Source organism: Streptococcus sp. cx1 (assembly GCF_052384325.1).
Lineage (GTDB): Bacteria > Bacillota > Bacilli > Lactobacillales > Streptococcaceae > Streptococcus > Streptococcus salivarius_G.
On record NZ_JBQSUN010000003.1, the window covers coordinates 57672 to 115342 of the forward strand.

The following is a 57671-nucleotide window of genomic DNA, read 5'->3' on the forward strand; positions in this document are numbered from 1 at the left end:
TCCGCTGTGATAAAAACCCCTGAAGAACTTAAACTTCAGGGGTTCGGAAGTTTCGAGACCTTAGACTCGAAACTTAGGCATGGAACTTCTTTGAAGTTCGCTAACGTCCGTCATCACCTAAGGAAAGTCTCGAAAAAGATTCTTTATTAAAAAATAAAAGCCAACCTAAGGTCAGCTTTTCATTTTTCTTATTGATTATTTTTTGAATGGTTCTTCCACCATGATGAGAGGATGGAACCTGAGATATTGTGCCAAATACTAAAGATAGTTGATGGGATCGCAGCTTGTGGCACGAAATATTTCATGGCAAGGGTTGCTCCAAGACTTGAGTCTTGCATCCCCACTTCGAAGGTAATGGCTTTTTGTTGTGGTTCTTCCAAACCAAGGATTTTTGAAAATCCAAAACCAAGGGCATAACCACAAAGATTGTGGAGCATAACGACTGGAATGACAAGGGCTGTCGCTGCTGTGAAAATATTAGCATGGTTGGCAGAAACAACTGCTCCAACGATCAAGAGGATGGCAGCTTGTGAAATCAAAGGCATAATCTTGATGATGGCATCAATTTTCTTACCAAAGATTGAGTGAATGAGTACACCCAAGATGATTGGGACAACCACGATACGCAAGGTACTAAGGAAGAGGCTTTGGGCAGGGACACTTACGTACTGACCAGCCAAGAATGACAAGAGGGTTGGAATCATGAGTGGTGCCAAGAGAGTTGAGAGGGTTTCAATAGAGACATCCAAGGCAACATCCCCACCTGAAAGGAAGGCCATGACACTAGATGAAGTCCCACTTGGACAAGACCCGACAAGGATAACCCCTGCTGCTGTCGCACCCTTAAGATGGAAAATCATACAAAGCAACCAAGCCAAACCAGGCATGATGACATAGTGGGCAACAGTCCCAAGGACAACTGGAATTGGACGCTTAGCAATACGTTTAAAATCTTCAGTGGTCAAGGTAAGTCCCATACCAAAGAGAATCAAACCAAGTAGATAAGCCGTATTGGGAATGACCCAACTACTAGTTGCGGGAAGGGCATAGTTAAAGGCCGCCCAGAGGATAACAGCTACAGTAAACCATTTGCTGAGCCATTTACTAAAAGATACAAGTGACTCCATAATGAAACCTTCTTTCTATTTTCACAGAATAGTATAGCACTTTCACTTTGAATTTCAAGGTAAATTTCGAATTTTCTGAAATTAATTTCAGAAAATAAATCCTCACACTTAACATGCGAGGATTTTGTGATTTCTATAAACCTTAAGCCTTGTCTTGCGACTTTTCTTCAAATTGTTGAGCCCGTTCTTCTCCCCACCACAGTGGCAACAATTCTCCCAAAGTAATGGTTTGACGTGTTTCGTAGTCAACCATAAACTCCAAGTTACGATTATCAGGATGCAGTTCCATTAGAAATTCTCGACAGGCCCCACAAGGCATGCCAGACGGTCCACCATGAGGCGGCTGGTCACGAAAGGCGATAATTCGCCTAACCTTATTTTGACCAGTTTCTTGATACATATTGAAAAGGGCAGCTCTTTCGGCACATAGATGGAAAATACCACACGTCCCTTCCATACAAAAGCCCGTGAAAATTTGCCCATCTTCAGACTCAACGGCAGCCACAACATGTCTAGCATAGACAAAGTCTGAGACTTCCTGTGGCTGATACAAGGCTTGAGCCTTTTCATACATTTTCTGCCAAATATCCATTATTTCTCCTTTAACCTCGATCACTTTCTCTATGAGACTTGATAAAGAGTGCAAGCACTATTGATACTGCCGTATAAGCCAAAATAAACAAAAGTGATTTCCATGAAAATTTCCCATTGATAGCAAAATTAACGACCAATTCATTGACATGATAGACAGGTGTCCACTCAGAGATACTCTGAACCCACTTAGGGAACATGGAAATAGGAACCCATGAACCACTCACTATAGGCAAGACAAGGTAAATAATATTAGCTACAAGAGACATGATTTGTTGAGATTTAATCTGAGCGATAAGCAAGCCAAAGGCCAAAAAGACCAAGCTTGATAGAAGTAAAAGAGCACCTGATCCTAGCCATCTAAAGAATGGCATCTCTACATCTCGGAAAAAGGTACCTACACAAAAGGTCACAATGATAGCAACCATAAAGTTTAGAAGCACACGAAAAATTTTAGAAAGATAATAAGCTGCGATACTAACCTTTGAGTGCTCGATATAGGTCAACCAGTGTTCAATTCGATCCTCTTGTAACATATAGGGAAAGGTGAACAAACCAAAACTAGACATAGAAAAGCCAGTCATGGTTAACATATAAGATAGCAAAAACTCTTTTTGGGCTTCTGGAGTAGGCGCTGAGAAAATACTTGAAAAAAGGAGGAAAAATCCGACGGGTATCCCGATTCCCATGATAAAGACTGGCCAGGTTCGCCACGTTTTTATCCATTCAATTTTTAGTAATGCTTTCATGCCTTGTCCTCCCTTGTTGAATCAAATAGGCTATCCAAGAGTGTTTTATTTTGGATTTCAATATCAGAAATTCCACAGCCCGCTTCTTCAAGACTTTGCCATACCTTTTCGATATCTTTGGTCATGAAGCTAATGACATCCCTCTTTTCAGTGATTTCATAGATATCTGGCAGTCCATGAACGATGCTAACAAAGCTACTTGGCAGAGTGACCTGCTTCTCTTTCTCTTCGTGTCGCATAGCGTATGGCGTGGTATCTCTGATGAGTTTCCCTTGATGGAGGACTAAGATACGGTCAGCCGTGTGTTCCACTTCTTCAATATAGTGAGAGGAATAAAGGATAGTTGTCCCAGCTTTTTTCAAGTCATTGACAATCTCCCAGAAACGCTGACGAGTGGAGGTATCCATACCCGCTGTCGGTTCATCCAAAAAGAGGATCTTAGGTTTATCAATCAAACAAAGGACAAAAGCTAGAAGACGTCTTTGTCCACCAGAGAGTTTGTCCGCAAACTGCTGGTACTGGTCTTCCTTGAATTGTAAGAGGTCTTGTACCTCTTGATTGGTCAAGGGATTATCAGAGATAGATTGGAAGAAGGCAATCAGTTCCTCCACTTTCAAACTATTTGGAATGGTATTTTCCTGAAGGAGAACCGCAATTTTATTTTTGGCCTTACCTGCCTTACCATCAATGAGGACCTGACCACTGCTCGGTTTTTTATCGCCAAGAATACAGGACATCAAGACAGTCTTACCTGCCCCATTAGGTCCAATCAAGGCCACACAATCGCCCTTGTTTATCTCAAAACTAATATCCTCTAAAATGGTCTTTCCCTTGATACGTTTTCCAAGAGAAGAAACCTGAATAACTGTCTCACCCATCAATGCTTTCCTTTCTTTTATATAGAAGCCATGCTTGACAATATCGCTGACATCATTGGACTTCCCTTAATACTCCACTTCCAACTCCGTACAGAAGAGACTTCCGCTCATATGAAGCCTTGTTTCAACTTGCTCTAAATCAGATTCAAAACGATCCACCTTTACAGATGATAGGGGATGTGAGATTCCAGTGGTGTCCATGACACAACCATGAGGAAGTCGAATATGAACTTCACCAAACTTAGCATCAAGATGAACTGCTACCTGACTTGATGCAAAGCTGGCTTGACTCAAATCCAGCCACAGCTCACCGAAAGCCATATTCATATCAACCGTTTCGACTTCTTGAGAATAGATGCGATACCTATCCTCAGCCATATATGTCTTAACAGAAATATGTGGTCCTTCTTGGTCGTTCTTATTGACCTTATAGTCTTTAGTGAGACCTTTCTTTTGACTACGGCCATAGAGCAACTCTAAAGCCAAACCTATTAGAAAGATGCCGCTAAAGAGATTCCACTGTGCAAAATCGAGGTCTAACAAGTCATGAACATAGGGTGATAAGAAGGCCAAACCAAGAAAAATGAGGAGAGGTCGTCTATTCAAGATACCAAAACAAAAGAAGGCCACGAAGAAGACCAGATTATAATTGACCATGATCCAAAAATCTGGAATAAAGGCACTAGCAATAAAACAAGCTGCTAGTAAAAACAACAAGAAGGACCGAAGATTAAATCGTTCCATAAGAAAACTCCTTTCTAAAGAAATGATTGCAATTTTCCAATTATTTTCACTATCAGTATAGCACTATTTGTAAACGTATTCAATGTTATATTAAAAGGATTTGCAAGAAAAAAAGAGCTTTCGCTCTTTCATTATTTTCAATGTTTGACAGTTACTTGTCCAAAGGATACAGATCCTGTTAGAGAAACTGTAGTGCTTGATAACTCTCGCTCTCCTAGACTATCGTAGCCTTTCACTCCTGCTAGGCTTGTATGAAGCCCGTGTGTATCCACTTGCCAATCCTTGGGCACTCGAATGATGACCTGAGAAAAATTGGCCTGAACCACAATCTGAGGTCGGTCCGTCATAAACTGAGCCTGACGCAAATCCAAGGTCAAACGCCCAAAATCAGCATTGGCATAGACAGTTTCGAGGTTTTGAGAAGTCACCACTTGCACAGACTCTGAAAAAAGAGTCTTAGCAAAAATTTCTCGCTCATGTTCTTTAGACACCTTGTAAGAGAATTTTTTCTTATAACTTGGTTTGCTCAAACGGTCCATCGCAATACCTAAGATAAGAATCCCTACAAAGAGTGTCCATTCCGAATAATCCAATCTAAAGAGGTCATGGATATAGGTCGATAGAAAAGCCATCCCCAAGAAAAAGAGAAATTTCCCCTTAGATTGCCAGCTCAAAAGCACAAAAAGCAAGGCTAAAATCAACTTATAATTAAAAGCCAAATACAAATCTGGAATAAAAGCTGTTGCGATAAAATAGGCAGCAATGATCAATAAGGTAATAACACCTGAATTAAAGCGTTTCATAACAAGTCCTCCCTAAATCCTGTCCTTGAGTTTTTCCACAAAAAGGTAGGCTGCTGGACAGAAAAGCGTATTTTTTATAGTCAGATGATTGATCTGATAGATTTTCTTACGATCCGTGTGAGGAAAGGCTGCACAGGCCTTAGGACGGACATCATAAATATCACAGAGATTATCAGGCCCCAAGAATGGACAAGGCATAGACTTGAAGACCTTATCCCCATCCTCATCTACCTGCAAGTACATCTCCTCAAAGGCAGGTAACTTCATGCGAAAATGCTTGGCAATGCGAGTGATGTCCTGTTCTGTGAAGTCTGGACCAAGCGTCTTACAGCAATTTGCACACTGGGTACAATCAATTTCTTGGAAGACTTCATTGTGTACCTGCTGAACAATCTTATCTAAATTTTTAGGAGCCTTCTTCTTGAGTTGTGCTAGAAACTTTCGGTGCTCCCCTTGCTTTTGACGTGCCAATTCCTCATAACGTTTGACATCAATAGTCTGTGACATGTGTTTTCTCCGATAATTTATAATTCTGTCATCTATTATAGCATAAAAGAAATAGAGCCTAGCTTGAACTAGACTCTATGTTAGTTACATCGATACAATTCTACGATAAGAACGCGACGTTAGGGCGAAAACCAAGACATAGGCTAGGAAGAATACGCCACAAACAATAATAGTGACCACTAACATAAGATCTGGATTGAGAACCCCAATAACACGCACAATCAAACTAATCATATGGTAAGCAAAGGCTAAGTGTGTAAAGGCAAAAATCAAAGGGAGGAAAAAGACAGTAAGAACTTGTTTACGAATGGTTTTCTTGACTTGTTGGTCGTCTAACCCAATCTTTTGAAGAGTAACAAAGCGCTCACGGTCCTCATAACCTTCAGAAATCTGTTTATAGTAAATCACGAGAACTGTACCAAGCATGAAGATGATGGATAAGAAAATACCGATAAATAAGGTTCCGCCAACAAAGCCATTTAGCATCCCTTCTACATCATATCGGCTATTCGCAGTGAGGTTAGGCCCAGGGACGCCAGTAGTTTGTCCAGCTAACTGTTGTGTTTCTTTATCCGTGAGTTTGTCTAGCAAATCTGAATTTTTCTTGGCTTCATGTGTAGGATCTTTGACGTTAACACCAACATAGGTAGTTTGAGTGGTTGCTGTTCCTTTGATACTTTCTTTAAAATTATCCATATCAGGAACGACAAGGTAGCTATAATCAGAAACTATAGTTGTAAAGATATTAGGTACTTTACCTTTAATAAAGTCATTAAGACCATCCTGAATCTGGTAGCTTTGACCATTGATAGAGACACTCTTTTGATCTTTCAATATTTTATTTTTAGTAAATAAGCCAACTTGATTTGAAGTCAGATTGAGGTCTTTACCTGTTAATTGCTTATAAGTTGCTTGTGAGAAGACAAGAAAAACTGACTTTGGTAGAACTTTTCTTTCATTCTCAGAAAAGATGGTTAGCTTGTTTTTTTCTTGTTCTTTGATACCAAAGTAGAGGTAAGTTACTTCCGTTTTTCTATTTACCTGATTTCCCGACTGTGATAAGAAATCATCCATAACCTTCTGTGTACTTGTTACATCTACATTCGTTCCGGTAACTGAGTACTCATGTGGAGCAGCACTGGCCAAATAGTCTTTTTTTCCAGCATAGATACTTGCAGCACCTACAAGCGTCACGAGAACCATACTTGAGAGGATAGCAATGGTCGCCAGCCCAACTGCATTTTTCTTCATCCGAAAGACAAGGTTGGAAATGGAAATCATATTATTAGGCTTGTAATAGTAGCTTTTCTTCTTTTTCAAGAGTTGCAGAACTACTGTTGTCCCAGCGTTGAAGAGAAGATAAGTCCCTAAAATGACCAATAAAACAGCTAGGAAAAAACTGATAATAGCCGTTACTGGATTCTGAACAGAGAGAGCAAGATAGTAACCATATCCCATAGTCCCAAGTCCTAAAAGGGTTTGAATAACTAGGAAGCGTCCTTTTTTCTCACCCTTAAGGCCATCTTTAGTTAATTGTAAAGGATTAAGCCGTAGTAATCGGAAACCATTTACCAAAACCAACAAACTAAAAATACAAGCAAAGATGACAAGAACAATAGGAATTGTCATTACTTGAAAGGTCGAAACCAAACCAGTACTTTCACCGATAATCCTTTGAAGAAAAGCATAAATGAGTTTATCGAATAGCGCCCCTACACCTATACCTAGAAGCAAAGTCACAAAACCCATAATCATCGTTTCTTTTAAAATCATGCTAAAGAGGTGACGTTTCTCTAAGCCTAGCACACTATAGAGACCAAGCTCCTTTGAACGATTTTTCATGACAAAGCTGTTGGCATAAAGAACAATAATCCCAGAGGATAGGGCGACAATCCCAAGTCCCAACCCCAAAACCATCTTGATAGCATCTGCCCCAGGTAAGTCATCCAGATGCGAATTAAGCGTTAAAGATGTAAAAATATAGGTAATGGCAATAACCAGAATAGTTGCCAATGTATACGGATAGTAAAGCTTACGATTTTTTATGAGATTGGACAAAGCCAGTCTATTGGTTAGACGAAACATATTAGTTCACCTCACTTGCCATTGTAGTTAGTGTATCGGAAATTTCTTGGAACATTTGATGTTCAGACTTATCCCCTTTGAAGATTTGATTATAAAGAATCCCATCCTTAATAAACAAAACACGCTGCGCACGACTGGCGGCCGCTGTTGAGTGAGTTACCATAAGAATGGTCTGGCCGCTAGCATTAATAGTATCAAAGACATCCAAGAGTGCCGCTGAAGATTTTGAATCCAAGGCGCCTGTTGGCTCATCTGCTAAGAGGATTTCTGGTTTAGTGATGATCGCACGCGCAACTGCGACCCTTTGCTTTTGGCCACCTGAAATTTCATAAGGGTACTTCTCTAGCAAGGAATGAATTCCCAGTTGACGACTGATAGCTTCAACTTGTGTCATCATTTGCTTAACTGAGCGTCGAGAAAGGACCAGAGGTAGCAAGATATTATCTTTAACAGATAGGGTATCTAACAGATTGAAATCCTGGAAAACAAATCCTAATCTTTCACGACGGAAACTGGAAGCATCCTTATTTTTAATAGTTGCTGTGTCCATACCATTAAGGTAGACACGCCCTGCCGTTGGTTTATCAAGCATGGCAAGGATGTTGAGCAGGGTTGATTTTCCTGAGCCAGACTCACCCATAATAGCAACATACTCACCTTTTTCAACCGTAAAATGGATATCTTTAAGGGCTTCAACCTGATTTCCTTTGAAACGTGTTTTATAAATTTTTTTAACATGTTGAACATCTAGTAATGTCATAATAAGCTCCTTTATTTAGTAGAATTGGGAGAGATTTTAGGAATCTCTTACTTAACTTCGATACCATTTTATAGAAAAAGCAGGGGCAAAACCATAACCCTTGCTTTCATTTGTCGTCTAATTTCTTACACTTTTGTAAGTTATCAATCAATGGCTAATTTTTTCTTTTGAAAATGAATGGAAACTGTGGTTCCTTGACCTACTTGGGAGCTAATACTAATATCATGTCCAAGCTGATTAGCAATTTTCTTTGAAAGATAGAGACCTAACCCAGACGACTGCTGAGTCAATCGCCCATTGTAACCTGAAAAGCCACGCTCAAAAACCCGTAAAATATCACTATCCTTGATACCAATTCCAGAATCTTTAAGATAAAGCGTATTATCCTTGAAGTAGATTTCAATACCGCCACTCTTTGTGTACTTCAAACTGTTTGACAAGACCTGCTCAATGATGACTAAGAGCCATTTTTCATCTGAAATAACCTTAACATCCAAGTTATCTAGGTTAATGGTCAACCCTTTTTGAATAAAGAAAAGGCTATGCTTTCTAATAACTTCTTTAACCAAGTGTTCTAATGTAACCTGCCTCAACTGCAAATCATCATGAAAATTCTCTAAACGTAAATATTGCAAGACCAAATTGGTGTAAGAATCAATCTTGAATACCTCTTGCTCCAAGAGAGCCCTCGTTTTACTATCCGTAACATCCTGAAGCAATAATTGACTGGCTGCTATTGGCGTCTTGATTTGGTGCACCCAAAGGGTATAGTAGTCCATCAAATCTGTATAGCGCTTGCGCTCCTCCTCAGTCTGAGAGATCTGACTCTCCCTAGCATTTTCCAAAGTTTGGGCCAGGTAAAACTCTAAAGGACTTGATGGTGTGATTTCCTCATAGAGATAAGCTAAGTTATAAGAGTGATAAGAGCTAACCAAATCCCAAATAACCATGATGATAGTCACAAAGGTCATTATGGTTAAGGCATAATAAAGAATATCTGCTGCCTCTTCAAATAAAAAGGCAAACAAGACCAAGATGATTCCATTAAAGACAAATAAAAGATAGAAAGTCAGACGAGACCTAATATAGTATTTGATAAATTGACACTTACCCATCATGACGCAACCCGTAGCCGACACCTTTCTTGGTTTCTATAAAATCATTCAAACCGACTGCTTCTAACTTCTTACGTAAACGTGCCACATTTACAGAGAGAGTGTTATCATCAATAAAGAAGTCACTATTCCAAAGCTCCTTCATGAGGTCTTCACGACTAACAATATTACCAGAACGCTCGAAGAGAACTTGTAAAATCTGAAACTCATTCTTAGTCAAAGAAACGACTTCGCCCTGATAAACCAAATCCATGGCTTTGAGGTTCAGTATCACACCTCTATATTCCAAAAGGCTCTGATCCTTACCAAACTCATAAGAACGACGTAAAAGCCCTTGAATTTTTGCTAGGAGAACGTTTTGATCAAATGGTTTAGTCACAAAGTCGTCTCCACCCATATTGATTGCCATAACGATATCCATGGCCTGATCTCTAGAGGACAAGAACATAATCGGCACCTTGGAGACCTTCCGAATTTCCTGACACCAGTGATAACCGTTAAATAGAGGTAAACCAATATCCATAAGAACCAAGTGGGGTTCTTCTTTTACAAAAATAGATAATACTTCCATGAAATCTTCAACAAGAACAACTTCGTAACCCCACTGTTCTAGCATTTTTTTGACTTGTTGACGGATAACCTCGTCGTCCTCCACTAATAAAATCTTATGCATAACTCAACCTCTTTCATTTCCCACTATTATAACAATAAATACCCCAAGAAACGACCATTCTCAGCAAATCTTACAATAATGTTAGATTGAATTTTGCAACTTTTTAAAGAGTGCATTTTTATGGAAAAAATTCTTTGAGTCTTCAAAGAAAATATAGTATTATAAAAGAGTTGATATTGATTTATCATCAACCATCGACAGCTTCATCGAACAATGAGAACATTACTTATTTATGTCACGAATGGGCGTGACGTTTCTACAAGGTGCCGTAACACCTAACAATGAGTAAGCTAACATAGTCATAGAAAGATTTTTACTGTCTTTTTGTGATTTCAAAGGCTTGCTTTGCAGGCCTTTTTCTGTTATTCGATGGTTTTGATTTATTTCAGAGTCTCAATAAAATCTGAAATAAATCAAGACACAGCATTGTTATTCAATTTATAGGAGGTAATATGAAATTACTGGAAGACCGCATTCTCAATGATGGGAATGTCCTTGGGGAAAATATCCTCAAAGTTGACTCTTTCTTAACTCACCAAGTAGACTTTGAGCTCATGCGTGAAATTGGAAAGGTCTTTGCTGACAAGTTCAAGGACGCTGGTATCACCAAGGTGGTGACTATCGAGGCATCTGGTATTGCACCAGCCCTCTATGCGGCTGAGGCCTTGGATGTCCCTATGATTTTTGCTAAGAAGGCTAAAAATATCACCATGAATGAAGGTATCCTCACTGCTGAGGTTTACTCTTTCACTAAGCAGGTGACTAGTACTGTCTCTATCGCAAGCAAGTTTCTCACTCCTGAAGACAAGGTTCTCATCGTTGATGATTTCCTAGCGAACGGTCAAGCTGCCAAAGGTTTGATTCAAATCATTGAAGAGGCTGGCGCACACGTCGAAGCTGTCGGTATCGTTATCGAGAAATCCTTCCAAGATGGTCGTGCTCTTTTGGAAGAAGCCGGCTACCCAGTGGTTTCACTTGCTCGTTTGGATCGTTTTAAAAATGGTCAGGTTGTATTTAAGGAGGCAGACATCTAATGCAAAACAAAGAGAAACACTCGCAGGCGGCGGTCCTAGGACTGCAACACCTTCTTGCCATGTACTCGGGATCAATCCTGGTGCCAATCATGATTGCTGGTGCTTTGGGGTATTCAGCTCATGAATTAACCTACTTGATTTCAACTGACATCTTCATGTGTGGTGTGGCAACTTTCCTCCAACTTCAACTCAATAAACACTTCGGTATTGGTCTTCCAGTTGTGCTTGGAGTTGCCTTCCAATCAGTGGCTCCACTCATTATGATTGGTAAGAGTCATGGCAGCGGTGCTATGTTTGGTGCCCTTATCGTTTCAGGGATTTATGTTATCCTTGTTTCTGGTGTCTTTTCAAAAGTGGCCAACCTCTTCCCTTCCATCGTTACGGGATCTGTCATCACTACTATTGGTTTGACCCTTATCCCTGTCGCTATCGGAAATATGGGGAACAACGTTGACAAACCAACTGGTCAAAGCCTCTTCCTTGCAGCTATCACGGTTCTTATCATCCTTCTGGTTAATATTTTTACCAAAGGATTTATCAAATCCATCTCAATTTTAATTGGTTTGGTTGTAGGTACTGTTATCGCAGCAAGCATGGGCTTGGTTGACTTCTCACCGGTTGCTGCGGCACCTGTTGTCCATGTGCCAACACCATTCTACTTCGGAATGCCTAAATTTGAGTTATCATCAATCATCATGATGTGTATCATCGCTACTGTGTCAATGGTTGAATCAACTGGGGTTTACTTGGCTCTTTCTGATATTACCAAAGACCCAATTGATAGCACTCGCCTCCGTAACGGTTACCGAGCTGAAGGTATGGCCGTTCTCCTTGGTGGGCTCTTCAATACCTTCCCATACACAGGTTTCTCTCAAAACGTTGGTCTTGTGAAGTTGTCAGGCATTAAGAAACGCTTGCCAATCTACTACGCAGCTGGCTTCCTTGTTCTTCTTGGACTCCTTCCTAAGTTTGGTGCCTTGGCTCAAATCATCCCAAGCCCAGTACTTGGTGGCGCTATGCTTGTTATGTTCGGTTTTGTTTCTATCCAAGGGATGCAAATCTTGGCACGTGTTGATTTCGCCAACAACGAACACAACTTCTTGATTGCTGCGGTATCCATCGCTGCAGGGGTTGGTCTTAACAATAGCAACCTCTTCAACAGCCTACCAACAGCTTTCCAAATGTTCTTCTCAAACGGTATCGTGGTCGCAAGTTTGCTTGCCATTGTCCTCAATGCCATTTTGAATCATAATAAAAAAGAAAAATAACACAAGAACACCTGAGTCGCTTGACTTAGGTGTTTTGTTTGAAATAAAATCTTTTTGAGAATTTCCTCAAGTGATAAAATCTGTCCCAAGTTTATCTATCGAAAGAAAAGACTCAGCAACTCCTCTGTCTAACTTTTACTGAAAGTAGCTCATGCTATTTAATTCTTACGATTGACTTATTTTCAATTCTATAGACAGCATCATAATCTTCCAGATTGTAATGATGGGCAATTTCAATAATACTATTAGGCAACTGTTTTAAGACATTGCTTATTTCTTTTGAACTTGCTCCATCTAAAGAAGCCATCATCTCATCCGCTAGTAAAACCTGCTTGCCCCTTAAAATAGCACGTGCAATCTCAAGTTTTATGATTTGACCACCTGAAAAGTTATCTCCAGTTAATTCATAGTCTAATTGGTGACAACAAGCCTCCCATAGTCCAACTTTTTTTAGTGTTGAAATGAGCAATGAGTCAGAATAATCTTGATAAAGAGTTAGATTATGTCGCACACTTGTATGAAAGACATAGGGATTTTGATGAATAATTGCAATATTATCTAAATTTGGAGTCAGCTCCCTTCCATCAATGCTTTTAAAAATGATTTTCCCACTATATGCCTTATCTTGCCCTGATATTAACCTAAAAAGTGTTGTTTTTCCAATACCACTATCACCAACTATAAGGTTATGCTGAGACAATGAAAAAGTAACCGTGACATCTCGAAAAATCTCTTGATTATCATAAGATTTAGTGACGTTTTTTAACTGAATTTCTTCTAAAGTATGTATGTGAAGCCCTTTTGAAGGAATTTCTGACTCACTTCCAAATGTCAATAATTTATCTTTTATCACTTGACTTGATTGAATACTTGCAATAGCCTCCAGAATCTGTTGTAAGGGGTTAATAAGATATGTTGAAGCAGACATCATAGCAATAAGTGTAGTGATTGAATTTTGTTTTATTACAAGACCAATCACAAACGGTCCAATCAGGCCAATAGCTTTAAGAGGTCCTGTCCAAAACATAACTAAATTCTGAAGTGTATAATACTTAAATTGTGTCTTTTCCATCTCACCAAGGGTTATGAGAGTTTGCCTTACATTCTCTTTTTCTGCTTGGTTGCAAATAATCGTTTCAATCCCTTTACCAAAGTCTGTGATAGATCTTAAATTCTTCTCTTTTGAACTACTTAGTAATTCTCCTGACTCTTTTAATTTTCTCTTAAATATAAACTGAGGCAAAATCATCAGAAAAGCACCTATTGTAAAAAGACTACCCACAATAATATTTTGTTTGATCAAATAAATAACAGAGACTAGAATAGAGGCGCCCCACACAGGCGAGATAAGAAAAGATTGAAGGAACTCTTGGTCTACAATTCCAAGATCTTGTGTCAAGAGTGAGCAAAGCTCAGAATCGGAGATGTTTTTAGGAAAGACAGCATGATTCTTTAAAATATTTTCTGATAGGCTCACATTAAACGCTCTAATAATAGAACGAAGCAGAATATTCTCTATATACATAAAAGCGTACACAACCACCCAAAGAGAGATACTCGAAAATGTAAAAACTATTAAATCCCAACTATCACTACTATCTATATGACCTGCCATCTGGATAATTACAGGTATTACAATGCCTTGACACGAATAAAGAAGCGCAAAAATGATATAAAGTACCATTTCCTTCTTAGGAAGTAGCTTAATAAATTTAAGCAGTGACACAGCAACCGATTTATTTTTTTCAATAATCATTGCTTTTACCTCCTTCAATTTGATACTATTATTTTAGTTTATTAATAGTATCAACTATTGAAATTTCGGAAATCCGATAAGGTAATTTTATATGGAACAAGGTCAAAAATTTAAACAGATTCGAAAACAGAGAAAATACACTATTCAGAGACTCGCTCAAGTAGCTGGATCTGTAGCGAGTCTTTCAGACTTTGAAAATAACAAAACATCACTCTCAAATGATACTCTTTTCAAACTTTTAAAACATCTAAAAGTCGAATATAATGAATTTTTCGAACAAGAATATCTTGTGGACGAAACCTACATAAAACTTGCTAATCAATTCAATCAAGCCTCAAATCATCTAGACTTTGAAGCACTGGAGCAAGTCGCAGAAAAGTTTCGCATTTTAGGAGAAACCAATTATAGTGATTATCTGATTAGTCTTTGTATTGACTGTCAGGTTTCAAAACTTCAAAACCGGTCAGTTAACCAAGATATTGCTACAGAACTTCAAAACTACTTCTTTTCTATTGATATTTGGACACTTCTCGATATTAATTTACTGAATATGGTAAAGGATATCTTCACAGAAGATGCGCTAAAAATCTACATTAAGGAATTCCTATCAATACTCAATAAAAATCCTAGAAATAATTTAGATCGAATCACTTTAGAAGTTATCAGTCGTTGTATTTTCCAAATCATTCTTTACGGAAATCAAGAAGATAGTGACTACTATCTAAACGAACTAAAAACTATTCAATTACCAGACTATTTCATGTTACAAAAACTCTATCTTAAAGAACTAAAAGCCGCATACCTTTATAAATTTATCGATAAGAATATGGGAAAGACTATACATAAAGAAATTCTCCACTACTTGGCTTTTATGGGAGATGACGATAATTTGAGAGAATGGGACCGAACTTTCCGTCAATTATAGACTTTATTGGATAACAGTTGTACAATGATTATATAATTTGAAAAATTTAGAAAGGAAAACAGAATGCACGAAACACATTCTCTCCGTGAGCGATTTCTTGTTTTCTTCAAGATTTTTGTGCCCATACTGATCTATCAGTTTGCCAACTTTTCAGCAGCTTTTGTGGACACTACCATGACTGGTCAATACGATGCCCTACACTTGGCGGGGGTAGCCATGGCAACGAGTTTATGGAGTCCTTTTTTCACCTTCTTAACAGGTATCGTATCTGCCCTAGTTCCTATTATCGGACACCATCTAGGGGCAGGTCGCAAGGACCGAGTGGCACCTGATTTCTATCAATTTCTTTATATGGCTTTGGGTCTATCACTGATCCTCTTTGCCCTCGTTTTTCTGGGGGCACCCTTAGTTCTGGGACACTTAGGTTTGGAACCTGTGGTCAGAAAGGTGGCCCTTGGATACCTACGCTTTTTGAGTCTTGGGATTATTCCCCTTCTGCTCTTTAGCGTGGTTCGCTCCTTCCTTGATGCGCTTGGCCTTACGCGCCTTTCCATGTACCTCATGCTTTTGCTTCTACCACTAAATGGTTTCTTCAATTTTCTCCTCATCTATGGCATCGCTGGTCTACCAGAGTTGGGAGGAGCTGGAGCAGGTCTGGGAACTTCATTGGCTTACTGGGCCCTTCTCCTTATTTCCATCGCAGTTATCAGAAAGCATAAGAAGGTTAAACCCTACCAGATTGAAAAAATCCAACCCCTTGATAAGACGGCTCTGCTTGACGCACTGAAACTAGGTCTCCCCATTGGTGGAACGGTCTTTGCGGAGGTCGCCATCTTCTCAGGCGTTGGTCTAGTTATGGCCAAGTATCCATCCCTAGTCATTGCCAGTCATCAGGCGGCCATGAATTTCTCAAACCTCATGTATGCCTTTCCTCTCAGTGTTTCCAGTGCAATGGCTATCATTATTTCTTACGAATTTGGAGCTAAACGCATGGATGCGGTCAAGAGCTATAGCAAGCTAGGACGTCTAACTGCCTTAGGTTTTGCTGGTTTTACCTTGTTCTTTCTCTATTTCTTGCGCTATGATTTAGCTGAACTCTATGGACATGAACCTGAGTTTTTGAGAATGACGGCCGTTTTCATGACCTATAGCCTCTTCTTTCAAGTGGCGGATGTCTTTGCGGCTCCACTTCAAGGAATTCTTCGTGGCTATAAGGACACCAAGGTCCCTTTCTATCTCGGTGTCTTGTCATACTGGGGCATGACCTTCCCTGTTGGTTACCTTCTTGAAAAAGTTGCTGGACTGGGTCCATATAGTTACTGGATTGGCCTGATTGCCAGTCTTATCGTCAGTGGTCTTTGTTACCAATGGCGCCTAAATAGAATCGTCAAACGCTACGAATCACATCATTAATATACCTTAAGCAGTCTAGTCAGACTGCTTTTTCTCTGCTCAAAACTTGATAATAAAGAAAAATCCTCCTGCATATTGAAAACAGATAAACTGTTGTCAATGTACAGAAAGCTTCTTTTATGAGTGATTAGTTATATTCAGATTTTCCTGACCTATTGTCAAACTGGATCCATTAATGAAAACATAGATGTTTAATATTGAAAAAGGTATCACAGAGACCAGCTGGGTCAATTAGGGCAAAATAAATCATGACTAAACCACACAGAGCTAGGAAATGATAAAGATAAACTATTTTCTCCCCTGTTTTAGGAAGTAAAAGAAAAGACCAGAACCACAAGACACAAATGGCTATTAATATGATTAGTTTATTCATCAATTCCATAATAAGCTCCGTCAAAAAGGTTTAGCACAATAAAATAGTCCTTAGGACTATCTGAATCTTATCACAAAATCTAACAAGTGCTGTCATATTTCGTTATGGAAATTTATACTCTTTTGCTAGCTATGTTTAGGTAAGTTTAGACATATAAAATCATAATTGGGAGGTTAGGAAGACTAATTATTACACAAAGTACAATAATGTTTACAGACACCAAAACTAGCAAAATCTATGGAAAAAACACTTTGACACTTGTCAGATTTCTCACTACTATAGTGTACTACTTTTTGGTTTGACACTTAAAACAAATTCGATAAAATTGTAAAAAAATGTAATGAAAGGTTACTTTTTTGTCCTGAATGGTAAGGTGACATTTTATGTTAGCTTTAAAAGGCTTTCCTTAATTTCTTTTACATGCAAAAAAGGTTGGTGGTAAGGGACTCCAACCTCTTTAGTTATGGCATGATTCTAGTAAAAAGATCTCTTAGAACTAGTGACTAATCAGTCTACTTGGTCAAGTAAGTAGGCATAGCCTTCTTTTTCCATATCGGCTTTAGGCACAAATCGCGTTGCTACACCATTGATACAATAGCGTAACCCACCCTTGTCACTTGGCCCATCTGGAAAGACATGCCCAAGATGAGAATCTCCTACACGACTACGAACCTCAATACGATCCATATTGTGAGAATGGTCTTCCTTGTAGTTGGCTACCTCGGGACTAATGGGACGAGAGAAACTTGGCCAGCCACAAGCTGAATCAAACTTGTCCTTGGATGAAAAGAGGGGCTCACCAGTCACTACATCAACATAAATCCCTGGTTCAAAATGATTCCAAAGGGGACTTGTAAAGGCCCGTTCTGTTCCATTTTCCTGGGTCACAGCATAAGCTTCTGGGCTCAGACTTACTTTAAGCTCCTCCTGACTTGGTTTGTGATAAGAACTTGAATCAATAATAGGATTAACCGCTTGATTAACATTAATATGGCAATAGCCATTAGGATTCTTCTTGAGATAATCCTGATGATAATCCTCAGCAGGAATAAAGTGTTGCAATGGCAACAACTCAACTGCCAAAGGCTGACCGTATTGCTCAGATATTTCTTGGAAAACTTGCTCGATGATTGGCAAGTCATTTACATCAGTATAGTAAACACCCGTACGGTACTGGGTTCCCACATCATTGCCCTGTTTGTTTTTGCTTATAGGATTGATAATACGGAAGAAATGTAGCAAAATCTCTCGCAATGACACTTTGCTAGCATCATAGGTTACCTGAACAGTTTCAGCGTGGCCCGTCTGACCGATGAGCTCATAGCGAGTCGTCTCACTACGACCATTGGCATAACCTGAAATGGCATCTAACACACCAGGCACACGAGAGAAGTACTCTTCCACACCCCAGAAACAGCCACCAGCAAGATAGATCTTATGATTATTTAGATTTGACATTTTTAACACTCCCTTCACTAGATACTTGCATCTCCACGCCTTAAGTGTAACGCTTTTTGGGAGATTTCGCACTTATGGTGACTTGGAGAGACAAAAAAATCCCACCACAATTGTGATAGGATTTTATGTTTATTCCATTTCGAATCTTTCGCTCTTAATCTTATCTGGTAAGACGAGAGACAAGAGGATACACAAGATGGCTGGTATCAACCATGGCAATGATGCTCCTGACAATGGTAGGAAGTTAATAAGGGCATTGAGTCCTGCAAGTTTGAACTGGCTGCCAATTACACTAAGTAAAGCGATATGCGTCACTACAGCAACTGTAATTTGCATACCAGGTTTAGACAAGGCCACAAACTTATTAGCAATCACAATCATGACAATCGTGATTGTAATTGGGTAAAGAATCAAAAGTACTGGTACTGAGAATGCAATGATATTATTAAGTCCCAAATTGGCAATCGCAAACCCAACAAGAGTGAAGACAATAGCATAGGTTTTGTATGAGACTTGTGGGAAGGCCTTGTTAAAGAACTCACCGGTCGCCACAATCAAGCCTGCTGTTGTCGTAAAGCACGTCACTGTTACCATAACTGCTAGGAAAATCTGTGAAATCGGACCAAAGATAGCCTGAGTTGCATTCGATAGAACAGCTGCTCCAAGGTTAGCACCTTCTCCCAAAGTTGATGTATCAAGTGGGAAATGGTTCCCCAAGAATGCTAGACCTAAGTATAAACCTGAGAACATCAATCCAACCAGAATACCTACAACCCAAATGGTTGAGATGTACTCTTTTTTAGATTTAAAGCCTAATTGATTGAGGGTTACTACTGCCACCACACTAAAGGCTACCGAAGCCAAGGCATCTAAGGTATTGTACCCTTCCAAGAAACCATTACCAAAGGCTGAGGCTTTATAAGCTTCTGTTGCAGTATGTGTGCTATGACCACCATATTTAAAGGCACCAACTACAATCAAAATAACGATTAATAGAGCGAAAATAGGTGTCAGGATTCGACCAATACTATCTAAAATCTTAGAAGGATTCATTGCAATCCATAAAGCCAAGGCAAAATAAACGGCTGTGAAGGCAAGTAACCATAGACTAGTATGACTATTACCGACCATTGGTGCAATACCAATTGAAAAAGCTGTCGCTGCTGTCCTTGGAATGGCAAAGAATGGTCCAATAGACAAGTAAAGCACTGCCAAGTATAACAAGGCAAACTTAGGTGAGATTTTTTGCGAAATCTCGTGAATATACCCCTTCGGATTTAGAGTCCCAATAATAAGTGTTAGAATTGCAATTCCGACACCAGATAGGACAAAACCGGCAATGGCTGGCCAAAAATGACCTCCAGATTCAAAGCCTAACTGAGGGGGAAAGGTCAGATTTCCCGCTCCAAAGAACATACCAAACAACAATAAAGCTGTAAGGCTTCCCTTTTTTAACATAAGTTTCTCCAATCTAAAACAAACAAGATCTTATGCCCCAAATAGACACAACTTGTTTATTATAATTTTAGTCAACTTATTTAGTATGACATGATTAGTTTGGAACTTCAAGCTATTGAAACGTATTAGGAAAGATTTTTAAAATTTCAAATATTCTGTCTGATTGGATGAAAAAACTAGACAAGATTCTTATCCCGTCTAGTTTAACTACTTAAATTATGGATGACTAACAATCAGTTCAAGATTTCCCTGGATTTGCCAAGCTTGGACATCGCTAGGTAGAATAAAGTGACTTCCTTTGGCGATGTCATAATCTTGAGCGTCTACTTTAAGGCTTCCTTGGCCATCAAGCACACTAAACAAACTGTAATCAGCAGTCTTTTCAAAATCAGCCTTACCTGAAATTTCCCATTTGTAAGCATCAAAGAAATCACTTGCTACTAAAAGTGTTGATTTGAGGTCGTCTACTTTTGTTGTGACTGGACGACTGTTGGCTGGCTCACCGATAGTAAGGACATCGATAGATTTTTCAAGATGGAGTTCACGCAGGTTACCTTGATCATCTTTACGGTCAAAATCATAAACACGGTAGGTCGTATCACTAGATTGTTGCGTTTCAAGAACCATGATACCTGCACCAATAGCATGCATGGTACCACTTGGCACATAGAAGAAATCTCCTGCTTTAACTGGAACCTTGGTCAAGAGATTTTCCCAATCCTTACGTTCAATTTGCTGGCGCAATTCTTCTTTTGATTTAGCATTGTGACCATAAATGATTTCTGCACCTGGTTCAGCAGCAATGATATACCAACACTCTGTTTTACCAAGCTCACCTTCATGTTCAAGTCCATAAGCATCATCTGGGTGAACCTGAACTGAAAGCCAGTCATTGGCATCCAAAATCTTCGTCAAAAGTGGGAAGACAGGTTCCTGACGATTGCCAAACAATTCACGATGCTCAACATAAAGAACATCCAAAGTTTGACCAGCATAACGACCATTCTTAATCGTCGATACACCATTTGGGTGAGCAGAAATAGCCCAGTACTCTCCGACATGGTCGCTTGGAATGTCGTAGCCAAAGACATCACGCAAATGTGTGCCGCCCCAGATTTTTTCTTGCATAACAGATTGTAAAAATAATGGTTCAGACATAATATTCTCCTTATTCTAGGAACGAGAGGCCAAAAAGTCTCTAGGAAAATTTAGACTAGTGACCTTACAATGACAGATTTTCAGATAGAGGTACTCTATATGTGTAACTCAATCATATTAAAGTCAATAGTCTTCTTATTTACCAAAAGTTTAGGCAAGTTCTTATGATTGTTTACCTCAATTATAAGCATAATTTGTGAAAAATTCAACAAACTTATAGAGAAAAGAACAGAATTAGCAGGCCAACTTTCCAGATCACTAACCTTAATAGAACACCTAAAAAAATATGTCCAGTTAAACGTTTTCCTAAATTCATCTATTTGAATTAAGTCAATCTTTAACCTATAATGTTAGTGATATTATGAAAGGAAATCTCTCAATGAAATTCTATTCCTACGACTATGTGCTAAGTCAGATTAGCCAACAAAACTGGGTTATGGTTGCCATTGCTGCAGGACTTATTTTAGTGACCGGCGTATTTGCTTTTAAGGCCTTCAAAGAACGCCATGATACTAAGTTTCGTGAACTCTCTATCATTTCTATTTTAACCTTAGTTGCCGTGGTTCTAATTGCTATCAGTAATTTCCAAAGCAATCAATCTAACAACGACCAATTTAGAGCATCTCTTCACTTTATCGAGGTTGTGTCTAAAAATCTTGACGTTGATAAGAGCAAGGTTTATGTCAATACTTCTGCTGCCACTGATGGAGCTATCGTAAAAGTTAAAGACAACTACTACCGTGCCATTGCAGGTTCGGATCCCGATAGCTACTTGCTAGAACAAATAAAACTTTACAAGTCTGATGTTGAACTCGTGGAGGTTAAAAAATGACATCTTTTTATCTTACTGTTGCAATTAAACTAGCTTTGGGGCTTATTTCACTCGTCTTTGTTATCAATTTAACAGGTAAAGGAAACCTAGCACCTAGCTCAGCTACTGACCAAGTACAGAACTTCGTCCTTGGTGGAATCATCGGTGGAACAATTTATAGTAGTAACGTTTCCATCCTCCAATATTTCGTGATTTTGATTATTTGGACGATTTTGATTTTACTTCTAAAATGGCTTAACACAAACATTCGCTTTATCAAACACTTGATTGACGGTAAGCCAACAGTCATCATCAAACATGGTCAACTAGATCCTGAAGCTTGTCGCTCTAAAGGACTTTCAGCCTCTGATGTCGCTTTAAAATTACGTTCTCAAGGAATTTTTCAACTCAAAGAGGTTAAACGTGCTGTAATTGAGCAAAACGGCCAATTGATTGTGATTCGTGCGGGTGATGAAAATCCGAAATACCCAATTGTCACAGATGGCGTTGTTCAGTTGGAAATTCTTGACAGTATCGGAAAATCTGAAGCATGGTTAAACGACGAACTTACTAAAATGGGATATGACAACATTTCAGATATCTTCATCGCTGAATACGATAAAGGAAACATTAATGTCGTTACTTATTAAACAAATCACTTGCATTACCGTCTAATATTGTCTACAATGGTCTCATCATAAAAAGGAGGTTCTACTATGGGAATCGAAGATAAATTGAATCAAGCTAAAGGCGCTCTTAAAGAGGGTGCTGGTAAACTTACTGGCGACAAAAAAACTGAAATCGAAGGTGCTGTCGAAAAAGTTGTAGCAAAAGCAAAAGACGGTATCGAAGATGTTAAAGAAGGCGTTGAAGGTGCTGTTGAAGGCCTTAAAAATAGCTTTAAAAAATAAGTAAAAAAACTGTATCTGTTAATCAGGTACAGTTTTTTATACTTAAAATGAGAGATTACTTACGGGAATGCTTGCCTCCCTTAAGTGCAAATGATGTTGTCATGAGTACAGCTCCTAATGCGCCTAAGCCCAAGCTACTCACATCACCAGTATTTGGTAGGCTAGATTTACTTGTTGTTTGGTTGCTTTGTGAGCTTTTGTCAGACTGGTTAGACTTAGAGCTTGTTTGATTATTTGTTTTTTGTGCAAGATTCGTCTGTACGACTGGGCCTACATTTTCCTTTTGACTTGAAACTTCTCTTGGCTGACCTTTTGATGCTTTAGAGCTTTGATTTTGAGGTTGGAGCTTATCCAACTTTTCAGCAGTCTCATGAGCTTGTTGTTGGGCACTGCTTGATGTATTGGTCATTGTTTGTGTCGATTGCTCTTTTGTAGGCTGGTTAGCGAGAGAGGTATTTGATTTAAGCGATGCTCCTTCAAAGCTTGAAGGATTTGATGTTGACGTATTTTGATTTGATAAAGCTGTGTTTGTCGCTGTCATTGCTGGAGCATTGGTAGCTGGTTGATTAGCACTGCTGCTTGTCGTAGGGCTCATATTTATAGAGTTTGAGCTACTTGTTTGACTAGCAAAGTTTGGTGGGGTTGGACGTCCAGTATTAGCCGTCTGGCTTGTTGAACTTGTACTACTTGTGCTAGTTGTATTCTCAGAACTTGTCGAAGCAGATTGGCCCCATGGGGTATTGACGGTACCCGTATTTGTAGAGCTGCCACCATAGCTAGTTGGTCTGCCGTAGCCTCCGAAGTTATCAGACATTGAGCTATTGCCAAAGCCACCGCCTGGGAAGCCGCCTATGCCACCAGCACCAGGACCATTGTTTGTGCCTTCTTCAGTAGCTGTTGCAGTCACACTAGCACCACTTGATGTCGTAATGGTATAGGTTTCACCCGAAGTTAGACTCTCGGTACTAAAGACCACATTTCCAAATGAAGAAGTCGCTGTCGTTGTGGCAATGACATTTCCAGAACTATCAGTGACTGTAATGGTGTCCCCTGCACTACCTGAAATGTTAGCCATGATGTAAGATTGGCTTGAACCTGTTGTAAAGGCCTGAGCCATTCCTTGGTTACCAATGGCCCAAACGGTACCGCCCGAGATGATACCTGTCCCATCATAGTCGATAGCCGCATTATCGGCACTTGTCTGAGCGACATAGAGAGAACCACTTTTAACTGTCACATTCCCATTACTGTCGATACCATCACCATCTGCTAGGATTGTAACTGTTGCACCGTCAATATTGATGGCAACTTCATTTTCCAAATCAGAAGTCGAGTTGGTTAGGCTTGAAGTGTCTGCACTGTCCTTGGTCGTCCACTCAGTGGCGTTAATACCGTCATCTCCAGCAGTGATGTCAACGGTTCCACCTGTCAAATTGATATAACGTCCTTCAAGGCCTTCGTCACCTGCCACGACTGTTACTTTAGAATTACCTTCAACGGTCAATTCATCCGTAACCGTGATACCTTTATCAGTCGCATTAATGGTTACCGTTGAGTCGGTAATTGTCAAGTCACCACTATTCACATCTGTTTCGTCTTCGACTTGAATACCATCATCAGTTGCTGTGATGTTGACTGTGGCATTTTTAATGGTTACAGCTGTCGTCGCATTGATGCCATCCTTGGCCTCAGAAGTCAAATCAAGCGTTACAGAGTCAACCGTTACACTATCAGCCTTAATGGCGTGCTTTTCAGTACTTGAAAGGGTCAAGCTACTTCCAATACCGCTGGTGATGGTCAAAGCTCCAGCTGCTTCGATGGCATTAGCAGAGGTCGAAGAAATGGAACTGTCTGAAAGGACATTCACCGTCAATTCTGCTGAGGAATTAGAAGTGATTGACGAATCTGTTAAGGTCACATCATCCAAGTAGATTGTAACTGGATCCGTCACGCTACCAGCCACAATAATAGTGTAACTTGAGCCATTACCTGTTAGAATATATGAACCTGATTGATTAATGGTAACAGTAGTGCCGTCAACTGTTACTGTGCTACTATCACTTGTTACCACAGTTGTCCCATTAAAGGTAATCGTGGTCGTGGTGCTTTCTGAATCAGCACTGCTAGACTCAGTTGTTGTTGTCTCAGATGTAGTATCTGAAGCATTGTTGGTTAAAACTGAAGCTGTCTCTGAAGCAGTCGCTTCAGTGGAGCTTGTGCTTGTATTAGTGCTACTACTTTCATCTGTAGTAGTTGTTGCCGTTTCTGAAGTTTCATTAGTTGTTGTTGCAGCAGTTTCAGAAGAACTGGCTTCTGAAGTTGAAGAGGTGCTTGACTGATTAGAGGTTTCACTACTTGACGATGTTTCTGTTGTGTCGGATGTTGAACTTGTTGTGTCTGCTGTTGTACTTGTTGCTGATGAACCAGTGTCAGATGTCGTAGTTGTAGTACTTGTATCAGTATCTGTACTTTTCTCACTAGTATTTGACGAATCTTCTGTCTGCACACTTTCTTCAATTAAATCAGCAGTGGTTTCACCCGTCGTAACCGTTGAGAGCGTTGAATCAGTGTTCGTCTCATCGGCTGAAGCCTTATTTTCATTTAAGACAACAGAGCTTCCAAAAATTAAGCTCGCTACTAGAACTGAACCTGCAGTTTTCCATTTTGATGATTTTTTAATGGCATAACGTTCTTGTGTTTGTTTTGTATCTTTGTATGTCATATGTTCTACCTCTTTCTTACTTTTGAGATGCCTCTATTAAACACAAGAAACCTAAGACAAGACTTAAAGAAAGGTTAATCTTTCCTTAAAGTAAAAAAGTCCCCAAGATATTGGGAACTTTCAATCTCTAGGATAGACCACTCTAAATTCTTCCAAAACAACCAGACTTTCCTGACTAAAATGTAATCCAACCTCTTCTAACCAATTGCTAAAGAGATTCTCATGAAGCTCTTGCCAATAAGTTAGCCCACGGTCTCCTTCACCTTCCTTGTAGGCATGGTCTTTAGAAACCTCTTTAAATGGGATGACCTCAACTTTCGTCGTTTCAATAATACAAATAGCATTCTCCTTACTATCAAGAATGACGCTCAGTTCATTTTCCTTGGGCAATGGTTCATTCCCCACTGCATACAAGTCAAAAGCTGAACTGGTTGCTGTCTTTTGCCCCATCAATACGAGTTCTGCCAAATAATCTGCTTCCACGCCAAAGGCCCAGGCATCAATCTTATCTCCGATTGTCTGATTTAAAATCTTATAGGCTTGCCACATCTGGTCTGATTTCATCAATCTACTCCTGCTTTTACTTCCCTTCCATTATATCAAAAAACGCTAGATCATCAGACCTAACGTTTTCATCTTAATACTTAGAATGTTTATAACCGTAAAAGGCATAGATAGCTGAACCAATTAGCACTGCCAAACCAAAGGCTAACCATGTCTGCCAACTGTACTGACTCATAAAGGAGAGGCAGACGATAATTGAAATAATGGGCAAGACAGGAACAAATGGAACCTTAAACTCATCCTTCTGTGGCAAACCCTTGTCCTTACGAAGAATAATGAGGGCAATAGCCAAGAGGACCAAGTAAGCCAAGGTCGCAATGTTAACCAAGGATGCCATATTGGCCAAAGAGAAGATACCTGCTGAGATAGCTGACAAAACGCCTGTCAAAAGCGTCGCATGATGTGGAACCTTATTAGTCTCTGAAACCTTTTGGAAGGTTTGAGGAAGGAAACCATCACGCGCCAAGCTATAAACCATACGGCTAAGGGCATAGGCCATTGAAATACATACCGTAATCAAGGTCATAATAGCAACCACAGAGACATAGTTGGCCGCCCAAGAAATACCGATATAGCGAAGGGCATAAGCCACAGCATCATCAACATTCAACTTGGTATAGTGAACCATTCCTGTCAAGACCAGCGAAACCACGGCATAAAGTGAAGCCACGATAATCAAGGCAAGAACGATACCTCGAGGAACGTTCTTTTGCGGCTCTTTAATCTCGTCTACTGTCATAGAGATAGACTCGAAACCAAGGAAACCAAAGAACATGAGGGAAGCACCCGCCATAATTCCTGTCTTTCCTCCATAAATTTGCCCAAAGCCAAATGGTGCAAAATCTGCCCAGTTGCTAGGATTCAAATGGAAGAGACCCACTAAGATAAAGACTGCTAAGGCTGAAAATTTGAGCACTACCAAGAGGGAGTTCAAACGTAAAGCCTGTTTAGAATTCATGAGAAGAAGAGCCGTCACCAAGACCAAGACCAAGACTGGCAAGAGGTCAATGTAAGTGCCTTGACTGGGATTGAAAGGTCCACTGATGGCTTGAGGCAACTTAAGACCAAAGCTAGCCAAGAGCCCCTTGAGGTAGGCACCCCAACCAGAGGCCACACTGGATACAGCATTCATAAAGACAATCATGGTCAACCAGCCACCCATCCAGGCAGGATACTCCCCCCAGACAGCATAGAGATAACCATAAACACCACCAGCCGATGGGTAACGTGAGGCAAACTCAGCAAAGAAAATAGCTGACATCCCAACACACACGGCTGAAATCAAGACCGAAATAATCAGGGCAGGACCAGCCAGAGTCGATGCCGCGGTACCAGTAATCGTAAAGATTCCTGTACCAACCATGGCACCGATTCCCAGCAGGACCACATCCCTAAGGGTCAGATGTCGTTTCATCTCAGTCTGAGCGAGACCGACATCCTTTTTACGAAAAATACTCATTTTTATACTCCATTTTTTGCAAAATACCGAACTATTATACCATATTTCTTGGTCTAAATGGTCCTTTTTCTGTATTTTTATACTTTTATTGGTGAATGCTATGTTGAAGATGGGGACTCCTAATGCTTACTTTTTAATTTTCCATACATCTCGATTAAAAGGAGCTTACTAAAGTGGTCATTTATCATTCTTTTTTGTTTCTCAAATCCTTACCTAGAAAGAATTTTCAATTTTTAGAAAAAAACATGAAAATCTTATGAATGCGTTTGATTCTTCTAATGAAAGATGTTAGAATGGGGTCATTAAAAAGGAAAAGGGGAACTTTTATGGAAAATAAAGTTCATTTTAAACTTCATAAAGTGAAAAAACAATGGGTTACCATTGCCGTGTCTGGTTTGGCACTTGGTGCCTCATTGATTGGAGTTGGTGTCTCTGCCGACGAGCAAGCTACAAATCAAGTTACCTCAGCTAGCACGCCTGAAAGCGTCAGTCAGGATCCTGAGCTTGTTGTCACAGAAACAACTGTAGCTACGACAAAAGCTGATCAAGGCGCAACCAATAAGGCAACTGATACAACTGCTACTGTCACAACTGATAAGCAGCCAGTCCTTAAGGAAGACCAAGCAAGTAGCACTTACAATTTGTCTAGTGGCGAAACGAGAACCGCTACCTCAACTTCAGAAACAGCTAGCACAGTCACCGAAGTAAACAGTCAAGCACCGGAGTCTGTTGAAACTACTGTCGTTTCTGGCGGTCAATTCAAGAGCGATGCTGAGGGCAACTGGTACTATCTCAAAGATGGGAAAAATCTGACAGGTGCCCAAAACGTTGACCATTTCGACCTTTATTTTCACGAGGATGGCAAGCAAGCTAAAGGTGAGATTATCACAGAAAATGGACAATCTTGCTACTATGACAAAGCCAATGGACGTAAGGTAACCAATACCTCTATCAACATTGATGGTCAAGCCTACAAAGCTGATGCCCAAGGTCGTTTGACAGCAGTTCTGCCTGAAACGAACAAACGCAACCAGTTTATTGAAGACAACAACCACAACTGGTATTACCTCGGCAAAGATGGCAAACCCGTCACTGGTGCTCAGAACATCGATGGCTTTAACCTCTACTTCCACGAAGATGGTCGACAAGCTAAAAACGAAATCGTCACTATTAATGGTGATAGCTACTATTTCGATAAAGGCAATGGACGTCGCGTAACAGGTCTCCAAGCTCTTAACAACGTCAACCATAAATACTTTGGCTTTTACTACTTCGACAAAGATGGCAAGATGGTCAAAGATGACTTCATCACTGAAAATGGAAATCTTTACTACTTTGATGCTACTGGTAATCAACCTAATTTTGTCTTTGTTTCGGATAAAGCTGGAAACTGGTATTACATCAATGACTTCAAGGCAACTAAAGGCTTCTCAGCCCCATTTGGTTTCCAAACCGAATTTCTAGACCGTAGCCAAGCTCACTACAAGACAAGTGTTCAAAACCTGAACGGACAACAGTATTATTTTGACCCCAAGACTGGTATCATGGTAACCAACCGTTATGTTTCTGACGATAAAGGGAATTGGTATTACTTTGGTAAAGATGGTAAAGCGCTTCATGGCTTTCAAACAGTAGACGGTAGCCTTCACTACTTCAATGACAATGGTCAACAAGTCAAAGGGGACTTCCTTTACTACGGTAACGATATCTACTATTTCGACAAAGACAATGGAAATCCAGTAACCAACCAATTCGTTAATAGAGATAACTCTTGGTACTACTTCGGAGCTGATGGTAAAGCCGTATCTGGTTTCCAAACCATTAACGGACAGAACCTTTATTTCCACGAATATGGTGTACAAGCCAAGGGACAACTGGTTACTGTTGGTGGCAAAACCTACTACTTCGATCCAAATACAGGTGACAAGTGGGTAAATCGCTCACTTACCTTAAACGGTACGGTCTATAAATTTGATAGCAATGGTGTGGCGACTACTAAAGCTGACCAAACCACAAATCGAAATCAATTTGTTAAAGGTACTGATCAAGAATGGTACTACTACGATGCCAATGGTAAAAAGGTCACTGGTTTCCAAACTATTAACAAGGACCTCTTCTACTTCAACGATAAGGGCCAACAAGTCCGAGGAAGTATTTTCAACCTAGGTGATAACTACTACTTTGCCAACAAAGACACTGGTGCTGTCCTTCGTAATGCCTTCTACCATGATAAATCTACTGGTCGTTACGGTAACTTCTCTGAAAACATCTACTACGCAGGAAGTGATGGTGCCTTCAAGACAGGCTGGTTTGAAGTTGATGGCAACCGTTATTATGGTAGCGACTATTCTGATGACGACACACCTAAAGGAAACCTCTACACAGGAGTTATCAACTCTCAACTCTTTAGCCCAGATGGAAAACTCTTGACAAACGGTCTCTATCCTGAGTTCAAGCGTACTGGTGAAAATTCGTATGAACTTGAAGGTGTCTATGTTACAGATGCCGACGGTAATATCAAAGAAGGTCCTTATCAATATGATGGTAAGATTCTTGGATCTAAATATAGTAACGTCCGCCAATCACAATGGTCAACTTTTGACGAATGGGACATTCTTAATGGACACCTCTACCACTTCGACTCAACACCTATGACCTTCACAGCACCAAATGGCCAAAAAGTGACCACAAACGTTGCCATTGCAACAACTAATAAGGCCCTTACCTATCGCGGTGTAACCTTTAATTTTGATGCCAAGGGTATTGATGCGGCAAAAGAAAAAGCCATCCACTTTGACCAATTGCAGACGGATCGTAGCGGCACAAGTTATCTCTATGAAAATGGTCAAAAAGTCACTGGCTTGAAGACCTTTGATGGCGTCACTTACTATTTCTATGACGATGGCCGCCAAGCCAAAGGCACAGAGGTCACAATCAATGGTAAGACTTACCAATTTGACCAATTGACTGGTATCATGACACGCAACGCCTTTTCAAAATCATACAACTACGAAGGTTCTCCACGCTTCCCATACTACCCAACACGCTACTATGGCAACGACGGAGCTGCTCTGACAGGTTGGCAAACCATCGACGGCAAGGACTACTACTTCCGAGATAGCGGAAACCTTGAAACAGGACGTTTTGTCATCGGAGACAGAGCCTATAATGCTGATGACAATGGTGTAGTTGCTGACCGCAAGGGTGAACCTGCCTATCGCAATCGTATTGTCTACGATAAAGGCGATAACTACTATTACAATGACAAAGGTGAGAAAGTGACCGGCTTCCAAGAAGTTGATGGCAAGGTCCTCTACTTCGACGCTGAAGGTAAACAAGTCCTAGGACGTTTCGTCACAGTCGATAACTATACCTACTATTTCGATCCTAAAACAGGAGAAAAATACACTAACCGCTCTGTCCTCATCGACGGTAAACTCTATACCTTCGACAAAGATGGACATGTCGTGTCATAAGATGAGATGAAACCGAGACGAAAGTCTTGGTTTTTTTGTGGGAGTTAAGGACTATATAAACTAACATTACATATAGGAAACATAAAATAGGCTGAGAAATAACCTCAGCCTATTTTATTTATACAAGAATTATATACTCTAATTACAACTTATTAATGATGGATCAAATCATATATTCCAAATCATAACTAGCATCAGAAAGAATACGTGCCAAAAATTGTTGGGTACGTTTTTCTTTTGGTCTGTAAAAAATGTCTTTTGGACTCCCCTCTTCGATGACATGACCACCATCCATGAAAACGACATGATTAGCTACATCTCGTGCAAACCCCATTTCATGAGTCACAACTACCATTGTCGTTCCTTCATTAGCAAGTTGTTTCATGACATCCAGAACATCCCCAACTAGTTCTGGATCAAGGGCCGATGTTGGTTCATCTAACAAGATAACTTCTGGTTTGACTGCTATTGCTCTAGCTAAACCAATACGTTGTTGTTGTCCTCCTGAAAGTTGTGATGGGTAGTAATCTTTAAAATCCAGAAGACCAACTTTTTTAAGTGCTTCTTCAGCAATCTCTTGCGCTTCACTTTTGGGAACTTTCCTAGCAATCACTAAACCTTCCAAGATATTCTCAATGGCAGTCTTGTTTGCAAATAAATTGTAATGTTGAAATACAAAAGCTGTTTTCTTTCGGATATCTAAAATATCTTTCTTTGATAACTTTTCCAAAGAGTAGTCCTTACCCGAAATTGTTAATTGACCTCCATCAGCTTTCTCCAAATGATTAAGGCAACGTAAGAAAGTTGTTTTTCCTGAACCTGATGGTCCCAAGATGACAACCACATCTCCCTGTTTCACTTGTAGATTGACATCAACAAGAACCTGACGATCTCCAAATGTTTTTGATATATGTTTAGCTTCTAGCATAGTGACTCCCTCTATGTAAATTGCAATTTTCTTTCTCCAAAGTTAAAGAGAACTTGAATGATACCACAAATGATTAAATATAAAATGAAGATGACAAAATAAGATTCAAAATATTGATATCCATATGCTGCTTCGACTCGTGCAATTGCGGTAATATCTTTTATCGTCATAACAAAGACAAGTGACGTTCCTTTTACAATATTGATAACTAAGTTACACAAATTTGGAAGAGCGGCCTTAAGTGCCTGTGGAAAAACGATTCTCAGATAGGCTTGTCTTGTTGTTAAGCCTATGGCTTGTGCAGCTTCTAGTTGACCTTTATCAACAGTTAGTAATGCTGATCGAATGATTTCTGATAAGCTCCCTGTTGTCATCAAACTATAGATAATAAAAGCATAGTAAAGCGGATTAACTTTGAAGACATCTATGTGACTCCCAATACCTTTAAAAAACTGATTTAACAAACTAGGGAACAAACTATAAAAGAATAAAATTAAAAGAATTGGAGGTGTTGCACGAATAAACGCAAGATACACAATTGAAAAAGTCTTAACACCTCGTACCTTATAAATTTGACCCAAAGCGAGAAATAAAGCAGGTAGAAAACTCAATAGAATAGCCACAACCATGATTCCCAGTGTTACCGGAACACCATATAAAGCCTTGATAAAGGTATCTATAATAAAAGTAATATTCATTTTTTACCTCTCTTTTACACTCAATTGTTGCTCTGCTATCCTAGAAATCAACGATAGAATTAATGCTATTCCCCAATAAACAAAGGCAACAGCTGTATAAGTCTCCAAAGAATAATTTCCTAAATGGCGACTAATCAAAAGGTTCCCTTTGCCCATAACATCAATAAAACCAATCGTATAAGCCAAAGCTGCATCGCGCATAAGGTTAAGTATAGCTGTTGTAATATTTGGTAAAGCAACCTTAAATGCTTGAGGGGCGATAATTCTTACAAAGGTTTGTTCAGAAGTAAGCCCAATACTAAGCCCAGCTTCTAATTGTCCTTTAGGAATTGCTTGATAAGCCGCTTTAAACACTTCTGATATCATTGCTGAAAATAGGAGAACCATAGTCACAAGAACAAATATCAATTTGGACCAATCATTAATATCTAATCCTAACCACCAATTAAGAAATTCTGGAACTCCGTAAAATACTAAAAATAGCAACACAATCGGTGGGGTACAGCGTAAGATAAAAACATATCCCTTAGCCAAATTCTCTAAAGCTTTATCCTTAGAAAGGCTTGCCCAAGCAACTAATCCTCCTAATAACGACCCAAGTAAAGTCGTTAATAAGATAACCAATAATGTCATCGGTAAGCCCTTTATGATTTCAGGTAATGCTCCAAAAACTTTTGAAATGTCATAATTGACCATAATTTCTCCTAACTAAACTCACTTCAGAAGCTTATCAAAACATCCTACTTTACGACGTTACAATTACTTATTTGTCTACGTATGAGAAGACATCCTCACCAAAGTATTTTTTAGATAACTTTTCAAGTGTACCGTCTTCTTTTAGTTCCTTAATTGCCTTAGTATATTCTTTTGAAAACTCTTCATTCTTACTATTACGATGCAAAAGTGGATATGTTGGAATTCCTTTATAAGGGAACCAAGTCAATTTATCCGCATATTGATGATACGCACCATCTTTATCAGTTACAGCCTTTTCAAAAGATAATTTAATATCAAAGTAAGCATCATAACGATTTTCCAAAACCCATGCATAGGCATCTGAAACTTGGAAAGATTCCGCAGATGTCAACTCGATTGGTTGATTTTTATGCTCATCGTTGTAGTCTTTGATAACATTCCACTGAGCATTTTGTGGTGAAATTGGCACCAATCGACCATTTTGTTTTGCAAAATCAGAGATATTTTTATATTTATCTTTATCATCCTTACGAATGGTAAATCCAATAATACTTGCTCCAATTGGATCTTTCGGAATAATAAACTTTTTAGCACGTTCATCTGTGTACCACGCGCCCTTAGTACCAATGTCATATTTACCTGACTCTAAACCAATCAAAAGGTCATCATCACTTGTTCCAGTATATTCAAATTTGTACTGTGGAAGCTTTTTATCAATTTCCTTTAATACAGCTACCTCATAGCCATCAGAATTACCATCCTTATCAACGAAATCATAAGGAACATAGTTTTGAGTATGAGCAACCTTTAATGTTGTTACCTTTCCAGAGTCTGATTTTGCTTTTTTATCTCCTGCTAAGCTACGTCCAATAACTGTAGCCCCAATAAGTGCTACAACAACAGCTCCACCAATAATCCATGTCTTTTTACTCATATTAATCTCTCCTTTTTCTTACAAAATTGCTGCTTCACGTACCCATTCAATACGCTCATGGTTAATATCACTTGGAATCGTGCAATCAGCACCAATGATTAACCCATGAGTTCCAGTATCAGTAATAATCTCCCTAACCTTTTCTTGAATAGCTTTTTTAGTTCCAGTATATAGAAGACCATCTTTTCCATTTTCAAACCCACCAAGAACTGTACGACCTCCAAAAATGTTACGGCCTTTTGCCAAACTAATTCCCTCAGGACCAACCGCCCAATTAACTACCTGAGCAGGATAATCTTTAAAGAGTTCGATGTTATTGCGGGCCCCTTCGTAACCACAAATATGTAGGATATTGTGACCCTTGGCCTCATTGGCTGCATCTAAAACCTTTAATTCACTTGGAGCAATGATTTCCTTATAAATCTCAGCGCTAACACGATTATCTTGAATACTTTGAACACTTAGGTAAATACCATCAGCACCAGCTTCTTTAATCACTCTCTGACTAAGACTTGCAATGTCTTCTCCAATAACATCTAAAACATGCTTCAAAGCTTCACGGTTTTCCTCAATGTAATCTGCTATGGCATCATCACCACCCGAAACCTTTCCAACTAACCATTTAAAATAAGTAACCGGAGCGAAGATATTGTAAATTGCAACAATATCTTCGGGAAAATCAGCAATCAAACTTTTTACAAGTTCAACTTGAGCAGAAATCCAAGGATGATTTGCACCTAAAGGTTCAATTGTTTGCAAATCACTGATTGACTTAAAGTCTTTAAAAGCAGGCTGTGGATATGCAAAGAAACCATCACTCATCAATTTAACAAAATCAGGTTTGACTTCTTCTATAAATTTTTTATGACCAGCCTTATTTTTATCAATAATTTCTGGATTTTCAAAACCATGTAACCACTCTGCTTCAGTAGTAAAATGATGCCAAAATCCCACCGGGACACGATCAACACTTTCTCCACGAAATGCTTTCAAAACTAACTCTCTTTTTTCTGACATAAGAATCTCCTTTTCTCTTATCCTAATATCAACAGCTAATGAACATACCTAAAATACTTTCAACTCCTATTATCACTAGCTGCTTCAAAACTGAATGACATTATCTTATCAGAGATTATCACATCCGAAAAATAAAGAAATTTTATCCTGGGTTATAAATTTAATTTATGAGTGTAACATTCAAATCCCCTTTAAACCTTGTGTTATATACTCTAGAGCAATATATCTCCATTTAGTATCATCACAATTAGTAATAAGTAAACCTAAATCAAAGATAAAGAATTACTATCACCAACTTAATTTAGTCTCTATTCTTCCCGAATAACCCTTCTCTGACTAACTTTGATATAATAGTCTCAACTAAACCAAAGGAGGTTTCCTATGACAACCTTATACGATTTTACAGTTTCAGATCAAGCTGACCAGCCCGTATCCCTAAATGATTATAAGGGCAAGGTCGTCTTAATCGTCAATACAGCAACAGGTTGTGGTTTGACGCCACAGTATCAGGGCTTGCAGGAACTCTATGATAAATACAAAGAACAAGGATTCGATATTCTTGATTTTCCTTGTAATCAGTTTATGGGGCAGGCACCTGGTAGTGCTGAAGAAATCAATACCTTCTGCACCCTCAATTACCATACAACCTTCCCTCGGTTTGCCAAAATCAAGGTCAATGGTAAGGAAGCAGAACCACTTTTTGATTGGCTAAAACAAGAAAAATCTGGACCGCTTGGGGCTAGAATTGAATGGAACTTTGCTAAATTTTTGATTAACCGTGAAGGTCAAGTCGTCGAACGCTTTTCTTCCAAAACTGATCCACTAAAAATGGAAGATGCTATCAAGGCTCTTCTTAGTAACTAAAAACAAAAAACGAGAGTGAAACTAGAACGACAATCTTTGACTGTCGCTAGTTTTGCTCTCGTTTTCTGCGTTAAGAAAAATAGTATAGAAAGAAATTTTGCTTTATTTTAGAACAAAGCTGTCAATGCTGTAATTAAACCAAAGATAATACCTGGTGCATTGGCCGCAGCAAGGGGAAGGTCACGTTCTTTTTTAAAGAGACCATAGTAAACCCAAAGGCTACAGTTGACTGCAGCTACCAATGGTTGGATAAAGTTTCCTTTATGACCAGACAAATTGTCCATGATTTGTGGTACGTATGATACATACATCATAACTGACATGAAGGTTGCCACCCAACCAAGGGTTTTCATTTGTTTATCTGACATTCGAGACTCCTCTTTCATAAAATTCTTTTTGCCTTGTACATCTAGAAATATTTCAAGACATGTTTTAAAGCACTAAAATTAAAACAGTGTCTATCATACGCTTTAACAATAGAGAATGCAAGAATTTCGGGACAATGTTAAGAAGATGTAAACTATCACAAGATTGTGATAGTGCATTTAGTCTCTTATGTAGCGTTTTCATAGTAGAAAAAGACCTCGTGAAGAGGTCTAAAGTCAATGAATCTACTATTTTTTCTCATCAAAAAGCACTGATATTAAGGATTACTGTCATAAATTATTCTGCTAGAAGCACTTCTTTAATGGTTTGTTTTTGGAGTTTTCTGTTGGATAGATAAAAGAGGCTTTCGTAAACCACAGCAAAACCAAGCAAGGTCCAGAAGCACACATTCCCATCAAAGTGATGCTCAATCTTTTCAGGAACCGTATCTTTGATCACACCGATCAAAATTTCCATGATGCCATATTGGTAAACCGTCCCAAGAACAAATCCTAGATAAGCCCAAAAACGATAGGGAGCGAGAATATGACTTTGGCATTCACGATTGGTGTAGCCAAAAGCCTTCATCAAGGCCAAGGTTTCACGACTTTCTGAGACGACAATCCCCAATGACAAAAAGAGAATCGAGAAAGAAAGGATCAAGCCAATCATAATCATCATGGTTTGGATGATGTCATCTGTGTAATCCCTGAGGCCAAAGGACAATTGAACCATAGCCGCGAAACACATGGATCCAAAGACCACAAAGAACAAGATAGATTTTCTCCCCCAAATCAGTGACGAAGACAGCTCTTTTAAGAAAGATTTGTCTTTCTTGGAAGCCTTCTTTCTCCTTTGGACCTTGATCGGACTTGGGGACTTTTTCAATAAGCGAAGAGCCGGCGTTTGTAGTTGTCTTCTAGCATAGCCAATCGCAAGAACCATAAAGAAGCTCGTTGGCAGGATTACCAAAGCAAGCAAGAGCTGCCAATGAAAATGAATGGTAATTTCTGGCAAAATCCCCTTCTCATTACGGAAGTCGTAAAAATGTCCCATCATGAGAAATGAAGTGAAATAGCCAAGAAGCGCTCCAGCTCCAAAACTGAGTCCAAAGGCCCAAAATCGTTTCGCCAACTGGCCATTGCTGTAGCCCAAAGCCTTTAAAATTCCTAATTGTTCCCTGTGGTCATCAACAAATTGTTTGATATAAAAACACATGAGAAGGACCGACGTCAAGGACAAGACAACCCCACTGACCATGGCCACCATCCAGGAAAGCGAGACCTGGGCATCATAGTAGGTCTGCATCATGGGATTGGTTTTAGAAATCTCCAACTGCTCGATATCCAGGTAAAAATTCAAGAAGAGATTGGCCACAAAGACCGCACAAGCCCCAATGATACTAACGACAACTAATTTTCGAATATCTTTTACTGAAAACATGACTTACCATCCAATCTCAAAGGCAGTCTGAGGCTGATCATTGGTCACAACTTCGGTAATCTTGCCACTATTGACACGAATGATGGTTCTAGCCATATCCGCTATATTTTGGTTGTGCGTCACCATGATGAGGGTAAAGCCAAGCTTCTCCTTTAATTTCCAAATATAGTCGAGAATTTTTCGCCCTGTTTCTTCATCCAGGGCTCCCGTCGGCTCATCTAAGAAAAGAATCTCTGGCTTTTTGGCCAAGGCTCGGGCAATGGAGACTCTCTGCTGTTCCCCACCCGACAATTCACTCGGATATTTGTCCAGCTTATCGCCAAGCCCCAAATCCTCGATGATCTGCAAAAAATCATGATTGTCTGCCAGGTCAGCTCCCATCTTTACATTTTGTCTGACCGTTAGATTCGGCAATAGATAATACTGCTGGAAAATAAAGGCAATCTTCTCACGTCTAAAGGCTGTCAATTGAGCATCCGTGAGTTGTGATAAATCTTGTCCTTGAATGAGGATATGCCCCTCGTCTACCTTTTCTAATCCTGATAACACATTTAAGAGAGTTGATTTCCCCGATCCAGAAGGGCCAAGGATAACCACATCATCCTGGTCTTGAATCTGCAAATCAATCCCTTTTAAAACCTTAGTTTGGCCGTAACTTTTGTGCACATTTTCTAGTTGAATCATTTCTTTCCTACCATTTCTTTGATGAGAGATTGACAAACCTCTGTCAGTAATCCAATCACTTCTTCCATGCTGAACTGATAAATGCCAGAAGCAACCATAGAGGCCATCCCGTGTGAGTAGATAAATAAATGCTGGTACAAGCGACCAGCCTCCTCTAGAGTCAAAGGATAGTCTGCGACAATCGAATCCATAACCAATTGGTAACTATGATCCTTCATGGGAAGAAAATCTTGAAAGCGACGAATCGGATCTTTGCTAGGATTTTGGAAAAGCAACTGAAAGAGTTGGGGTTCTTTTGAGGCGAAAAGGATATAAGCAACCCCGACAGATCGGAAAGGTTTCTCATCTTCTAAGGCCTTGCGAATATACTCCACCACCACCATCTCCGCAGCACCAATAACCTCTGCTTGTAACTCAGCCATATTAGCAAATTGCCCAAAAATGACTCTTGGTGTGGCTCCCAGTTTCTCCGCTAATGCTCTTGCAGTTAAACTAGCCATTCCCTCTTCTCTCACCAATTGTAAAGCTGCCCCAATGATAGCCTCTTTACTAAATTTAACCTTGGGTGGCATAAGACTCCTTTCGCGCAACATACGTTGCGCAACACTTGTTGCATAAAAGATATCATAAAAAGGAAAGGCTTGTCAAGAAAAAACTGAAGACCACAAAACAAAAAACCAGACTACCGATTAGAGTGGAATCTGGTTTGATAACAAGATTCTAAGGTAAATCATTTCCTGCAGCCAGGTAGATTTGGTACCATTCCTTGCGGGTCAAAGTAACTGTTGCTGCTTTCCCTGCTTCAAGGACATGCTGGGGTTTGGTCGTGCCGATGACGGCCTGCATCTTACCTGGATAGCGAAGGACCCAAGCGAGGGCGATAGCTGTCGGTGTGACTTGATGTTTCTTAGCCAAGTCATTAAGGACGTGATTGAGGGCCGCAAACTCTTCTTTGCCGACAAAATTCCCCTTGAAATAGCCATGCTGGAGGACAGACCAGGCCTGAATCACCGTGTCGTTTAAGCGACAATACTCAAAGACACTACCATCTCGCACGGCTGCTTTTGGGCCTTCCATATTGACATGAAAACCAGCTTCAAAGCTCGGTGTAAAGGTGGCACTCAACTGCAACTGGTTGACTTTGAGAGGTTGTTTTACTGCCGTTTTGAGCAATTCCATCATCATAGGATTTTGATTGGACACCCCAAAATGACGGACCTTGCCAGCTTGCTCCAAGTGATTAAAGGCTTCTGCCACTTCTTCAGGTTCCATGAGGGCATCCGGTCGGTGAAGGAGAAGACTATCTAAGCGCTCGATCTGCAGGCGCTCAAGGATACCGTCGACAGAGTCCAAAATATAGTCCTTAGAAAAATCGAAATAGGTAAAGCCGTCTTTGCGAATTCCACACTTGGACTGGATCCACATCTGGTCCCGAAGATCCGGGCGACGTTTGAGGACCTTACCAAGGAGCTGTTCACACTGGCCATTGCCATAAATATCCGCCAAATCAAAGGTGTTGATTCCAATCGACAAGGCTGCCTCCACCAAGGCCTCGACCTCATATTCACTCAATTCGCTAATACGCATCATCCCAAGGACAATCGTTGACAAACGCTCATTTTCAGCAAAATCAATATACTTCATCTCTGCCTCCTTTTCTGTATCTCTATTGTAGTGAAAAGGGTTTCAAAAATCAATTGTGAAATAAAAGACCCTCAGTTTCAACTGAGGGCTTAGATGATTTACGATAGCTAGGTCACCTTTGATAGTCTCTCAGAATACCTAAGATTCAAGACTGATAACACACCCATTGATTGTATATAAAGAAATGGAAGATAAGATTTTCAATAAGAAGAGCTCTCTATCACTTCCAAAAGCTTTTTACAGATTTATAACATGGATGACACCTTTATTCCTTATAATAACGTTTGGTAATCTTGTATTGTGAAATAAGGATATAAATATAGATGATGGATACAACACTCAAAGCCAAGAGGATATCCGTCTGGAAGGCAATCCCAATGATTAAAATTCCAATTAGCATGATTGGCAAGATATAATTGCTTAACTTAACCACCACTTCGAAATTTTCTTCGTAGCTTATCTGTTTTTCTGCCTCATCCATCATACTCATCAAAAATTCACGCACTTCCTTGGCATTGGCATTGCGAGGAATTGGTTTTCCATAAATCAGATCAAAGGTCTTACGATAGAAGATACCCACTAGGAAAAATAGGACAATCAAGGCAAGAAAAAGATAGAGCATGGTAAAAGGTCCAAAGATAAAAGACAAGCTTCCTGTTCCAGGTCTATCCATAGACATCAATTGACTATAAAATATGATGACTAAAAAGTATGGTAAGATCAAGATTCCTTTAAAAATGGTTGCTAAACCATAAAGTTTTTTCTTTTGAACGTCATAGTGATATGCCTCATCTTCATCTTCTATTTGAAGCATCTTTTGATGGACTTTTCTTCCCCACATCAGTAAGCCCATCGTAATCATAAACACAATCAGGAATAAAACTACAGATCCCAAATAGAGTACTTCTTTACTAAAGAGAGATTGAATTTCAATTGGCTTTTCTGATCCGAACATCCCTGTCAAAACTCCAAGACCTCCTCCGATTAAGCAGGAAACTGTGATGATTCCGACATTTCTCCAAAAACGGTAACGTGGAGATCTTTTTTGTGGTTGCTTTTTCATAATCATTCCTCTTCCTCTACTAGACTAAAAACATTTTCCACAGGCTCTTTGAAAACCTGGGCGATGGTGATGGCAATAATAACCGAAGGAGTATATTCCCCCCGTTCCAAGAGACTGATGGACTGACGCGAGACCCCTGCCAGCTTAGCTAGCTCAGATTGGTTGAGCCCATCACGCGCCCTCAACTCTTTCAGACGATTTTTTAATCTCATGATGACTACCTCAATTGTTGAATTAATTCAACATCTTCAATACGAACTAATTTTGTCACCCTATGTTGTTTAATGCCCTCATGGCTTAATTTAACCCAATCTTCATCAAAATCAACAATTTCCCAATTACTTCCAAAACCATTTAGTCTAATACTGACCGTTTGCCCTTTCAATTCTTCTAAAAGTCTAGACATTTCTTTATTTCCTTTCAATTGTTTTTCCAACCTTTTGATACGTTTGTTCAATCTTTTTATCTTCTTCTCTGAGCCCGTATAAATCAGAAATAGAAGTGGAATAAAAGATAGCCAAATAAATTCCATCGTAATTTCTCTCCTTCCTTCGTCTAAAACTATTGTAACGCTTCTTTTTATTTTTGACAAGCATCTTTGTCAAAAATAAAAAGAACATTGTCAAAATTGTTGGAAAGAAGATATTAGTAGCTCACCTTTTCAAACCTTTTAATATATCTCTCCTTCGATAAACGACTTGGAAAAATTGATGTGCAAGATACCGTTAAGAAAGCACCCAAAATCAAATAATTTCAGATAATCAGAAGTTTGGAGAACTGTCTTAACCTAAGCCTAAAAATTAAAAATCGAGGACTCAAACTTTACTCATGGAACTTCGGAGAAGATCGCTGACATTTGCTATCACCTAAGGAAAGTTTCAAAATTCAAGCTATACCTTTTCTTGGGCATTACTGGTTTTGAAATAGAAAAACTAGCAAGAATCTTCAATCCTGCTAGTCATTTGTCTTATCATTATGATTTTGTTCAGTCAGTACATAACCGACTGACTAAGTTAAGGTGATTATTTGTCGCCAAAAACTTTGAAACGGCCTTCTGTTTGGATGTCCTTATCTCCTGCTGGTGCGACGATTTGACCAAATGGTGCTTGGGCACGGAGCTTCCAGTTCGCTGGGATATCATATTTTTCAGCCAATTGGACATCAACAAGTGGGTTATAGTGTTGCACGTTCATGCCGATATTCTTCTCAGCCAAAGCCAACCATGTTGCATAAAGAGCGATTCCGTGACCTTGTTCTGACCAAATTGGGAAGTTATCTGCATAAAGTGGGAATTGCTCTTGAAGGCCTTTCACCACATCTTGATCTTCATAGAAGAGGATTGTTCCCTTAGCTTGGGCAAAACCTTTCAAACGTTCTTTTGTTCCCTCGAAGGCTTCTGCAGGTGTCACTTTTTCAAGCTCAGAGTAAGCAATCTCATTCCAGAAGGCATCTGATTCTTCATCTAGCAAGATCACCACACGTGATGTTTGTGAGTTGAAAGCTGTTGGTGTGTTAAGGACAGCTCCTTGAATAGTATCAATCAATTCTTGATTTGAAAGTTCCACATCTTTTCCCAATGCATAGATAGAACGGCGTTTTGTTTGTAAATCTGTAAAGTTTGTCATCGTTATTTCCTCTTTATTTGTGATATATGTTAAATGTTAAGTTTATTTGTAATAACTTTGATTACAATAACCATTATAGACCTTTCAAATGTAATGTCAATAGTTACGACTCAAAAAATCACTAATTATTAATTTTTTCACTCGTGTCAAAATACCATCATTATCCTCGAAGATTAACGCATTAGAAGATAACCATTTGACCTCTGCTCCACGATTCTTAGCACGTTCTGCTATGGTAATCAAATCTTCTTTGTCTTCTACTTCAAGGACGTAGTAGGCAAGACCAATCATCCCTTTTTCACGTTTGGCTAAGTTTTTGCCACCCCATTCATTGACAGCCAAGTGGTGATGGTAATCACCTGAAGCAATCCAACTAGCACTTGGAATGGTATACTTATCTGCCAGCTCCAAAACATCCTGATAGAAAGCCGTTGCTAGCTGACTATCTTTGACCGATAAATGAATATGCCCCATACGAGTATCCTTAGCTATCACAAATGGCTCAACCTTGCGTCCCATCTCGTAAATTTCTTGAGCTGATAGTTCTTCTGTTACACCAACGATGCGACCATCCTCACGAATATCCCATTCAGCAACAGGCTTGTCTCTATAGAGCTCAATACCATTGCCTTCAAGGTCTTCCAAATAAAGGGCTTCACTATAACCGTGGTCAGCTGCACCGACAAATGGATAATCTAGCTCAGCAATATGTTTGAAAACATCTGCCAAATCCTCGCGAGATGGCAACAAAATTGCCATATGGTAGAGACCATAACTGGACTTGACCGCTTCCTCACGATTGGTTTCAATCAAGTGAACTAGCGGCTTGTTTCCAGCACCCAAAACAACTTCTGTTGCAGTTTGAGATAGGATTTCAAGTCCTATAACCTGTGTATAAAAGGCTGTCTGACGTGCCAAGTCATTCACATTGAGTACCGCTTCTGCGAGGTAAATCTTACTATTGTAGTCGTATGTCATATGTTTTTCTCCTTTGTTGTAATTATATGAATTACATTATAATTTTTTCTATTGTCACGTCAATCATTACAACTTGGAAATTAAAAAAGAAACCGAAAAACTTTCGATTTCTTATAGTTTAAAATCTAAAAATCAAGCTCCAGCTTCTTTCCAGTTGGCCTTAGCATCCTTTAAAATACCAGCCAAAGTTTTCTTTTCGAGTTCTTTTTCCATTGCCATTTGAACGTCTTCTAGGCTCTGATCCAAAATCCCATGGATATTACGTCCTACTGGACACGCTGGATTAGGATTGTCATGAAAACTAAAGAGTTTGCCACTTGGACCGATGCTATCCACCGCACGATAAACCTGCAAAAGGTTAATCTCCTCTGGTGCCTTGGCTAATGTGGCTCCTCCACTTCCCCTTTGAACTGAAATCAAGTCTGCTTTCTTCAGTTGCGACAAGGTTTTGCGGATAATAACTGGATTAACCCCCACACTACCTGCCATTAAATCACTGGTTAGCTTAGTTTCATTTCCCTTATTTTGTGCTATAAGGGTCAAAATATGAACAGCAATGGTAAAGCGACTTGGTATTTGCATATCAGAACCTCTCATTCATCTTTTTCTTTTCAATCAATTATAACAAAACCAACGTTGTAAAACAAGGAGTTACAACAACTTAAAGAGTTAGTCTTACACAAAAAATAGAGCCATCGTAGACTCTATTCTTTTGTATTTGATAATAACTAACTAGACTAATAATACATAGTATTCTAGCCTATTGAGGTTCTAGATTGGTCTTTTGCTTCTTACGAACACCTTGTCCTTCGATATGTTGTTTGATTAGTTCCACTACTTCATCATTGGTTGGTAAATCCGAGTGTTGGGCATCTTCACCTGTAACAGTGATTTCAGTATAACTTTTTGCCTGATTCTGATAGATATATTTCCCAGCGGACACACTAGCATCGGGAACCAATTCGTCCGAATCATAGGTGATGGTTCCCGCTACCGAATAGACATGTAGAGTAGCCGGAATATTCTCCTTAGCAGCTATAAAGTCTGCTAGCATGACCGATTTATTTTTAATATTGGTTTCAGTGAAATTATAGGGCGTTCCGATAGTCATCAAAGAATTTATCTTGACATCGTAGTCGCTAAGATAATTTTCAATAAAAGCTGTATAAATCAAGCCACCATTTGAATGCCCCAACCCTTTAAAATTATTGAAATTGTATTTATTCTGCAAGGCTTCAAATGCCTGATTCATCATCTTGGTTTGTTTCTTGATATTGTTATAGCCATCTTTGTTATTCTCAAATCCAATAACAATGACTGGCTCGTTATCCTTATCCTTGATTTTACCCTCAAAGGTGATACGCCCATTGTTCCAAACCTTAACCTTGAGGAGGCTATGCTTAACACCAGGACGGTCTTGATTGAGCTTACGCACCAGGCCATCAAATCTATTTTCTGTAGCGGAGCTCCCTGGAATCATGATAATAGGAGACAATTTTGAATTATAGAAAGTCTCGATTTCCTTGACATTTTTCCTGGTCCAACTATAAGACGGAACTGCCAAACCAATGAGAAAGACAGCGACAAGGATAAAGACCAACTTCGTTTTTTTACTGAACTTCATTGCTCTCTCCTTCCTCTTTTAAACCGTGTTGCACCTTATTAGACAGATGAACAAAGGGAATAAAGATAGCAACATCAACCGCAAAACAGAGCAGGCTAACAGCAAGTGCCCGCAGACTACCACCAGTTCCAATAAAGGCGTAAAGAAGACTTGGTGTACCATCTGGAACTGGATAAACCGCAGCTGGCATAAGATGGATAGCCAAGGCCACCGCAGCAATGCCCATATTGATCATAGGTGCCAGTAGGAAAGGAAGCAGATAAACTAAATTAAGCAAGACTGGTATCCCCACCATAAATGGAGCCCCATTGTTAAAGAGACTAGGAAAGACACTTAGAAGACTCACCTTCTTATCCTTATAACTGGTTGATGCTAAAAGCAGAGCAACCAAGAGGGCTAGCCCTGAGCCAATGCCAGCAACCAAGCCATAACTATGATAAAGATTTGTTAGTGTGTAAAGGTGAGGAAGCCCAGTCGTCGTATGATGGGAAACAGCATAGGTCAAATTTTCCAAGGCAAAACTATCCTCGGCAATTGAATTTAGGGCAAAAGCCTGACTATTTCCAATCCAAGCAGAAAAAGTGTTCAAAAGTCCCATCATAAAGGTTGAGAACAGGTGATTATCAGTTACAGTAAAGGTAGAGGTAACCTGCCTAATCGTCAGAAAAACATTATCTTGCTCTCCAATCACAAAGAGAATGTTAAGTCCAATAGCTAAAATGAGTGACAAAAAAATGGGACGGACGGTCTTTGGTTGATAAATATAGTCCTTGTCCACAATCTGATCATCACTAGCTCTTGAAAAGCGAAAAATCTGGCCAACCAGATAGCCCACAAAGATAGCCAACATAATGTTGATTGAAGCCGGTAAATTGATGCGAGTCAAAACACCATCGTTTAGCGGTGACAGCAACAGCTCCTGCGATCCTATAATTAAGCTAACCAAAAGGGATGTCACACCAGCTGTACCAGTACTTCTACCATAGTGACCAGCTGTGTATTTTCCTGCAAAGTAGGTTGATAAGGGCCCGGCTAAGCCACCAAGAAAGTTGGAAAGATTAATGAGCACCTGCCCAGTTATCTTAAAGGCTGGTAACCAGTCAGAAACTGAAAACAATTGGTTAATATAACCAAGCTCCGAAAAGACAGATAGTGAAATCACCCGAATAATTCCTGAAAATAGGAAAAAGGGAAAGAGCGAAACCAAGGTTTTCTGCGTAATTTGGACGAAGCCTCGCTCACGAAACCAGAGAAACCTCTGGACCAAATAGTTTGTCATAAAAGACTCCTAGTAAAAGGCTAAATAAACTTTACATTCAACGTTTTTCTTCATTATAGCACAAAGGAAAAGGACTTACCTTAATCATGGGTTAAAGCAACTACCTAATCTTACTAAAAACACTTAGCTATCTTTTAATACAAAAACCATAAGTCTCCACTCCGAGACCTATGGTCGATTATTTATTAAGCAAAAGTTGTCACATCAGAGGCGTCCAAACGAACAGACTCAAAGCCCTCTTCATTGGCTTTCCCAAGAGCAATGAGCAAAACTGGCACATGACGGTCTTCATCAAGGCAAAATGCTTTGGCAAGGCCATCTTTTTTATAGCCACCGATGGCGTTGGTATCATAGCCATAAGAACGTGCAACCAACATCAACTGCATAGCAGCAAGGCTAGCATCGATGTGGACAATTTCATTCATCATTTCGCGAGGAGCATTTTCATACATTGGTACAATGCTTGACAGTTGTTTTTCTTTGACTTCTTCAGGCATTTTTCCTTGAGCAACAGCCTTACCGTAGATATCTTCAGCTCTTTCTTGGCTCTTCAAATCGGCAAAAATAAGGACCATGGCTGATGATGTTTCATTTTGCACACCATTGTAGCTGACGAACGGTGTCAATTTTTCCTTGCCCTCTTCGCTATCAACGACGACAAAACGCCAAGGTTGCATGTTGACTGATGATGGTGCTGTAACAGTCTTATCTAGGATTTCCAACAATTCTTCTCGTGGAATCTTGACAGAAGTATCAAAGTTACGAATGGAACGACGGTTATATACAATATCTGAAAAATCATTATTTATTACAGGCATCTTAATTCTCCTTTATTCAGGGTTAAAAAAAATTAATATAACCAAGATTATAACACAAGACAATTGTTATCAAAAATATTTGCTACAGACGACTAAAGATTAGTTTCCTTGAGTCCCAGACGTTTCACTTCAGATGAATAGTAAACCATAATCGTAATCAAGCTAATAGTGATTAGCCAGATTGACTTAATACAAATGAAGTGCATCAGAAGAGCTGAGACGATAGCGCCAACGACAAAGCTCCCTACGATAAAGCTATAATTGACAGCCTGACGACGATATTCTTTCTGATCACCGCTTCCCTGAATGGCATAATAGAGGGCCGTTAACATCCTTCGATAATTTCCTGAGGTCATAAAAATTACGAAAGGATGATTCTCAATCTGACTGCCAGTAAAGGTCTTCATCATGATACCTGCAGAAAAAGCGATAATTGGGAGCTCAATCAAGGCATTTGAAGGTAGGAAAGGCAGGATGGCTGTCATCACACAAAGTGGAAGCAGACCATAAACTCGCCAATAGGCATTCTTACGTTTGTCTTTAAACCACATGCCAAAAAGAAAACCTAAAGAAAAGAATAAAATCGAAAAGCAACGCAACAAGTTATTGTACATACTACTGTTTCGCCAGTCAGCGACCAACCAAAGGATATTCCCAGTCTGTGTAGCAACCAAACTATGGTAGTACATATGACAAAAGACATCCAAAGCCCCTCCTGAGAAACTTAGCAAATTTGCCATCAGACGTGTATTTTGAGGAAGAAGGTTCCGAGATTCCATAGCATAACTTCCCTTCTAATAGTGATTGATAGGATAGCCTTATTATAGCAAATTCGAGCATATACAGTATAAAAAAACAACCCTCACGAGTTGCTTCTATCCTATTAAAAATTAACTGTGTCAGGGTCATCCTGAGTCTTGATGCTAATAGATATCACGTCTATGACCGACTTCGAGGGCAAGTATGATGAGTTCATTATCCTGAATATTGACAATAACACGATAGGCACCAATACGATAGCGCCATTGTCCAGTTCGATTGGCAACCAAGGCCTTACCCTTAGCTCTTGGATTATCTGTGACACGATTGAGATAAGCCTTAATTTGTTTTCTGCCAAAAGGATCCAAATTTTTAAAACTTTTGGCAAATTTAGGGGTTGGTACCATCTTATAGGTCATCCCAATTTAGCACCTCCCCACCGTTTTCAAGATAGTCTTCATATTCTTCTAATGCCAAATCGGCTACTCTAGCATCGTATTCATCCTCAATGGCGTCTAAAGTCTTGGTACGAATTAATTCTGACAAAGATACGCCTTCAAATTTCGCAATTGCCTGCATGAACTTCTTATCTGCTTCTGAAACCTTCAATGTAATTGTTGTCATATCCTTAACCTCGTTCTCTTTTGTAACACCATTGTATTACCTCTCCTCCTTCTTGTCAATTTTGATAATAGGTTCATACTCTTATTCGTAAAACAATAAAAAAACAACCCTCACGAGTTGCTTCTATTCTATTAAAAATTAACGGTGTCAGGATTATCCTGAGTCTTGATGCCTTGAATCTTATCCAAGACTGCCATATCTTCCTCCGACAAATCAAAGTCAAAGATATCCAAGTTGGCTTCGATATTTTTTGGTGTCACTGACTTAGGTAGTGGCAAGAAACCTTTTTGAAGGCTCCAACGTAGGGCAACTTGAGCAACAGATTTTCCGTTACGTTCAGCCACTACTTCAACCTCTTCATTTCCAAAAATGCTACCAGTACCTAGTGGACTGTAGGCTTCAAGAAGAATGTCACGTTCTTGACAATAGGCAACCAAGTCTTCTTGGGCACAACCTGGAGCCAAGAGAATTTGGTTGACATGTGGCACAATTTCAGCCGTTTCAAGGAGAGCTTCGAGGTGATGTTGCATAAAGTTAGACACCCCAATAGCACGAACCTTACCATCTTTGTAGGCTTCTTCCATTGCCTTCCAAGCGCCTGCGTTGCCAGCCTTCCAAGCATCATTCTCACGAAGAGCTTTAGGATTTGGCCAGTGGATGAGCAAAAGATCCAAATAATCCACACCTAATCTTTCAAGTGACTCGTCGATAGAGGCTTTAGCCAATTCGTAATCGTGCTTGTCATTCCAAAGTTTTGTTGTTAGGAAAATATCCTCACGCGCCACATCGCTATCAGCAATCGCCTTACCTACAGAAACCTCGTTACCGTAGATTTGCGCTGTATCAATATGTGTGTAACCCGCCTTTAGTGCGAAACTAACGCTGTTATAAGCTTCTTCCCCTTCTGGAATCTGCCAAGTCCCAAAACCGATTTTAGGAATCGTAACGCCATTTGAAAGTGTATATGTTTCCATCCTGTTCTCCTTTTCAAGTTGTAACAGAATTATCTTAAAGAATATAAGATAAAATTGCAAAGATTTGCTACGGCTTGTTTGATGAATAGTTCCTTACTTCTTTTTCCGCTTCTTTTTATAGACAACACCATTTTCTTTAAGGATTTTCATGCTCACCTTTCCAACTCCTCTAATCGCTGCTACTTCCTCTTCCGTTTTCTTTTTAAAATCTTTAAAATCTATTAAGCCATGTTGACGAAGTATACGCTCCACACTTATTGAAAGACCTTGGAGGGCTTTGCTTTGTTCTATACTTTTTTCCAATTCTCTAATTAGTTTGTGCAATTCTGGATTTTTCTTTTTCGCAACATGTCTTTGTGGACGTTTTACACGATATTTTTCGATTAACCAAGTAAAATAATATTCTGACTGGGACAGATCAACGACTTGATTAAAAACCATCAAAAGACTTTTCATACTATTGGCTTCAAATAAGATAGGGTTGACTTTAAGCGTTTCGGCAACTAGACGCTCGTCATCACCTTGTTCAATCATTTTTAAATAATTTTCGAACTCTGGATTTTTTGCATAGAGAAAATCAAAATAGAAATCCGCATCCTCAATATGTCCCGTCATTAGAGAGACCGTCATCATTGGTACTATCATCAAATCTTCTTCGTGATATTCCATTTGCTCACATTCGAAAAAGTTTTTAGCCTTATCATAGTCCTCCAGATTACAATAGGTAGCCATCAATTCGTAACGGACTCCCATGTGATCCTGAACATCTATCTCTAGAATCTCTTCAAATTCCTTAATAGCAAACCGCTTCATACTGTTGCTTAAATAAAATTTAGCAAGATTATACTTCAAAGACAAATAAGGACGCTCGTCAAGATTAGCCCAGCCCATTTTTGGACCTTGATCCCACTTGGACCTTTGCTCTTTTTCTAAAGCAATTAGGCCTTTTAGATGTTCAAGTGGACTTTGAAAAGTTAAGAGCATCTGCTTAGCATCAAGATTTTCAGGATCTAGTTTTAAAGCTTCTGTCAAAAATTCCTGACTTCTCGAAGGATCTTCCTCGTGATAATGATAAGCCTCTTCAATGAGTTTCCAAGCTCTCTCCTGCTTTGAATCAGGGGAAGTGATCTCATCAAAAAGCCCTTGGTTGTATTGTCTTGCAAAATCTTCAAGAGCCATGTCCACACTGAGATACTCTGTAATATGTTCTTCTAAGAATGCTTCTGCTTTTTTTGTGAAGTCTTCAAAAGATGATGTCATCAATCTTCTCCAATCTATGTTTATTTCTCTATCTACTATTGTATACGTTTTCATAGAACATTACTATATTCTAAGTGAAATCAACAACCTCTTAAATTTTTATTGACAAAAATAGTCGCCAATCACAATACAGATAAGAATCCATAGAGTCTTATTTTGGGACATCTAAACTCAAAGTTGTATACTTATATTAGATAGAGTGCCATTGGACGATTAACGTCAAGGCATAATCTTCAAGTTTCATTTAAAGCTACAAAAAATCATTAACGCCTTGGGAGTGGTTTAGTCCCTTCTCTATATCAATAACTTTAACTCACTTTTTCATAATTTTACTTGACCACTCCCATTTTTAAAGGAATTGAAAACTGAGTTATATTTTAAAAGGAAACAGAGGTCTGTTTCCTTTTTTCTTACTTCAAACCATGACAAAAGGAAACCCTTTCGAGTTTCCTTTATCAAATATATCGTTGGAGGCAAAGTCCAATAATACTTTAGTTGAGTGGTTCAATCACGAAGCTCAATTGATAGCTATCTGCTGAGCTAACCAAGAATTCGTCATGAACTGGAGCACCCCATGAGTCGTCACCACCGACACCCATTTGAGCAGCAAGAACTTTAATCCATGTAGCATCAGATTGTTGCAATTCATATTGATGACGAGCATTTTCAATTTGTTCAGTACTGTTACGCAAAGCACTGAATTCGAATGCCTTATTAAGTGCGGTGAATTTAAGACCATTATGGTTATCATCAGATACTGTAAATTCACGAGTACCATAGTGATTACCAGATTCTTGTGGCATTAGATATGGAGCAAATGTCTTTTCAACAGATGTTTCATATCGACCAAGATAGGCACCAGGAAGTTTATCAAGGTAGCTTTCTTCTGCACCGTATCCATAATAGCTTAGGTTTGTAAATTGTGAACCGATAGCAAATTCTAGACCAAATTCAGGGAAGTTTGGCAAACCTGCTTTACCATCATAGTTTGCAGTAACAAAGATTCGACCCTTGTAATCAACTTGATAAGTCACCTTAACTTCGACATCAGACAAGCCAGGCAATTCATGAACATAAGTCACTTTAACAGAGTCATCTTCAATTTGAATTTGAGTATCTGTAACCTTACTATAGTTTCCAGCAACTTTCCAGCCTGCCATTTCGAATGGATATCCAGCACCACGATCGTTGTCAGTGTAAGCACGAGTAAAGTTAAGTTTAGGACCTTTCTCAATGAATTCAACACCGTTATACTTAGCAGATACTAGCGTATTTTGTGCACGTGAAAGCAAGATAGAGAAGTTTTGTCCTTGAATTCCGATGTTGAAGTCGCCTTCAACAACATTCAAAGGTGCTTTAACTGGTGTTTCAGTGCTAATCTTTTCAGCAACATATTGACCACGAATAATTTCATGTCCTTTTGGAGCCCATTCAGTTGCTTCATTCTGAACACAAGCAACTTCATAAATTCGTTCAGCATTTGAAGCTCCAACAGCGAATTCTACTGGGAATGTTGCTTCTTCACCTGGTTTAACATCAAAGTGATATTCACTTTCGCTAACTTTTCTACCATCTTCGTAAACTCTAGCTAGGAAAGTATAAGCAGAAAGATCTTCAAAGACATTATCATTCTTGATAGTTACTGATTTTTCATCAACAGCAATCTTAATATTAGAGTAAAGATGTTTAACTGTTTGAAGTTTTGGAGTTAGGGTACGATCTGCGAAGACAATACCATTTCCACAAAATTCGTAGTCAGAAGGTCTATCATGCCAGTCACCACCATATGATAGGAATTCGCTACCATTTGGAAGTGGTTTGTAAATAGCTTGGTCAATGAAGTCCCAAATAAATCCACCTTGGTATTCTGGATATTTCTCTAAATCAGTGTAGAGTTTCAATCCACCACCAGAGTTACCCATTGTGTGCATGTATTCACATGAAATATAAGGTTTTTGAGGATTGTTAGTGAGGTATTCTTCAATATCAGCTGGTTTCGCATACATACGACTTTCGATGTCTGTAATGTAATCAAATTCACGACACCATGTAACACCTTCATAGTGAACTGGACGAGTATTGTCAACACTACGGAAGTAATCAGCCATGTCAGCAATATCTTTACCAGCATATGATTCATTACCACAAGACCAAATGATAACACTAGCATGGTTCTTATCACGTTGGAACATGTTATTGGCACGATCCAAACAAGCAGGCAACCATTCTGGTTCACTAGCTGGGATATTCCATGAAGGTTCGCTTAGACCAAGTTTTTGCCATGTACCGTGTGTTTCAAGGTTGGCTTCATCGATAACATAAAGTCCATATTCATCACACAATTCATACCAACGTGTTTGGTTCGGATAGTGAGAAGTACGAACAGCATTGATGTTATGTTGTTTCATCACTTTGATATCCCAAAGCATATCTTCTTCAGTGATACAACGTCCTGTTCTAGCGTTAAATTCGTGTCTGTTAACCCCTTTAAAGACAATTCTCTTACCATTCAAAAGCATAAGTTTATCTTTAATTTCAAAGTGTCTAAATCCAACCTTAACTGGAACGACTTCAACAACTTGGCCATCATCCAAAACATGAAGGGTCAAATTGTAAAGTTTAGGACTTTCAGCACTCCAAGGTTTGATTTGCAAATCTTCAAGACTTACAGATAGTTCACCGTCAGCATTAACAGATGCATCACCTTCTGTAACGATGCCTTCATGATCTGAAAGAACATATTTAATTTTCTTATCTTCGTAATCACCAACAGTCTTCAAATCAATATCCAATTGACCTGCTTTTGTTTGGTAATCATAATCTCCCTTAACAAAGAGATCTTGAACGTGAACTTTTGGAATAGCGTACAAGTAAACATCTCTGAAAATACCGTAAAGTCTCCAGAAGTCTTGGTCTTCCAACCAGCTTGCTGTAGAGTAACGATAAACAGCTACCGCCAACTTGTTATCACCTTCAACAAGGTAATCACTGATTTCAAATTCACTAGGTGTAAATGAATCTTCACTGTATCCTACGAAGTTACCATTGACCCATACAAAGATGGAAGTGGCAACCCCTTGGAATGAGATAAATACTTTTTTATCTTTTAAAGCATCATTCAAGGTAAAATGTTTAACGTATGATGCAACAGCATTTGATTCTTGAGGAACTTGAGGTGGACGAAGGAATTCTTTACCATCCCAAGGATATTGGGTATTCACATATTGTGGAGAACCAAAACCTTGAAGTTCCAAATGACCTGGTACATTGATGAAATTCAAATCAGTTTCATCAAATTCTGTTTTATAAAAGTCTTTTAAAACTTGATTTGTATTCTGAGCATAGTGAATTTTCCATTTTCCATTAAGAGATTGTCTTAACTTCATCTCCCCTTCAGAAAATTCTGCAAGAGATTCAAAATACTTATGATCTGAGTGAGCGTCAACAGTATTAACGCTAACAATCTTTGGATCGTTTAAGTAAGTTTGAATTTTTTCAGTCGTGTTCATAGATTATTCTCCTTTTTTGAAGGTAATAACTTCAGACAAAGCTTCTACCTTTTCTCCAACTTCTTGTTCAAGATGGAAAGCACTGAATTTTTCTGAATTGGTTACAGTGACAAGTACTGTGTCATCAAGACCGTTTTTCTCAATAATTGGTGACCAGAACTCAAGAAGTTTTTGTCCAACTTCAACACGATCACCTTGTTCTACGTAACTAATGAATCCTTCACCTTTAAGTTTAACTGTTCCGATACCAACGTGGATAAGAACAATGACACCATCTTCACTTTCAATACCAACTGCATGGCGAGTAGGAAGAACTTGACGAATGGTACCACTAATTGGTGCAAAGACAGCTCCATCAGTAGGTTTAATGGCGAAACCTTTACCCATGCTACCTGAAGCAAAGTGTTCATCATTAACACTTGAGAGGTCAAGCAAATGACCAGTTGTAGGGTTTACAAGAGATACGACGTTAGCTTTAACTTCATTTTCAGAAGTTGCTACGCTAAAGCGATGTTCCAATTCTTCGACGATTTCAGCGTGACGTGCTTCAGTCAAAGTGATTTTACGAGCAATAATGAAGGCACCGATGAGCATTGCTGCTGCTGGAAAACCAAACATGCTAAGCTTAAAGATAGACTGTTGATGTGTTGTAATTGTTGATGCTGAGGCACCTGTTGTCATACCAGCAACTACGGCAATTGTAGAAACAAGCCAGTTTGACATCGCACCACCAAGTTTATCAACAAGTGGACGAACTGACAAAGTAAGTGATTCATCACGGTGTCCCAATTTCCATTGACCATATTCTACTGAGTCAGAGATAATCATGAGGATAACAAGGAACACAAGAGGTTGTGGAATAAAGAAGAGTTCAGCAGCAGTCAAGATCATTGGAAGTGATGTTCCTGCAATACTAAAGATTCCGATACCACCGAGCATTACTGCAATACATCCATAGAACAAACGTTTACGGTTGAATTTACCAGCTAGGCTAGGGAAGAGTGAAACTGAAACCAAACCAACAACTGTATTCAATCCGTAAAGGATTGAGTATTTCCCTGGATCACCAAGGATAAATGTGAAGTAAAAAAGTTGAAGAGCATTAAGTGTATTAATACCAAGACCATAGAACCAATATCCGAGAGACAACCACATCAATTGGTCGTTTTTACCAAGAACTTTAAAGACTTGTTTAAGGCTAGTTTTTTCTTTGTTATCACGAAGTTTTGACTCAACTTCACGTGTACCAATACCAACAGCAATTGATGTAATCACACCAATGAGAGCAACGATAAATGCAAACCAGAACCATCCAGATTTATCTCCAGAGCCACTACTGTTCGTCATAGAGAAGAACAAAACGATTGGCATGATGGCAACACCTACAATATTGGCACCAATAGTAGAACCAATACGGGCAAAAGTTGCCATTTTTTCACGTTCATGACTGTCAAGAGACAAGGCAGGAATCATTGACCAGAAACCGATATCTTTAATTGAGTAGAAGACATCCATTACAAGGTAGATAATTCCGAAAAGTACAAGGTACAAGAAAGGATTTGTTTTATTCAAACCACCTAAATCGGTGAAGAGAAGCAACAAGGCGATAGAACTGATGATACCACCACCAACTACCCATGGTTTGAATTTACCATACTTAGTATGAGTGTTATCAATCATGTTACCGATCAATGGATCGATAAATACTTCCAAGATACGCAAAATAGCGATGATGTTAGTAATTAATAGTACATAGTGACTATTTTGCTTTGGATCACCTGTGTTAAACAAGTGAGTTGTCACAAACATGATAAAGTATGTTGACAACGTTGCATAGAAGACGTCGTTACCAAAAGCACCAGCTGAATAGGATAGACGAGACTTCATTTGACCTTTAGATTTTCCCATTACGAAAACCTCCTGTTAGTTGTTTTTTGAATACGCTTACATTATATAAGTATTAGTTTAAACCGTCAATAGTTTTAGTGATTTTTTACTAAACTTTTACTAAAACATGATTATTTTGATGAATTAAAATATTGGAAACCGATTTCATAGCTTACACTATGACCCTCCTCCAAGATGATATCTCCAAAATCTGTATGATTAACGGCATCTGGGAGTGTTTGAGCTTCCATAGCTATAGCTTCTCGTCCTTTTGCAATTGTTCCTCGATCTCTCGCAAAGTAAATATTATCCTCTATAATATCCATAGTATAAATAACTAAACCATTTCTGTTAGAGAAGATTTCAATACCATCTCCGCTTTCTTTGTCATGCAAAATAGCTACTTCTTTCACATGATCACAAGTTTCCCCTCCAACTACAAAGGCATCATCAAAACCATTATTTGCTTCAATTCGAGGTAGCAAGTCAGTTGTCTTTCTGAAATCATAATTCGTTCCATCTACATTAATTTTTTGTCCTGTTGGAATTAACTCAGAATCCAACTCTAAACGATAGTCTGAATAGATTTGTAACTCATGACTTGATAAATCCTGTTTGTCGCTAAGATTAAAGTAAACATGGTTTGTCGGATTAAAAACTGTTGACTCTGTAACATCGAAGGCTTCAAAGAGTATTGTTAAGCGGTTATTATTGTTAAGTCTATAACTAATAGAGACTGTAACATCACCAGGAAAGCCATCTACACTTGAATAAAGTCTTCTAATAAATTTTGTCTCAACATATTCATCATTCAGGTTTGTGACATAGTTCCAATTTTGAACCTGCATTCCTTTTGGACCGCCATGTAAACAGTTTTCTCCCTCATTCTTAGGAAGGCTATAAAGAACCATATTATGAGTATACGAAGCTTTCCCAATTCTTCCAGCAACCCTACCAATAGACTGGCAGGCACATAAATTATTCTTATAGTAATCCTCGTAATCACTGAAACCAAGTACTATATTTTTAAGAGCACCAGTTTCTGTTGGAACCAAAAACTCCTGAAGTGTAGCACCTGTTGTGAGTGTGGAAATGACAACACCATTATTATTTTCCATTGAAATTTTACTGACATCGCCTGAATCAACTTTTCCAATAATTTCGCAGTTTATTTTCATA

General features: G+C 39.2%; 54 protein-coding genes and 1 riboswitch. Of the genes, 9 read left to right on the top strand and 45 right to left on the bottom strand.

Translation table 11 applies throughout. From position 1 onward, the window contains the following. Positions 1-188 precede the first annotated feature (188 nt). The 11 genes from ACT170_RS05425 to ACT170_RS05475 form a co-directional block, all read right to left on the bottom strand. Positions 189-1127, bottom strand: a complete 939-nt coding sequence (locus tag ACT170_RS05425; protein WP_021143965.1) for a bile acid:sodium symporter family protein — start codon at positions 1125-1127, stop codon at positions 189-191. A 142-nt stretch (positions 1128-1269) separates the two neighbouring features. Next, on the bottom strand, positions 1270-1719 hold the full coding sequence (locus ACT170_RS05430) for a cytidine deaminase family protein (protein WP_021143964.1): 450 nt from the start codon (positions 1717-1719) through the stop codon (positions 1270-1272). 10 nt (positions 1720-1729) lie between these two features. Next, on the bottom strand, positions 1730-2467 hold the full coding sequence (locus ACT170_RS05435; RefSeq protein WP_021143963.1) for an ABC transporter permease: 738 nt from the start codon (positions 2465-2467) through the stop codon (positions 1730-1732). Next, positions 2464-3345, bottom strand: coding sequence for an ABC transporter ATP-binding protein (locus ACT170_RS05440; RefSeq protein ID WP_414327601.1), 882 nt, complete (start codon positions 3343-3345; stop codon positions 2464-2466). Before ACT170_RS05440 ends, ACT170_RS05435 begins: the two co-directional genes overlap by 4 nt. 66 nt (positions 3346-3411) lie before the next feature. After that, positions 3412-4089 carry a hypothetical protein gene (locus tag ACT170_RS05445; RefSeq protein ID WP_410537061.1) on the bottom strand — a complete coding sequence of 226 codons (678 nt, stop codon included), beginning with the start codon at positions 4087-4089 and terminating at the stop codon, positions 3412-3414. A gap of 137 nt (positions 4090-4226) precedes the next feature. Then, the gene (locus ACT170_RS05450; protein WP_410537060.1) at positions 4227-4892 is read right to left on the bottom strand and encodes a hypothetical protein; all 666 of its coding nucleotides are present in this window, start codon (positions 4890-4892) and stop codon (positions 4227-4229) included. A gap of 12 nt (positions 4893-4904) precedes the next feature. Further along, complete coding sequence (locus tag ACT170_RS05455) at positions 4905-5399, bottom strand: YkgJ family cysteine cluster protein (RefSeq protein WP_002885314.1); 495 nt, start codon at positions 5397-5399, stop codon at positions 4905-4907. 84 nt (positions 5400-5483) lie between these two features. After that, positions 5484-7484 carry an ABC transporter permease gene (locus tag ACT170_RS05460; RefSeq protein WP_414327600.1) on the bottom strand — a complete coding sequence of 667 codons (2001 nt, stop codon included), beginning with the start codon at positions 7482-7484 and terminating at the stop codon, positions 5484-5486. Position 7485: 1 nt separating this feature from the next. After that, complete coding sequence (locus ACT170_RS05465; protein WP_195519999.1) at positions 7486-8244, bottom strand: ABC transporter ATP-binding protein; 759 nt, start codon at positions 8242-8244, stop codon at positions 7486-7488. Positions 8245-8387: 143 nt separating this feature from the next. Next, positions 8388-9362 carry a sensor histidine kinase gene (locus ACT170_RS05470; RefSeq protein ID WP_444818092.1) on the bottom strand — a complete coding sequence of 325 codons (975 nt, stop codon included), beginning with the start codon at positions 9360-9362 and terminating at the stop codon, positions 8388-8390. Then, positions 9352-10032, bottom strand: coding sequence for a response regulator transcription factor (locus ACT170_RS05475; protein WP_444818091.1), 681 nt, complete (start codon positions 10030-10032; stop codon positions 9352-9354). Before ACT170_RS05475 ends, ACT170_RS05470 begins: the two co-directional genes overlap by 11 nt. A 206-nt stretch (positions 10033-10238) precedes the next feature. Then, positions 10239-10334, top strand: a riboswitch (purine riboswitch). Between the two features lie 150 nt (positions 10335-10484). Between ACT170_RS05475 and ACT170_RS05480 the strand changes: the two genes are divergently transcribed. Together ACT170_RS05480 and ACT170_RS05485 are read left to right on the top strand one after the other, a co-directional pair. Continuing rightward, the gene (locus ACT170_RS05480) at positions 10485-11066 is read left to right on the top strand and encodes a xanthine phosphoribosyltransferase (protein ID WP_410532186.1); all 582 of its coding nucleotides are present in this window, start codon (positions 10485-10487) and stop codon (positions 11064-11066) included. Next, the gene (locus tag ACT170_RS05485) at positions 11066-12334 is read left to right on the top strand and encodes a nucleobase:cation symporter-2 family protein (protein ID WP_410532187.1); all 1269 of its coding nucleotides are present in this window, start codon (positions 11066-11068) and stop codon (positions 12332-12334) included. Before ACT170_RS05480 ends, ACT170_RS05485 begins: the two co-directional genes overlap by 1 nt. Before the next feature lie 154 nt (positions 12335-12488). On the opposite strand, the gene ACT170_RS05490 is transcribed toward ACT170_RS05485, so the two are convergent. Continuing rightward, positions 12489-14090: an ATP-binding cassette domain-containing protein gene (locus ACT170_RS05490; RefSeq protein WP_444818090.1), complete on the bottom strand. Its 1602-nt coding sequence runs from the start codon at positions 14088-14090 to the stop codon at positions 12489-12491. A 91-nt stretch (positions 14091-14181) separates the two neighbouring features. On the opposite strand from ACT170_RS05490, the gene ACT170_RS05495 reads away from it, so the two are divergent. Beyond that, positions 14182-15015: a helix-turn-helix domain-containing protein gene (locus ACT170_RS05495; RefSeq protein ID WP_002885299.1), complete on the top strand. Its 834-nt coding sequence runs from the start codon at positions 14182-14184 to the stop codon at positions 15013-15015. A 63-nt stretch (positions 15016-15078) separates the two neighbouring features. After that, positions 15079-16428, top strand: a complete 1350-nt coding sequence (locus ACT170_RS05500) for an MATE family efflux transporter (RefSeq protein ID WP_444818089.1) — start codon at positions 15079-15081, stop codon at positions 16426-16428. Positions 16429-17308: 880 nt separating this feature from the next. Here ACT170_RS05500 and msrB read toward each other — a convergent pair. From msrB to manA, 3 genes are all read right to left on the bottom strand, one after another. Continuing rightward, positions 17309-18259, bottom strand: coding sequence for a peptide-methionine (R)-S-oxide reductase MsrB (gene msrB / locus ACT170_RS05505; protein WP_444818088.1), 951 nt, complete (start codon positions 18257-18259; stop codon positions 17309-17311). A gap of 129 nt (positions 18260-18388) precedes the next feature. Then, complete coding sequence (gene brnQ / locus ACT170_RS05510; protein WP_444818087.1) at positions 18389-19717, bottom strand: branched-chain amino acid transport system II carrier protein; 1329 nt, start codon at positions 19715-19717, stop codon at positions 18389-18391. A gap of 216 nt (positions 19718-19933) precedes the next feature. Then, the gene (gene manA, locus ACT170_RS05515) at positions 19934-20875 is read right to left on the bottom strand and encodes a mannose-6-phosphate isomerase, class I (RefSeq protein ID WP_444818086.1); all 942 of its coding nucleotides are present in this window, start codon (positions 20873-20875) and stop codon (positions 19934-19936) included. 379 nt (positions 20876-21254) lie between these two features. On the opposite strand from manA, the gene ACT170_RS05520 reads away from it, so the two are divergent. The 3 genes from ACT170_RS05520 (at position 21255) to ACT170_RS05530 (ending at position 22597) form a co-directional block, all read left to right on the top strand. Further along, positions 21255-21707: a DUF3290 family protein gene (locus tag ACT170_RS05520; RefSeq protein WP_444818085.1), complete on the top strand. Its 453-nt coding sequence runs from the start codon at positions 21255-21257 to the stop codon at positions 21705-21707. After that, complete coding sequence (locus ACT170_RS05525) at positions 21704-22336, top strand: DUF421 domain-containing protein (protein WP_410537053.1); 633 nt, start codon at positions 21704-21706, stop codon at positions 22334-22336. Before ACT170_RS05520 ends, ACT170_RS05525 begins: the two co-directional genes overlap by 4 nt. A 66-nt stretch (positions 22337-22402) precedes the next feature. Continuing rightward, complete coding sequence (locus ACT170_RS05530; protein ID WP_037602189.1) at positions 22403-22597, top strand: CsbD family protein; 195 nt, start codon at positions 22403-22405, stop codon at positions 22595-22597. A 55-nt stretch (positions 22598-22652) separates the two neighbouring features. Here ACT170_RS05530 and ACT170_RS05535 read toward each other — a convergent pair whose 3' ends face one another. The 3 genes from ACT170_RS05535 to ACT170_RS05545 form a co-directional block, all read right to left on the bottom strand. After that, on the bottom strand, positions 22653-25319 hold the full coding sequence (locus ACT170_RS05535) for a carbohydrate-binding domain-containing protein (RefSeq protein ID WP_444818084.1): 2667 nt from the start codon (positions 25317-25319) through the stop codon (positions 22653-22655). A 120-nt stretch (positions 25320-25439) separates the two neighbouring features. Continuing rightward, positions 25440-25883 (bottom strand): ASCH domain-containing protein, encoded by a 444-nt coding sequence (locus ACT170_RS05540; protein WP_410534861.1) that lies wholly within the window; start codon positions 25881-25883, stop codon positions 25440-25442. Positions 25884-25956: 73 nt separating this feature from the next. Beyond that, complete coding sequence (locus ACT170_RS05545; protein ID WP_444818083.1) at positions 25957-27342, bottom strand: amino acid permease; 1386 nt, start codon at positions 27340-27342, stop codon at positions 25957-25959. A gap of 326 nt (positions 27343-27668) precedes the next feature. On the opposite strand from ACT170_RS05545, the gene ACT170_RS05550 reads away from it, so the two are divergent. Next, positions 27669-30818, top strand: coding sequence for a KxYKxGKxW signal peptide domain-containing protein (locus ACT170_RS05550; protein ID WP_371490768.1), 3150 nt, complete (start codon positions 27669-27671; stop codon positions 30816-30818). A 163-nt stretch (positions 30819-30981) separates the two neighbouring features. Here ACT170_RS05550 and ACT170_RS05555 read toward each other — a convergent pair whose 3' ends face one another. The 5 genes from ACT170_RS05555 to ACT170_RS05575 form a co-directional block, all read right to left on the bottom strand. Further along, positions 30982-31746 carry an amino acid ABC transporter ATP-binding protein gene (locus ACT170_RS05555; RefSeq protein ID WP_049546143.1) on the bottom strand — a complete coding sequence of 255 codons (765 nt, stop codon included), beginning with the start codon at positions 31744-31746 and terminating at the stop codon, positions 30982-30984. Positions 31747-31757: 11 nt separating this feature from the next. Next, positions 31758-32444, bottom strand: a complete 687-nt coding sequence (locus ACT170_RS05560; RefSeq protein ID WP_004182287.1) for an amino acid ABC transporter permease — start codon at positions 32442-32444, stop codon at positions 31758-31760. A 3-nt stretch (positions 32445-32447) separates the two neighbouring features. Then, the gene (locus ACT170_RS05565; protein ID WP_021143940.1) at positions 32448-33140 is read right to left on the bottom strand and encodes an amino acid ABC transporter permease; all 693 of its coding nucleotides are present in this window, start codon (positions 33138-33140) and stop codon (positions 32448-32450) included. Positions 33141-33207: 67 nt separating this feature from the next. Beyond that, positions 33208-34074 (bottom strand): transporter substrate-binding domain-containing protein, encoded by an 867-nt coding sequence (locus ACT170_RS05570; protein WP_444818082.1) that lies wholly within the window; start codon positions 34072-34074, stop codon positions 33208-33210. An 18-nt stretch (positions 34075-34092) separates the two neighbouring features. Beyond that, a complete protein-coding gene (locus tag ACT170_RS05575; protein WP_049546144.1) occupies positions 34093-35091 on the bottom strand; it encodes a uroporphyrinogen decarboxylase family protein in 999 nt (332 codons plus the stop codon). Between the two features lie 381 nt (positions 35092-35472). Here ACT170_RS05575 and ACT170_RS05580 point away from each other — a divergent pair, with 381 nt between their 5' ends. Continuing rightward, on the top strand, positions 35473-35955 hold the full coding sequence (locus ACT170_RS05580) for a glutathione peroxidase (protein WP_049546145.1): 483 nt from the start codon (positions 35473-35475) through the stop codon (positions 35953-35955). A gap of 107 nt (positions 35956-36062) precedes the next feature. Here the strand turns inward: ACT170_RS05580 and ACT170_RS05585 are convergent, their stop codons facing one another. The 22 genes from ACT170_RS05585 to ACT170_RS05690 all read right to left on the bottom strand — a co-directional run bounded on the left by ACT170_RS05585 (position 36063) and on the right by ACT170_RS05690 (position 57670). Further along, on the bottom strand, positions 36063-36323 hold the full coding sequence (locus ACT170_RS05585) for a SemiSWEET family transporter (RefSeq protein WP_002885327.1): 261 nt from the start codon (positions 36321-36323) through the stop codon (positions 36063-36065). 295 nt (positions 36324-36618) lie between these two features. Beyond that, positions 36619-37764, bottom strand: coding sequence for an FtsX-like permease family protein (locus ACT170_RS05590; protein ID WP_175061870.1), 1146 nt, complete (start codon positions 37762-37764; stop codon positions 36619-36621). Positions 37765-37767: 3 nt separating this feature from the next. Then, positions 37768-38448, bottom strand: coding sequence for an ABC transporter ATP-binding protein (locus ACT170_RS05595; protein ID WP_070438122.1), 681 nt, complete (start codon positions 38446-38448; stop codon positions 37768-37770). Continuing rightward, positions 38445-39020 (bottom strand): TetR/AcrR family transcriptional regulator, encoded by a 576-nt coding sequence (locus ACT170_RS05600; RefSeq protein ID WP_004182280.1) that lies wholly within the window; start codon positions 39018-39020, stop codon positions 38445-38447. Before ACT170_RS05600 ends, ACT170_RS05595 begins: the two co-directional genes overlap by 4 nt. A gap of 148 nt (positions 39021-39168) precedes the next feature. Continuing rightward, positions 39169-40092 carry an aldo/keto reductase gene (locus tag ACT170_RS05605; protein ID WP_004182279.1) on the bottom strand — a complete coding sequence of 308 codons (924 nt, stop codon included), beginning with the start codon at positions 40090-40092 and terminating at the stop codon, positions 39169-39171. 265 nt (positions 40093-40357) lie between these two features. After that, entirely contained in the window at positions 40358-41161 is an 804-nt protein-coding gene (locus ACT170_RS05610) for a DUF3169 family protein (RefSeq protein WP_004182278.1), read from the bottom strand. Then, positions 41158-41367 (bottom strand): helix-turn-helix transcriptional regulator, encoded by a 210-nt coding sequence (locus ACT170_RS05615; RefSeq protein WP_002885361.1) that lies wholly within the window; start codon positions 41365-41367, stop codon positions 41158-41160. Before ACT170_RS05615 ends, ACT170_RS05610 begins: the two co-directional genes overlap by 4 nt. 5 nt (positions 41368-41372) lie before the next feature. Further along, positions 41373-41687: a FlxA-like family protein gene (locus ACT170_RS05620; RefSeq protein WP_004182277.1), complete on the bottom strand. Its 315-nt coding sequence runs from the start codon at positions 41685-41687 to the stop codon at positions 41373-41375. Between the two features lie 490 nt (positions 41688-42177). Next, positions 42178-42780 (bottom strand): nitroreductase family protein, encoded by a 603-nt coding sequence (locus ACT170_RS05625; RefSeq protein WP_004182276.1) that lies wholly within the window; start codon positions 42778-42780, stop codon positions 42178-42180. A gap of 96 nt (positions 42781-42876) precedes the next feature. Then, positions 42877-43758 carry a VOC family protein gene (locus tag ACT170_RS05630; RefSeq protein ID WP_080611926.1) on the bottom strand — a complete coding sequence of 294 codons (882 nt, stop codon included), beginning with the start codon at positions 43756-43758 and terminating at the stop codon, positions 42877-42879. A 132-nt stretch (positions 43759-43890) separates the two neighbouring features. Beyond that, positions 43891-44340 (bottom strand): Rrf2 family transcriptional regulator, encoded by a 450-nt coding sequence (locus tag ACT170_RS05635; protein ID WP_049553619.1) that lies wholly within the window; start codon positions 44338-44340, stop codon positions 43891-43893. Between the two features lie 178 nt (positions 44341-44518). After that, positions 44519-45382, bottom strand: a complete 864-nt coding sequence (locus ACT170_RS05640) for an alpha/beta hydrolase (RefSeq protein ID WP_070438109.1) — start codon at positions 45380-45382, stop codon at positions 44519-44521. Beyond that, the gene (locus tag ACT170_RS05645; RefSeq protein ID WP_073687034.1) at positions 45369-46661 is read right to left on the bottom strand and encodes a PTS sugar transporter subunit IIC; all 1293 of its coding nucleotides are present in this window, start codon (positions 46659-46661) and stop codon (positions 45369-45371) included. Before ACT170_RS05645 ends, ACT170_RS05640 begins: the two co-directional genes overlap by 14 nt. Positions 46662-46846: 185 nt before the next feature. Beyond that, the gene (locus ACT170_RS05650; RefSeq protein WP_227072029.1) at positions 46847-47479 is read right to left on the bottom strand and encodes a nitroreductase family protein; all 633 of its coding nucleotides are present in this window, start codon (positions 47477-47479) and stop codon (positions 46847-46849) included. A 92-nt stretch (positions 47480-47571) separates the two neighbouring features. Further along, a complete protein-coding gene (locus ACT170_RS05655; protein WP_444818081.1) occupies positions 47572-48258 on the bottom strand; it encodes a YoaK family protein in 687 nt (228 codons plus the stop codon). 144 nt (positions 48259-48402) lie between these two features. Further along, the gene (locus tag ACT170_RS05660) at positions 48403-48657 is read right to left on the bottom strand and encodes a type II toxin-antitoxin system RelE family toxin (RefSeq protein WP_444818080.1); all 255 of its coding nucleotides are present in this window, start codon (positions 48655-48657) and stop codon (positions 48403-48405) included. After that, on the bottom strand, positions 48647-48862 hold the full coding sequence (relB, locus tag ACT170_RS05665; protein WP_048675307.1) for a type II toxin-antitoxin system RelB family antitoxin: 216 nt from the start codon (positions 48860-48862) through the stop codon (positions 48647-48649). Before relB ends, ACT170_RS05660 begins: the two co-directional genes overlap by 11 nt. Before the next feature lie 131 nt (positions 48863-48993). Beyond that, complete coding sequence (locus tag ACT170_RS05670) at positions 48994-49836, bottom strand: aldo/keto reductase (protein ID WP_048675304.1); 843 nt, start codon at positions 49834-49836, stop codon at positions 48994-48996. 93 nt (positions 49837-49929) lie between these two features. Then, a complete protein-coding gene (locus tag ACT170_RS05675) occupies positions 49930-51150 on the bottom strand; it encodes a hypothetical protein (protein ID WP_225745243.1) in 1221 nt (406 codons plus the stop codon). Positions 51151-51587: 437 nt separating this feature from the next. Continuing rightward, positions 51588-54605 (bottom strand): glycoside hydrolase family 2 TIM barrel-domain containing protein, encoded by a 3018-nt coding sequence (locus ACT170_RS05680; RefSeq protein WP_156209608.1) that lies wholly within the window; start codon positions 54603-54605, stop codon positions 51588-51590. Between the two features lie 3 nt (positions 54606-54608). Beyond that, a complete protein-coding gene (locus ACT170_RS05685) occupies positions 54609-56513 on the bottom strand; it encodes a PTS sugar transporter subunit IIA (RefSeq protein WP_175061369.1) in 1905 nt (634 codons plus the stop codon). Between the two features lie 110 nt (positions 56514-56623). Continuing rightward, complete coding sequence (locus ACT170_RS05690; RefSeq protein WP_156209604.1) at positions 56624-57670, bottom strand: aldose epimerase family protein; 1047 nt, start codon at positions 57668-57670, stop codon at positions 56624-56626. Position 57671: the final 1 nt, after the last annotated feature.

Excerpts from the sequence above, each read along its gene's own strand:
- ACT170_RS05425 (WP_021143965.1), bottom strand. The coding sequence starts at position 1,127 with ATGGAGTCACTTGTATCTTTTAGTAAATGGCTCAGCAAATGGTTTACT.
- ACT170_RS05430 (WP_021143964.1), bottom strand. The coding sequence starts at position 1,719 with ATGGATATTTGGCAGAAAATGTATGAAAAGGCTCAAGCCTTGTATCAG.
- ACT170_RS05435 (WP_021143963.1), bottom strand. The coding sequence starts at position 2,467 with ATGAAAGCATTACTAAAAATTGAATGGATAAAAACGTGGCGAACCTGG.
- ACT170_RS05440 (WP_414327601.1), bottom strand. The coding sequence starts at position 3,345 with ATGGGTGAGACAGTTATTCAGGTTTCTTCTCTTGGAAAACGTATCAAG.
- ACT170_RS05445 (WP_410537061.1), bottom strand. The coding sequence starts at position 4,089 with ATGGAACGATTTAATCTTCGGTCCTTCTTGTTGTTTTTACTAGCAGCT.
- ACT170_RS05450 (WP_410537060.1), bottom strand. The coding sequence starts at position 4,892 with ATGAAACGCTTTAATTCAGGTGTTATTACCTTATTGATCATTGCTGCC.
- ACT170_RS05455 (WP_002885314.1), bottom strand. The coding sequence starts at position 5,399 with ATGTCACAGACTATTGATGTCAAACGTTATGAGGAATTGGCACGTCAA.
- ACT170_RS05460 (WP_414327600.1), bottom strand. The coding sequence starts at position 7,484 with ATGTTTCGTCTAACCAATAGACTGGCTTTGTCCAATCTCATAAAAAAT.
- ACT170_RS05465 (WP_195519999.1), bottom strand. The coding sequence starts at position 8,244 with ATGACATTACTAGATGTTCAACATGTTAAAAAAATTTATAAAACACGT.
- ACT170_RS05470 (WP_444818092.1), bottom strand. The coding sequence starts at position 9,362 with ATGATGGGTAAGTGTCAATTTATCAAATACTATATTAGGTCTCGTCTG.
- ACT170_RS05475 (WP_444818091.1), bottom strand. The coding sequence starts at position 10,032 with ATGCATAAGATTTTATTAGTGGAGGACGACGAGGTTATCCGTCAACAA.
- ACT170_RS05480 (WP_410532186.1), top strand. The coding sequence starts at position 10,485 with ATGAAATTACTGGAAGACCGCATTCTCAATGATGGGAATGTCCTTGGG.
- ACT170_RS05485 (WP_410532187.1), top strand. The coding sequence starts at position 11,066 with ATGCAAAACAAAGAGAAACACTCGCAGGCGGCGGTCCTAGGACTGCAA.
- ACT170_RS05490 (WP_444818090.1), bottom strand. The coding sequence starts at position 14,090 with ATGATTATTGAAAAAAATAAATCGGTTGCTGTGTCACTGCTTAAATTT.
- ACT170_RS05495 (WP_002885299.1), top strand. The coding sequence starts at position 14,182 with ATGGAACAAGGTCAAAAATTTAAACAGATTCGAAAACAGAGAAAATAC.
- ACT170_RS05500 (WP_444818089.1), top strand. The coding sequence starts at position 15,079 with ATGCACGAAACACATTCTCTCCGTGAGCGATTTCTTGTTTTCTTCAAG.
- msrB (WP_444818088.1), bottom strand. The coding sequence starts at position 18,259 with ATGTCAAATCTAAATAATCATAAGATCTATCTTGCTGGTGGCTGTTTC.
- brnQ (WP_444818087.1), bottom strand. The coding sequence starts at position 19,717 with ATGTTAAAAAAGGGAAGCCTTACAGCTTTATTGTTGTTTGGTATGTTC.
- manA (WP_444818086.1), bottom strand. The coding sequence starts at position 20,875 with ATGTCTGAACCATTATTTTTACAATCTGTTATGCAAGAAAAAATCTGG.
- ACT170_RS05520 (WP_444818085.1), top strand. The coding sequence starts at position 21,255 with ATGAAATTCTATTCCTACGACTATGTGCTAAGTCAGATTAGCCAACAA.
- ACT170_RS05525 (WP_410537053.1), top strand. The coding sequence starts at position 21,704 with ATGACATCTTTTTATCTTACTGTTGCAATTAAACTAGCTTTGGGGCTT.
- ACT170_RS05530 (WP_037602189.1), top strand. The coding sequence starts at position 22,403 with ATGGGAATCGAAGATAAATTGAATCAAGCTAAAGGCGCTCTTAAAGAG.
- ACT170_RS05535 (WP_444818084.1), bottom strand. The coding sequence starts at position 25,319 with ATGACATACAAAGATACAAAACAAACACAAGAACGTTATGCCATTAAA.
- ACT170_RS05540 (WP_410534861.1), bottom strand. The coding sequence starts at position 25,883 with ATGAAATCAGACCAGATGTGGCAAGCCTATAAGATTTTAAATCAGACA.
- ACT170_RS05545 (WP_444818083.1), bottom strand. The coding sequence starts at position 27,342 with ATGAGTATTTTTCGTAAAAAGGATGTCGGTCTCGCTCAGACTGAGATG.
- ACT170_RS05550 (WP_371490768.1), top strand. The coding sequence starts at position 27,669 with ATGGAAAATAAAGTTCATTTTAAACTTCATAAAGTGAAAAAACAATGG.
- ACT170_RS05555 (WP_049546143.1), bottom strand. The coding sequence starts at position 31,746 with ATGCTAGAAGCTAAACATATATCAAAAACATTTGGAGATCGTCAGGTT.
- ACT170_RS05560 (WP_004182287.1), bottom strand. The coding sequence starts at position 32,444 with ATGAATATTACTTTTATTATAGATACCTTTATCAAGGCTTTATATGGT.
- ACT170_RS05565 (WP_021143940.1), bottom strand. The coding sequence starts at position 33,140 with ATGGTCAATTATGACATTTCAAAAGTTTTTGGAGCATTACCTGAAATC.
- ACT170_RS05570 (WP_444818082.1), bottom strand. The coding sequence starts at position 34,074 with ATGAGTAAAAAGACATGGATTATTGGTGGAGCTGTTGTTGTAGCACTT.
- ACT170_RS05575 (WP_049546144.1), bottom strand. The coding sequence starts at position 35,091 with ATGTCAGAAAAAAGAGAGTTAGTTTTGAAAGCATTTCGTGGAGAAAGT.
- ACT170_RS05580 (WP_049546145.1), top strand. The coding sequence starts at position 35,473 with ATGACAACCTTATACGATTTTACAGTTTCAGATCAAGCTGACCAGCCC.
- ACT170_RS05585 (WP_002885327.1), bottom strand. The coding sequence starts at position 36,323 with ATGTCAGATAAACAAATGAAAACCCTTGGTTGGGTGGCAACCTTCATG.
- ACT170_RS05590 (WP_175061870.1), bottom strand. The coding sequence starts at position 37,764 with ATGTTTTCAGTAAAAGATATTCGAAAATTAGTTGTCGTTAGTATCATT.
- ACT170_RS05595 (WP_070438122.1), bottom strand. The coding sequence starts at position 38,448 with ATGATTCAACTAGAAAATGTGCACAAAAGTTACGGCCAAACTAAGGTT.
- ACT170_RS05600 (WP_004182280.1), bottom strand. The coding sequence starts at position 39,020 with ATGCCACCCAAGGTTAAATTTAGTAAAGAGGCTATCATTGGGGCAGCT.
- ACT170_RS05605 (WP_004182279.1), bottom strand. The coding sequence starts at position 40,092 with ATGAAGTATATTGATTTTGCTGAAAATGAGCGTTTGTCAACGATTGTC.
- ACT170_RS05610 (WP_004182278.1), bottom strand. The coding sequence starts at position 41,161 with ATGATTATGAAAAAGCAACCACAAAAAAGATCTCCACGTTACCGTTTT.
- ACT170_RS05615 (WP_002885361.1), bottom strand. The coding sequence starts at position 41,367 with ATGAGATTAAAAAATCGTCTGAAAGAGTTGAGGGCGCGTGATGGGCTC.
- ACT170_RS05620 (WP_004182277.1), bottom strand. The coding sequence starts at position 41,687 with ATGGAATTTATTTGGCTATCTTTTATTCCACTTCTATTTCTGATTTAT.
- ACT170_RS05625 (WP_004182276.1), bottom strand. The coding sequence starts at position 42,780 with ATGACAAACTTTACAGATTTACAAACAAAACGCCGTTCTATCTATGCA.
- ACT170_RS05630 (WP_080611926.1), bottom strand. The coding sequence starts at position 43,758 with ATGACATACGACTACAATAGTAAGATTTACCTCGCAGAAGCGGTACTC.
- ACT170_RS05635 (WP_049553619.1), bottom strand. The coding sequence starts at position 44,340 with ATGCAAATACCAAGTCGCTTTACCATTGCTGTTCATATTTTGACCCTT.
- ACT170_RS05640 (WP_070438109.1), bottom strand. The coding sequence starts at position 45,382 with ATGAAGTTCAGTAAAAAAACGAAGTTGGTCTTTATCCTTGTCGCTGTC.
- ACT170_RS05645 (WP_073687034.1), bottom strand. The coding sequence starts at position 46,661 with ATGACAAACTATTTGGTCCAGAGGTTTCTCTGGTTTCGTGAGCGAGGC.
- ACT170_RS05650 (WP_227072029.1), bottom strand. The coding sequence starts at position 47,479 with ATGCCTGTAATAAATAATGATTTTTCAGATATTGTATATAACCGTCGT.
- ACT170_RS05655 (WP_444818081.1), bottom strand. The coding sequence starts at position 48,258 with ATGGAATCTCGGAACCTTCTTCCTCAAAATACACGTCTGATGGCAAAT.
- ACT170_RS05660 (WP_444818080.1), bottom strand. The coding sequence starts at position 48,657 with ATGACCTATAAGATGGTACCAACCCCTAAATTTGCCAAAAGTTTTAAA.
- relB (WP_048675307.1), bottom strand. The coding sequence starts at position 48,862 with ATGACAACAATTACATTGAAGGTTTCAGAAGCAGATAAGAAGTTCATG.
- ACT170_RS05670 (WP_048675304.1), bottom strand. The coding sequence starts at position 49,836 with ATGGAAACATATACACTTTCAAATGGCGTTACGATTCCTAAAATCGGT.
- ACT170_RS05675 (WP_225745243.1), bottom strand. The coding sequence starts at position 51,150 with ATGAAAACGTATACAATAGTAGATAGAGAAATAAACATAGATTGGAGA.
- ACT170_RS05680 (WP_156209608.1), bottom strand. The coding sequence starts at position 54,605 with ATGAACACGACTGAAAAAATTCAAACTTACTTAAACGATCCAAAGATT.
- ACT170_RS05685 (WP_175061369.1), bottom strand. The coding sequence starts at position 56,513 with ATGGGAAAATCTAAAGGTCAAATGAAGTCTCGTCTATCCTATTCAGCT.
- ACT170_RS05690 (WP_156209604.1), bottom strand. The coding sequence starts at position 57,670 with ATGAAAATAAACTGCGAAATTATTGGAAAAGTTGATTCAGGCGATGTC.